The following is a 47754-nucleotide window of genomic DNA, read 5'->3' as shown; positions in this document are numbered from 1 at the left end:
AAAGCACCCGGCCCGGTGGTCGCCCGAGCTGACCAGGCGAACCGACGCCTCAATGGTCGCTGGGCAGCATTCGAGGCACGGAAGAAGAAGCGCACCACCGCGGTCGTCGCGGTCGCCCGAGAACTCGCCGGACACGCCTGGGCGTTGGCCGTCATGGACTAACCTCCGCCACGAGTTTCGTTCTCGCCCAACCCGATCCGGAACCCGGTAGCGCCGGGAGCACCCCACGATTCTGCTCTGAGCAGCCCCCGCGGCCACGCTCGCTCCTAGACCCGTGGCAAGGCACCCTTCGAAGCACCGTCCTGCGGTAACCAACCCGCGCATATCAGACTGACAGCGCCGTCGACAGACACGCCGACCCCCGGACCAAGCCCGAGAACGAATAGAGCGCCGCCGAGCAGCCAGCCCGGCGGCGCTCACCCCTGCCCCTTGACAAACACACCCCCCATATCAGCAGACGTTAGTTGAATCCGCAGACCTTGCAAGATGGCGGATTTGACTAACCTCTGCTAGCAGAAGTTAGTCAACCCCCTGGACCACACGCGCAATATGCCCGATCAGGCGAAGTCGGGGGTGGGGGCAGCGCCGCCGCGGGTGACGTCAAAGACGCCCTGGACATTGCGCACCGCGTTCAGGACGTGCTCGAGGTGGGCGGGGTCGCCCATTTCGAACATGAAGGTGGAGTAGGCCACCCGCTTCTTGGTCGTATGCACCTGGGCGCCAAGGATGTTCACGGAGTTGTCCGACAGCACCCGGGTGATATCGGCAAGCAGGTGGTTGCGATCCAGCGCCTCGACGACGATCTGAACGAGGAAGACCGAACCCGCGCGTGGCGCCCACTCGACATCGACCAGGCGGTCCGGGTGCGCGCGCAGGCTCCCGGCATTGGTGCAGTCGGTGCGGTGCACCGCGATGCCATCGCCGCGGGTGATGAAGCCCAGGATCGCGTCGCCCGGCACGGGGGTGCAGCAGCGCTTGAGCCGCACGACGATATCGCTGGAATCCATCCCGTTGACGCGCACTCCGGGGTCGTCGGAGCGGGCGCGCATTTGCCGATTCGGGTTTTGAACCTCCGCTGTGTCCTCGGAGACGCCCTCGACCCCACCGAAGGCGGCGGTCAGACGGGCGACGACGTGCTGGGCCGAGACGTGGTTCTCCCCCACCGCGGCATAGAGCGCGTGGATATCGGTGTAGCGGAGGTCCGTGGCGACGCCGGTCATGGACTCGGCGGTCATCATCCGCTGGAGTGGCAGGTGCTGGCGGCGCAGGGCTTTGGCGATGGCGTCCTTGCCTCGATCGATCGCCTCGTCGCGCCGTGACTTGGAGTACCACTGCTTGATCTTGCTCTTCGCGCGCGGGCTGCGGACGAAGGTCAGCCAGTCGCGCGACGGCCCGGCGCCCTCGGCCTTGGTCGTCAAGACCTCGACGACATCACCATTTTCGAGCACCGATTCCAAAGGCACCAGGCGTCCCGCGACGCGAGCCCCCACCGTGCGGTGCCCGACCTCGGTGTGCACGGCATACGCGAAATCCACCGGGGTGGACCCGGCGGGCAAGGACAGGACATCGCCCTTCGGGGTGAAGACATAGACCTCGCGGGTGTTGATCTGGAAGCGCAGCGAGTCGAGGAATTCATCGGGATCGGCGGTCTCGCGTTGCCAGTCCATGACCTGCTTCAGCCACGACATATCCCCGAGCGGACCGGTATCGCTGGTCGCCAATTCGTGGCGGCCGGTGGACTTGTTCTCCTTGTACTTCCAGTGCGCCGCGACGCCATATTCGGCCCGCCGGTGCATATCCCAGGTGCGGATCTGCACCTCCACGGGTCGGCCGGCCGGGCCGATCACGGTCGTATGAAGCGACTGGTACATATTGAACTTCGGCATCGCGATGTAGTCCTTGAAGCGCCCGCTCAGCGGCTTCCACCGCGCGTGCAGGGCGCCCAGGGCGGCATAACAATCGCGCGAGGTGTCGACCAGCACCCGCAGGGCCACCAGGTCGTGGATATCGTCGAAGGTCCGCCCGCCGGCCATCATCTTCTGGTAGACGCTGTAGTAGTGCTTCGGTCGCCCCGTGACCGTCGCCTTGACCCGCGCTTCGGACAGGTCAGCCTTGATCTCCTTCTTGACGCTCTCGAGGTACTCGCTGCGCTCATCGGCGCTGCTGGCCACCTGCCGCTTGATCTCGTCGTAGATCTTCGGATAGAGCGTCTTGAACGACAGATCCTCCAATTCCCACTTGATCGTGTTCATGCCGAGCCGGTGCGCCAGCGGAGCATAGATGTCGAGGGTTTCGGTGGCCTTGCGTTCGGCGGACGCGGCCGGGACGTACTGCCAGGTGCGTGCATTGTGCAGGCGGTCGGCGAGCTTGATGACGAGCACCCGGATGTCGCCGGCCATGGCGATGACCATTTTGCGCAGCGTCTCGGAGACCGCCGCATCACCGAACTTGACCTTGTCGAGCTTGGTCACCCCGTCGACCATGCCGGCGACTTCCGCGCCGAACTGCCGCTCGATCTCGGCGAGGGGGTAGTCGGTGTCCTCGACCACATCGTGCAGCAGGGCGGCAGCGAGCGTGTCGGGCGGCATACCCAGCCCCGCGAGGATCGAGGCGACGGCCAGCGGGTGGGTGATGTAGGGCTCGCCCGACTTGCGCTTCTGCTCCCGGTGGGCCAGCTCGGCGACCTCATAGGCCCGCTCGATGATCCCCAGGTCGGCCCGCGGATGGTTCGCGCGCACGAGCGCGAAGAGCGGTTCCAGCGTGGGGTTGGTTGTCGAGGTGCGAGGCCGGCTGAGCCGCTCCAGGCGGATCCGCGCCCGGCTGCGTGCGGTGGGACTCGGCGCGGGGGTGTGCGCGGTGCGAGTAGTGACGCCCTCTTCCATGAACAGAGGGTAGTCGGTACTTTTCTCAGGCCGACGCCAGGGCCTCCACGACGCGACCGGTCAACCGGTCCCTTCCGCCAAGCGCCACGAGTTCGAGAACCACGAGAAATTCGGCGACCACCCCGCCGACCTGCTCAATCAGCTCGCACGCCGCCTCCGCGGTCCCGCCCGTCGCCAGCACATCGTCGACGACGACAACCCGCTCCCCCGGCGTCAACGCATCGGCCTGCACCGCCAGGGTTGCCTGGCCATACTCCAGGTCGTATGACCGTTCGATGGTCGCCCCGGGCAGCTTGCCAGCCTTGCGCACCGGCACGAACCCCACGCCGAGCGCCAGCGCCAGGGCGCCGCCGAAGATGAAGCCGCGGGCGTCGATTCCGACGACCTTGTCGATGCTGCCTGTATGCCGGCCGCGCCAGTGCTCGATGACGGCGCCGAAGGCTTCCGGGTCGCCCACGAGCGGGCCGATGTCCTTGAACAGGATCCCCGGGCTCGGGAAGTCGGGGACGTCACGAATAGTGGCCGCGACGACCTCCTGAACGGTGCTCATCAGCGCTTGGACTTCGGCTGCTTGCGGGGCTGGTTGCGGGGACCGGACTGCGCATACTTGTGCACCGCGCGACCGGTCACCGTCCCGCCCGTCTCCGGGACCGAGTCCTCAAGCGCCGAGGCGGGGTCGCCGCCGATCGGGCGCGCGGTCGGGGTCGGGGGCGCCGCCGCCGAACCCCGGCCGGCCGGGGCCGCTGCCGCCACCGTCGCTTTGGCCACCTTGTCCTGCACCCGGGCGGCGTGCTTGTCGAGCGCGACGACCGCCTCTTCCTTGGCCCGCAGGCTGACGAGCAGCGGGGTGGCGATGAAGATCGAGGAGTAGGCACCGACCGCCATACCGATGAACAACGCCAGGGAAAGGTCGAGCAGGGTGCCCGGGCCGAGGCGCGTGAAGGCGACCGCGAGCACGGCAGCGATCGGCAGCAGCGCGACGACCGTGGTGTTGATGGATCGCACGACGGTCTGGTTGACACCGAGGTTCGCGGCAGCGGCGAAGGTGGAGCGCTTGTTGGCGAAGGCCTCTTGGGTGTTCTCGCGGACCTTGTCGAAGACGACGACCGTGTCATAGAGCGAGTAGCCGAGGACCGTCAAGAAGCCGATCATCGTCGCCGGCGAGATCTCCAGGCCGGTCAAGGAGTAGAAGCCGACCGTGAAGACCAAGTCATGCGCGAGCGCGACGAGCGCGGCAACCGCCATCTTCCAGGTACGGAAGTAGAGCGCCATGACGAGCATCGTCAGGATGAGGAAGACGACGAGCGCCCGCAACGCCTGCTTGCTGACGGACTCACCCCACGATGGCCCGATGAAGGAGGCACTGACCTTGTCGGCATTGGTGTCAAAGGCCTTCGCGAGCGCGTCCCGCACGTCGCTGACCTGCGCATCGTTAAGCTTCTCGGTCTGGACGCGAACGGTATCGCTGCCGAGCCGACTGACCTTGGCCGTCTGTCCGGCGTCAGTGCTGCGGACGGCGTCCTGCGCTGTGCTTTCGTAGTTGTCCGGGATGCTCACCTGCGAGACCCGGAACTCCGAGCCGCCGGTGAACTCAATGCCGAGGTTCAGGCCGCGCAAACCCATGCCGGCAAGAGCGATCAGCAGGGCGACGAGGGAGATGGCATACCAGGTGCGCCTCTTGCCGACGAAGTCGATCGAGCGCTTTCCGGTGTAGAGGTCGTTGCCGAAATCGGAGAACTTGCTCATGCCCGGCTCCCTTCGGTCGTGCTGGCCGTATGCCGCCCGCTCGCCCCCCGCGTTGCCGCACCGGTGGGTGCGGGGCCGGCGAAGCGGCCGCGACCGACATACCTCGGCTTGGCGCCGAGGCGATCCGGGTCGACGCCGGACCACGGGTGGCCCTCGGCGAAGAAGCGCCGGCGGGCCAGCAAGGTGACGACCGGATGGGTGAAGAAGTAGACGACGATGATGTCGATGAGCGTGGTCAGGCCAAGGGTGAAGGCGAAGCCGCGGACGCTCGAACTCGCGAGCAGGTAGAGCACGAGGGCGCCAAGGAAGTTCACGCCATCGGCGACCAGGATGGTGCGCCGGGCCCGCCGCCAGCCGACATCGACGGCGGTGCGCAGGGTGCGGCCTTCACGCAATTCGTCACGGATGCGCTCGAAGTAGACGATGAAGGAGTCGGCCGTGACACCAATCGCGACGATCAGACCCGTCACGCCGGCCATGTCCAGGCGGTAGTTCTGCGCCCAGCCAAGGATGGTGATCACCAGATAGGTGATCAGGGCCGCCATGACGATCGATCCGACCGTGACCAGGCCGAGAGCGCGATATTGCAACAGGGAGTAGCCGACGACGAGCAGCAGACCGATCAGGCCGGCGAACAGGCCGAGGCGCAATTGCTCTTCGCCGAGCGTCGGGCTGATCTGGCTGCGGGTCTGCAGGTCGAAGGAGATCGGCAGAGCGCCGAACTTCAGCTGCTTGGCGAGGTCCTGCGCCTCCTGGAAGCCGAAGCCACCAGTGATGGAGGCCTGACCATTGGGAATGGCGGAGTTGAAGGAGGGCGCAATGAGAACCTGGCTGTCGAGGGTCGAGGCGAGCCGGTTGCGCGGCGACGGCAGGTTGAGCATCTCGATCGAGAGGTCGCCATAGGTCTTGGCGGCCTTGGAGTCGAAAGTCAGCTGGATCTCGACGGTATTCGTCGGCTGCCCTGTCGGGCCGAGCTGATAGCCCGCGACGGCATTGGTGATATCCGAGCCACCAACGGCGACCGGACCGAGGATGTACTTCTCGGTGCCATCGGTGCTGCACGTGACCAGCGGCTTTGCGGGGTCATCGACGATTCCGGCGGTTGCCTCCGGATCGCCGCAGTTCAACGCGGCCAGGGCTGACATGAGTTCCGGCGTGACCCAGTTCTGGTCCGTCGTGCTGGTCGGCTTCGCCGTCGGCGTGGCGGGGCTCTCAGTGCCAGAGCCGGAAGTGGAGGTGCTTCCCGAGGTGCTGGACTCCGACGAGGTGGCGGATGTCGAGCTCTCGGACCCCGACGTGCTGGTCGCGGCCGCCCGGCGCTGCGACGACGAAGAGGTGTCCGAGGCCGACGATGTCGACGCACTGGAACTGCCCGAGGTGCTGGAGGAGCCCGTCGAGCCGTCGCTGGTGCTGGAGGAGCCCGTCGAGCCGTCGCTGGTGCTGGACGAGGACGGCGTGCCCGCGGTCGGGGTCGGCACGGGCGTCGTGGGCTCCGCCACGAGCACGGGACGGAACTGCAGGGCCGACGAGCGCCGGAGGTTCTCCTCCTGCTGGCGCGTTGGGTTCTCCGGGATCGAGACGACGATATTGTCCGCGCCCTGCGTGGTGACCTCGGACCCCGACACACCCTGCGAGTCCACGCGCTCGGCGATGATGTCGCGGGCCTGCGCCACCTGCTCGCTCGAGACCGTCTGGTCCCCCACGAGCCGCGGCTTGAGGATCAGTTGCGTGCCACCCTGCAGGTCCAGACCCAGCTTCGGCGCGAATTGCGCATCACTGCGCCAGTGGGCGCCGCCGAGCACCGCGCCCAGCGCGACGATGAGCAGGATGAACCCGATCAAGGTCCGCTTCTCAACATCGGGTCGAGACGTGCGCGCCATCAGTTCTCCACCCCGTCGGCCGGGCTGACCGCGTCCGGCGCGTCCGGGGCCTTGGCGCCGATCGCGCGCCGATCAAAGCGCAACTGCACTCCGGGGGCGACCTGCAACACGACCTTCTCGCCCTCGAAAGCGGCGATCCGCCCGAACAGGCCCGAGGTCATCACGACCTCATCGCCAACCTGCAAGGCTTGCTGCATGGTCTGCACGGTGCGCATCCGGCGCCGCTGATTGGTCACCATCCAAAAGAGCAAGAGCAATGGCAGCAGCAAGAGCAGCAGATTGGCCATCGGTATGCCATTGGACGCGGTGGCGGTAGCCAGGCCCGAGTGCATGGAGAGTCCTTATGTGGGCGTGCAAGATGAGCGGGCCCGAGCGGGGGCCACGGGGGAGTCTACGACTCGCCCTCGCCGCATGCCCAAACGTCCGCCCTGCTCGGCGCGTTCCTCCGCCGCTTCCAGCCAGCGCGACATGGGCTCGCACTACGCAAATCGACCGGGGCCAGAATCGTCCAGGGGAAGGGTCTGTTGTGCTGGCGGTATGCCCGTCCCCGCGGGCGCCGTCAGCCCCAGGTGCGACCACGCGAGCGGGCTCGCGGCCCGGCCGCGGGGGGTGCGGATGATGAAGCCTTGACGCACCAGATAAGGCTCGGCGACCGTCTCGACGGTGTCGCTCTCCTCCCCCACCGCGACGGCGAGGGTGGCGATGCCGACTGGCCCCCCGGCATACCGCCGGCACAGGGCATCGAGGACGGCTCGGTCCAGCCGGTCTAGTCCGAGTTCGTCGACATCGAAGAGTTCCAGCGCTGCCTGCGTGGCGGCCACATCGACCCGCCCCGAGCCGTGCACCTGGGCCCAGTCGCGCACTCGCCGCAGGAGGCGGTTGGCGATGCGTGGGGTGCCGCGGGAGCGGCCGGCGATGACCTCAATCGCGGCGGCGTCCGCGTCGACCTTCAGCAGTCCGGCCGAGCGGGCGAGGATCAGCGCGAGGTCCTCGGGGGCATAGAAGTCGAGGTGACCGGTGAAGCCGAAGCGGTCGCGCAAGGGCGCGGGCAGCAACCCGGATCGCGTGGTCGCGCCGACGACCGTGAACGGCGGCAACTCCAGGGGTATGGCGGTGGCGCCGGCCCCCTTGCCGACGATGACATCGACTCGGAAGTCCTCCATCGCGAGATAGAGCATTTCCTCGGCGGCTCGCGCCATCCGGTGGATCTCGTCGAGGAAAAGCACCTCGCCCTCGTCGAGGGAGGAGAGCACGGCGGCGAGGTCGCCGGCGTGCTGGATCGCCGGGCCGCTGGTCACGCGGATGGGGCGCTCCAATTCGGCGGCGACGATCATGGCCAGAGTGGTCTTTCCTAGGCCGGGTGGACCCGAGAGCAGGATGTGGTCGGGCGCGGCGCCGCGCCCCTTGGCCGCCTGCAGGACGAGGTCGAGCTGATCGCGCACTCGCGTCTGGCCGGGGAAGTCCGCCAGCCGCTTAGGGCGCAGCGCCGCCTCGACCTGCTGTTCGTCGGCCTCGCCCCTTGCGTCGAGGACCCGGCTGGACTCGAAGTCCCCGCTGTCCCCTTCGCGCACTTCGCTGGCATACCCCTTGCTCATCGGCGCAATTCTCGCAGGGCCAGGCGCAGGTATGCCGCGATCTCGCCCTCCGCGGGCGGCTCGGCAGCGGCGACCTTGTCCACAGCGCCCTCGGCCTGCTTGGCGTTCCAGCCCAGACCGACGAGGGCCTCGGTGACGGGCTCACGCCAGTCGCCAGCCGCGGGGCGCGGCGAGGTGGCAGCGGGCGCGGTGGCCCCGGGGAGCCGTCCGACCTTGTCGCGCAGCTCCAGGACGAGGCGCTCCGCGGATTTGGCGCCGATGCCGGGGATCTTGGTCAGCGAGCGGGTGTCGCCGGAGGCGAGAGCCGTGCGCAGTTCTTCGGGACCCATGACGGCCAGCATCGCCAGGGCCAACCGCGGGCCGACGCCGGAGACCGATTGCAGGGTCTCGAACATTTCGCGCTCAGCGGGCGTGTCGAAGCCGAAGATCGTCAGGCTGTCCTCGCGGACCACAAGGCTGGTGGCGAGCGCGGCCTCGGTTCCGGCACGGGCGGCGGCGGCCGTGGCGGGCGTGGTGTGGACGAGCAGACCGACCCCGCCGACGCGCAGGATTAGGCGGTCGAGGCCGACATACTCGATGCTCCCGGTAAGGCTGGCGATCATCGGCGACCTCCGTGAGTGGCGGCTGCGGCGGTATAGCGCGCCTGGGTGCTGCCTCGCCAGGTATGGCAAATGGCGAGGGCTAGGGCGTCTGCCGCATCGGCCGGCCGAGGACGTTCGGTGAGTTTGAGGATGCGGGTGACCATGGCCGTAACCTGCGCTTTGCCGGCGCGGCCATCGCCGGTGACGGCGGCCTTGACCTCGGTGGGGGTGTGGAAGGCGACCGGAATGCCCTTCTTAGCAGCCAGCAGCAGCGCAATCGCGGTCGCGTGCGCCGTGGTCATGACGGACGCGACATTGACATCGGCGAAAACGCGCTCGATGGCGATGACCTCGGGCTCGAAGCGCTCGATCCAGGCAAGCAATTCCTGCTCGAGATAGACCAGCCGCTCCCCCGGGTCCCCATCGCTCGGGGTCCGCACGACGCCGACGGCGACCATGCTGGCCCGACCGGGTTGGCCGTCGACCACTCCTAGACCGCAGCGGGTCAGCCCGGGGTCGACGCCGAGGACGCGCATACCGACCTCCTTCCCGTCGCTGACTCGTGCGAACAGATGTTCGGGAGACAGGCTACCCAGCCTCGACGGCAACGGCCGACACGCCACGCGGGCCGAACGGCGGCCGCAGGGACTCGGTCGCCCGTCACCTAAGTAGTGCTAGCACTACTTAGGTGACTGTGCACAGGTTGCAACCTTTGGACAGTCACCTATCTGGTGCTAGCACACGTTACAAACGCCCCCGGGGTCAGTCTTCTTCTTCGAGCTCGGCGAGGACGTCGTCGGGGATATCGCCATTGGCGAAGACGTTCTGGACGTCGTCGGAGTCTTCGAGCGCTTCGACGACGCGGATCATCTTTTTGGCGCCATCGAGGTCGAGCGGGACCTGGAGGTTGGGCACGAAGGACGCCTCAGCGGAGTCGTAGTCGATGCCGGCCTCCTGCAAGGCGCTGCGGACGGCAATGACATCGGTGGCCTCGGAGACGATCTCCCAGGTGTCGCCATTGTCATTGACTTCTTCGGCACCGGCATCGAGCACGACCTCGAGGATGTCGTCCTCGGACTTCGCGCCCTTGGGGACAATGACAACGCCCTTACGGTTGAAGATATAGGCGACCGAGCCGGGGTCGGCCAGGTTGCCGCCATTGCGGGTCAGCGCCGTGCGCACCTCGGCCGCCGCGCGGTTGCGGTTGTCGGTCAGGCACTCGATGAGGAGGGCGACACCACCGGGGGCGTACCCCTCATACATGATCGTCTGCCAGTCGGAACCGCCGGCTTCGGCGCCGGAGCCGCGCTTGACCGCGCGGTCGATATTGTCGTTGGGGACCGATGACTTCTTGGCCTTATAGATCGCATCCCACAGCGTGGGATTGCCTTCGGGGTCGCCGCCACCCTGCTTCGCCGCGACCTCGATGTTCTTGATCAGCTTGGCGAAGAGCTTGCCGCGCTTGGCATCCTTGGCGGCCTTCTGGTGCTTGGTGGTGGCCCATTTGGAGTGGCCGGACATGCGTGGTCCTCATTCGTCGGCGGTGTTCGGGGCTGGCGAATGATCCTACGCGGAGCGCACCATCGCGACGAAATAGCTGTGCACGCGATGGTCGCCGGTCACCTCGGGGTGGAAGGAGGTGGCGAGCAGGTTGCCCTGTCGCACCGCGACGACGCGGCCGGCCGCCGGGCCCGACTCGACCCGCGCGAGAACCCGGACCGCGGCACCCGTCTCCTCCACCCACGGAGCCCGGATAAAGACTGCGCGCATCGGCTCGGGGCCGAGCTCGCGGATATGCAGATCCGCCTCGAAGGAGTCGACCTGGCGCCCAAAAGCATTGCGGCGCACCGTGATATCCAGACCACCAAGCGTCTGCTGGTCATCGCGACCGTCGGCGATTCGGTCCGCAAGCATGATCATCCCCGCGCAGGAGCCGTATGCCGGGAGCCCACCGGTGAGGCGCGCCCGCAGCGGCTCGTGCAGCCCGAAGGTGCGGACGAGTTTGTCCATCACCGTCGACTCGCCCCCGGGGATAACGAGCCCGTCAATCCCCTCAATCTCTTCGGGCCGCCGAACCCGGACGCCAGTCGCCCCGGCCGCCTCCAGCGCGACGAGGTGTTCGCGCACATCGCCCTGCACGGCGAGCACCCCGATCGTCGGCGTGGTCATATCGCTCCTCGTCTTTCGCCGTCTTGGCAGCATCTGCGGCGAACGCTGGGATCATGACGCACGTGGACCCCATCGTGCGACCGGCCACGACCGACGACGCCCCAGCCCTGGCGGAACTCTTCTGGCAGATCCGGCAGGAGTGCGTGCCCCAGATCCCGATGATCGTCCACCCCCGCGACACCGTCGAGCCTTTCCTGCGCGGCCAGATCGAGACGGCGACGACCTGGGTCGCCCAGGTGGGCGGTGACCTGATCGGCTTTCTCGTCCTCAGCGAGCCCGACCACCTCGACCACCTGTATCTGCGTCGCGAGCACACCGGTTCCGGTCTGGGGTCGTGCCTGCTGGAACTGGCCAAGGACACCCTGCCCGGCGGACTGCAGCTGTGGGCCTTCCAGGCCAATGTCTCGGCCATCCGGTTCTATGAACGGCATGGCTTCACGCAGGTCGCCTGGACCGATGGTGACAACGATGAAGGCGCACCGGATGTGCTCATGGTGTGGTCCGGCAGCTCGCCGGGACCGCGCCTGGCGGGCAGGACGGCATCAGGCTGACCCGGACTGGTGTAGCAGCCGGACGAATTCGGCGGCGCCGGCAGCCTCATCTTCAACGCCCCCTCCAGCGCGCCGACGAGAATTACCAGCCGCGCTCGGCCAGCCGATGCGGCTGCGCGATCTCCTCGACATTGATGCCGACCATCGCCTCGCCGAGCCCACGGGAGACCTTGGCGATCACATCGGGGTCGTCAAAGAAGGTCGTCGCCTTGACGATCGCCTCCGCCCGCTGAGCGGGATTCCCGGACTTGAAGATGCCCGAGCCGACGAAGACGCCCTCGGCGCCCAGTTGCATCATCATCGCGGCATCCGCGGGAGTAGCGATGCCCCCCGCCGTGAAGAGCACGACCGGCAGCTTGCCCGCCTGCGCGACCTCACGCACCAGCTCATAGGGCGCCTGCAACTCCTTGGCCGCGACGAAGAGTTCGTCCTCGGGCAGGTTCTGCAGGCGGCGGATTTCCTGGCGGATCTGGCGCATATGCGTCGTGGCATTCGAGACATCACCGGTGCCGGCCTCGCCCTTGGAGCGGATCATCGCCGCCCCCTCGGTGATCCGGCGCAGTGCCTCTCCCAGATTCGTTGCGCCGCAGACGAATGGCACCGTGAAGGCCCACTTGTCGATGTGGTTGGCGTAGTCGGCCGGAGTCAGCACCTCGGACTCATCGATGTAGTCGACACCGAGCGCTTGCAGCACCTGCGCCTCGACGAAGTGACCGATCCGGGCCTTGGCCATCACCGGGATCGAGACCGCCGCGATGATGCCGTCGATCATGTCGGGGTCGCTCATGCGCGACACGCCGCCCTGCGCACGAATGTCCGCCGGCACCCGCTCCAGCGCCATGACGGCCACCGCGCCAGCGTCCTCGGCGATTTTGGCCTGATCGGGGGTGACGACATCCATGATGACCCCGCCCTTGAGCATCTCGGCCATGCCGCGCTTGACCCGCGCGGTGCCGGTGGAGGGGGTGGTGATTTCGGACATGGTGCCTCGCTTGCCAGTTCAGGGGGTATGCCGCGTGGGCGGCCGTCCGCAGTCTACGTCCCGCGCGCGAGCGGGCTCAGCGGTCTCCCGGCACCGCGTCGTCGAAGTCGACCGGTTCGGGAAGTTCGGCGTGGCCGGCGAGCCGGAACCAGCGCACCACGCGCTTGCCCCGGACCCGGCGGACATCACGGACCGCCTGGTTGTGGAAGTTCCGGGCGAACTGCACTCGGCGTCCGGCGGCGATCAGTCGCTCGAGTTCCTCGGCGGCCGGGCCTTCGTCGGAGGCAATCTGCGCGACAACCCCTGGCGTCAACGTGGCGCGGATCGTTTCGGTCAGGTCGGATTCAACATCCTCCCGACCACCGAAGTGCTGTCCGTCGAGGAGATCGTCGGGCAGAGCGTGCTCGGTCTCGCGCTCCAAAGCATCGGAGGCCGCCGTGGCCAACAGCAGGGCGGAGGCCGGATCGAGGACCCCGCTATTGGCCAGTTCCAGACTCGATTCGGCGCGCCGGACCAAGTTGGCATCCAGGGCCGACAACGCCCCTTCGACCTTGGCGTGCAGCCGGTCGAGCCGGGCCGCGCTATAGGAGAGATACCACGCCGCGCCAAGGGCGAGCGCCACCGCGAGAATGACCCAACTGATCAGTTCCATGCGCGACTCCGAAGTCCGGGCGGGGTGACGGTGTCATAGACGGCGAGGATGTCATTCGCCACGATCGACCAGTCGAAGTCTCGCGCGCGGACACTCGCCGCCGCCGCGAGCGCAACGCGCAGCCCGTCGTTGTCGAGGAGACGCAGTATCTCGGAGGCGAGGGCGCCGCTGTCCTCATTGGTGAAGGACGCGCCGGCACCTTCGCCGAGCACCCGCAGGAAGGCCGGCAAGTCGCTCGCGAGCACCGGCGCCCCGGCGGCCATCGCCTCCACGAGGATGATGCCGAAGCTCTCCCCACCGGTATTGGGGGCGACGTACAGATCGACGGAGTGCAGGAAGCGCGCCTTGTCGGCATCGCTGAGCGGACCGAGGAATTCGCTCGCGGCGGCGACCGTGGGACTCATCGCCTCGCGGGCGGCCGAGGCGTCTCCCGGACCGGCCACGACGAGGCGAGCACCCGGCATACGTCCGAGCACCTGCTCCATGGCCGCCGACAGGACGGCTAGCCCCTTGCGCGGTTCGTCGATCCGGCCGAGGAAGCCGATGGTCGGGGCTCCGGGCCGGCCGCACCAGGCGGGCTCCGGGCGGGCGCCAGCGAAGGCGGCGACATCAACGCCATTGGGGATGACGACGGCATCCCCGCCGATATGCCGGATGACGGTGCGTCGGGCGGCTTCGGAGACGGCGATGCGGCCGCTGATCTTTTCCAGCGACGGCCGGAGCAGGGGGTATGCCGCGGACATCGCCCGTGAGCGCAGCGTTGCCGTGTGGAAGGTCGCGACGATCGGCCCGTCGAAGGCCCACAAGGCCAGCACTGAGGCGCTTGGGGTCATCGGTTCGTGCAGGTGCAGAACGTCGAAGTCGCCGTCGGCGAGCCACCGGTTCACGCGCGCGGCGGTGACCGGGCCAAAGGTCAGCCGCGCCACAGAACCGTTGTAGCGCACCGGAATTGCCCGGCCACAACTGGTGAGATAGGGCGGCAGGTCGGCGTCATCATCGGCCGGCGCCAGGACCTGCGCGGCGTGCCCGTGCGCGGCCAGCCATTCGGCGAGATCACGCACATGGAATTGAACTCCGCCGGGGACATCGAAGCTGTAGGGACACACCAGCCCGACGCGCATCAGGCCCGCCCCCCCACGTCCGCGACGAAGACCCGCTGCAGCATGTGCCAGTCCTGGGTATGCCGGGTGATCGCCTCGCCGAGAACGCGAGCGCACTCTTGGGTCATCACCTGCGTCTTTTCCCGGGTCGTCCCGCTCGTGGGGGGCGCGATCTCCTCGTGAAAGGTGATGACGATTCCCCAGCCACCCCCAGCACGCTGCTCGTGGCGGATCGAGACTGGATGCAGCGCGGATCGCGTGGTCAACGCGAGAGCCGCTGGACCAGGTGCCATGCGTGCCGGATGCCCGCAGAAGTCGACGGTCAGTCCCCCACCCGTCAGGTCCCGATCGGCGAGCAGTGGCACGACAACCGGTCCGCGCGTCTCGGCGCGCAGCCGGGCGAAGCTGTCACTGTCGAGGGGGATGATCGTCATACCCAGGGAGGTCCGGAAGTTCAGGAACTCCTCGAAGACGGCCTCCGGTTTGAGGCGTTCGGCGACGGTGACGACTCGGCCGAGTTCGGCGCAGCACCACGCTCCGGCGAGGTCCCAATTGCCCATATGTGCCAGGAAGCAGACGACCGGCCGGCCCTGCGACAGCCGCTCGCGGATCGGCCCGTCGCCCTCGACACGCACGCGCGCCCGCACATCCTCGGGGCTCATCGTCGGCAGCCGGAAGGCCTCGCAGAAGTAGCGCAGGTAGGCCCGCATTCCGGCTCGCACGAGCGCGTCCAACTCGGCCGCACTCAGGTCCGGCCGGACCCTTGCATAGTTGGTGCGGAGCCGGTCCACCCCCTTGCCGCCGCGCTGCACGCTCGCGTCGGCGAGCCGGTCGAACAGGGCGTATGCCGCCCCCTCCGGCAGGGCGCGCACCCCGGCCCAGCCGAGGCGGTATCCCGCGACGCTCACTTGATCGAGCGGCATACCCGGCAGCGGCAGCTTGCGGGCGAGCGCGAGCGGCGAGGGCGGGCGCAAGATCACGAGGCGGCGGCCAGCGCCTGGACCCGCACCGCCCACATCCGTTGGATGATCGTGATCAGGCTGGCGAGAGCCAGCAACCCGAGGACGACCCCGAGCACGATCTCCGGCAATCCGAGTCCCACCAGACCGGTGGTCACGAGCACCGCGACGAGCCGATCAGCGCGCTCGGCGATGCCGACATTGGCGGTCATGCCCAGCCCTTCGGCACGGGCCTTCGCATAGGACACCACGCTGCCGAGAATGAGGCAGGCCAAGGCGAGGCCGGCCATGACCACATTGTCGCCACCACCGGCATACCAGAGCACCAGGCCACCGAAGATGGCCGCATCCCCGAGGCGGTCGAGCGTGGAGTCGAGGTAGGCACCCCACTTGCCGGAGCGGCCGGACATCCGCGCCATGACTCCGTCGATGGTGTCGGAGAAGACAAAGGCCGTGATGACGAGCGTGCCGACGAAGAACATGTGCCGGGGATAAAAGGCCAGGGCACCGAAACAGACGCCCAAGGTGCCGACGATCGTCACGACGTCGGGTGAGATGCCGAGACCGAGGAAGAGCTTGGCCACCGGCGTGAAGACCTTGGTGAAGAAGGCCCGCGCATATCGATTGAGCATGGTGGGTCTAAGGGTAGTGACTCGACGGCCCAGCACGGTGCAGGTCAGCGCTGGGGGTGACGCGCGCCGTGGCACCATACGGGGTATGCAGGAGGGGATCCACCGGCTGTCGGCGCCCGCGCTGGCCTGGCGATTGGTGGCCGGGCTCGCCGCGACGACCATGGTTGTGCTCGGCACCGCGGTGGGGAACGACCGGTGGTGGCCCTTTGCCCCGATGTCGCAGTACGCCTTCCTCGTCCACAACGACGGCGTCATCAATTCCCCCTTTATGCAGGCTCGCACCACTGAGGGCGACATCGTCGGGGTGGCCTTGAGCGGGACCGGCGTCGGCCTAGAGCGCTCGGAGATGGAGGGCCAACTGCCGGCTTTCGTCCGCGATCCGTCGCTGATGCAGGCGCTGGCGATCCTGCACGCCCGGCGCGCCCCGGATCAGCCGCGCTATACCGCGATCTTCCTGCGCAACCGGCAAACCTCGCTCGATGGCCAGCGCACGCAGAAGATCATCGATATCGCCACGTGGATCGTGGAGAACCCGCAGAATCCGCAGGATTGGTCGGGCCGCACATGAGCGCGCTGCGCACCTTCTTCGCTCCGCCGGTTTCGCTCGCGCGGATCGCCTGGCTGCGCTTGGTGATCTATCTGTATGTCGTCTTCGACGTCCTCGTCGTGGTGCGTGACCCGATCGCGCACGGCCAGGTCCCGGTGGAGCTGTATCACCCGGTCATCGGCCGAGAACTGCTCGGTTTTCCGCAGCCCAGCCCGGTCTATGTTCAGGTGCTTCGCGCGGTGCTGCTGGCGAGCGCGCTCATCGCTGCCACGGGCCGCCTGCCTCGCCTGGCGGGCGGCATCTGCGCGGTGGCCATGTTCGACTGGATGTCGAATGCCTTCTCGTACAGCAAGATTGACCACGATCACTACGCCCTAATGATCGCCTTGTGCGTCTTGCCGACGGTGGGCCGGGCGCGTTTCTCCGACACGGCGGTGGTGTCCGAGGCGGTCGGCTGGGTGGTGCGCACGATCCAGATGAGCGCGGTGTCGATCTACTTCCTCAGCGCCTGGGCGAAGATGCGGTTCGGGACCTGGGGGTGGGCCAATGGGGCCACCTTGATCTGGGCGCTGACCCGTCGTCCGAATGGGATCGCGCCGTGGATCGGCTCGCACCCGGCGCTGACGCACACATTGCAATGGATCATGCTCATCGCCGAGTTCCTGTCACCCCTGTTGTTGTGGGCGCGCGGGCAGGCGCTGCGCCTGGGGCTCGCCTTCTTCCTCGTCTTCCACGCGAGCACCTATTACCTCTTGCGGATCCACTTCCTGCCGCTCGTGGTGTGCTTGACGGCTTTCATGCCGATGGAGCGGATCCCGGCGTGGTGGGCCAGGCGGCGACAAGCTGGGAGCGCACATCCTCCAGCAGAGCAGGCAGCGCCTTCGTCCGCCCGATGATCGGCAAGAAGTTGGCATCCCCTCCCCAGCGCGGGACGACATGCTGGTGCAGGTGCGCGGCCACACCGGCCCCAGCGACCTCGCCCTGATTCATTCCGATATTGAAGCCATGCGGCGCGGATGCCGCGCTCAGCGCAGCAATTGCCGCCTTCGTCAGCGCCGAGAACTCCAGCGTCTCCTCGTCGGTCAGATCGATATACAAAGACACATGCCGGTAGGGGCAGATCAGGACGTGCCCGGGGTTGTAGGGGAAGAGGTTCATCACGACATAGCAGTGCTCGCCGCGATACACCACGAGCCCCTCATCATCGGCCCGCGTGGGCGCCGCGCAGAACGGACAGCCCTGACCCTCGTTCGGGTCGGGTCGCTCGCCGCGGATGTATGCAAGCCGGTGCGGCGTCCAGAGCCGTTCGAAGCCGTCCGGGCTCCCCGGCAAGTCGGCTGCGGGGCCGGTCCGGTCCGCATACGGCGAGGTGCCGGCGCCATCGCTGCTGCACATGACACCGATCCTATTGAGCGCGCCCGGCCGGGTGACGTGAGGCTATTGTGGTCCGCGAAGTGGCCCCGGGTGCGGCGCCCTTGTCATGTTCGCCCCAGGCACAGGAGCCGATATGCCGCAGCTTCCCCCGGATTTCCAATTCGGCGTCGCGACCTCGTCCTATCAGATCGAAGGCGGCGTCACCGAGGGCGGCCGCGGCCGCAGCGTGTGGGACGACTTCTGCGACCGCTCGGGGGTCATCGCCGACGGCAGCAATGGCGATGTGGCCTGTGACAGCTACCACCGCTTTGGCGAGGACATCGAGCTGATGAGCGGTCTAGATGTCGACGCCTATCGCTTCTCCATCGCCTGGCCCCGGGTGCTGCCCGACGGCACCGGCTCGGTCAACCAGGCCGGCCTCGATTATTACGACCGGCTCGTGGATGCCTTGTGCGCCAAGGGGATCCAACCGGCCGCGACACTCTTCCATTGGGACTTGCCCTCGGCGCTGGAGGTGGACGGGGGCTGGCTGCAGCGCGACACGGCCGAGGCCTTCGCCGACTATGCGCGGATCGTCATCGCGCGCCTCGGGGACCGCGTCTCGCAATGGATGACGTTGAACGAGCCGAATGTCTTCACCAGCCTCGGCTACTCGACGGGCATTCACGCACCGGGCCGCACTCTCGGCCTCTACGCCCTGCCGGTCGCGCACCACCTGATGCTCGGACACGGACTCGCCGTCAGCGCGTTGCGGGCCGGCGGCGCACGCTCGGTCGGGCTGGCGGGCAATCACACAGTCGTCTGGCCGCGCTCGGACTCCGAAGCCGACCGGGGCGCCGCAGAGCTCTTCGACACGATGTGGAATCGCATCTACACCGACCCGATTCTGCTGGGCCGCTATCCCGAAGGCATCGCCGCCGTCATGCCGGGCCCGGTTGACATCGACCTATCGGTGATCAGCGCCCCGATCGATTTCTATGGCGTCAACTACTACAACCCGACCTGCGTTGGCATCCCGGGCAATGGCAGCAATATCGGGGCCAATGTCGCCTCCGATCTGCCCTTCGACCACTACCCCATCACCGGCTACCCGGTGACCGATTTCGGCTGGCCGGTGGTCCCCCAAGGCTTGACCGACGTGCTGACGATGCTCAAAGAGCGGTATGGCGACCGCCTCCCGCCGGTCTACATCACCGAGAATGGCGCCTGCTACAACGACGGTCCGGACGCGAACGGCGTGGTGGCGGACACCGGCCGAATCGACTACTACAACAGCCACATTCGCGCCGTTGCCGACGCGATCGACCTGGGCGTGGACGTCCGGGGTTATTTCGCGTGGTCTTTGCTGGACAACTTCGAGTGGGCCGAGGGCTACTCCAAACGGTTCGGCCTGGTGCATGTCGACTTCGACACTCTCGTGCGCACCCCGAAGCAGTCGTATGCCTGGTACGCCGACCTGATCGCCCGCACCAAGCAGGCGTAGCCAACCACATAGCACCTCGGCGCTCCGGCGCGACCGGCGAAGCGGTTGCCGATCCGCATCGCCGGGGCCGCCCGTCACCCAAGAATTCGGCGTAGGACAGTAACGGTGATTCCGGCTGATACCGTCGGGCAGTGAGCGATCTCACCGCACAGGTCCGCCCGGATGGGCGCTCGACACGCTGGGCTGCTCATCGCGAAACCCGTCGCCGGGAACTGATCGACTCCTCGATTGTGGCGATCCGGGAACGCGGCGCCAATCTCGGGATGGATGACTTCGCGGCTGCCGCCGGAACGTCCAAAACCGTGTTGTACCGGCACTTCGAAGACCGAATCGGTCTGCACGCGGCCATCATCGATGAGATCGAACAGATCCTCATCACCAAAGTGCGCGAGGTCCTTGTCGCTGGGCCTGGCGTGACTCACCCGCGCGATGTCGTGGAGGCCGGCGTGGCGGCATACGTCGAGTTGGTCGAGCAAGAGCCGCACCTCTATCGCTTCATGATGCTCGGCCCGAACCCCGAACTGCCCGTGATGCGCGGCGACCTGCAACTTGGACGCGGGACCCAGTCCCTGGCGCAGCAAGTGCGCGCGCTGCTGGACACTGCCGCCCCGCAGTCCCATCGCTCGCCGCTGGTGACCGAGCTATGGGCGCATTCGCTCCTCGGGATGGTGCGCGTTGGCGTGGACATCTGGCAACGCTCGCCTGCACCGATCCCCCGCAATGACCTGATCGCGGCCCTCACCGAGATCGTCTGGCATGGCGTGTCCACCGCCTTCCACCCAGCAAAGATGAGCTCGTTATGACGGCGACCCTCGTGGAGATCCGCATCCATCCGGAAAAGGACGCGCCAAGCATTCTCCTCGACGACGTCGAGATCGAGCCCGATGGCCTAGCGGGAGATCGCCGCAAGAAGGCGGCCGTGCACATCATCACGGCGGAGGAGGCCGGCGGCACGCGCGCCAATCTGGTCCTCTCCCTGGCTGCCATCGACGTGGCCGCCTCAGCCGGGGGCGTTGTGACCATCGGCCCGGTCCGGCTGGGCATTCTCGGCCCGGCCGGCAGCTGCGCTGGGATGTATGCCGAGGTGCTGGCCCCGGGCTCGGTTCGCGTCGGAGACACCGTGACCATCAGCAAGGCAGATGCGTGATTCAGCGCGATTTCCGCTACCAGCGAGGCGGCAGGTAAGCTCACCTGGCCGCTTCGGCATCCGGATGTGTAGCTCAGTTGGTTAGAGCGTTCGCTTCACACGCGAGAGGTCAGGGGTTCGAGTCCCTTCACATCCACCCCACGCACAAGGCTCGAACCCTTGCGAACGTCAAGGTTGGTAGAGGTTCGGGCCTTGTTGGTGTCTGCGGCCCAGGTCAGTGCGTTGGTGTTGACCTGTGGGTCGAGCAGCAGTCCCCACGACGACCGAATCGACCTGTGCGGCGCAGGGCACGATGGTCCTGGCGTTGACCAATAACTACACCGATGCCAATGGGGCTCTGAAGACGATCTCCACGCCGGCGAGTTGGCCGAACGTGAGCCCCTGCTGAATTGAGCAGGTCAGCGTCATAAGCCAGCCACGCCGTGCAGCCAGTTCTCGGCGGCGTCCGGGAAGAAGGCCGGGACACCGGAGACTTTGAGCAGCCCCCACATCAACGCCAACACGACGATCGCAGTCCCCAGGATCGCCAGCCCCTGCAGCCAGACCGGCTGCGCACGGATCCACCCGTCCCAGGCCCGGACCTTTGCGCGCACCCAATTGAGCAGGCGTTGCGCCCACTCGAACTCGCTGCCCCACACGGCCAGCCCGGCAAAGACGATGAGCCAACCAGGGCCGGGAAGTGGCACCAAGGCCAGACCGGTGACGACAATCAGTAAGCCCACGACCCCGACCGTCAGCCGATAGATGCGCGCCGTGGCCGGATTGGCGCGGATTCGGCGACGCCACGCCCAGTCGTCATCGTCGGCGTCCAGCAGGATGTTGTCGTCATGCCGGGACCGTTCCAGGCGGTCGATGCGTTCGCCCTCGGTCATGGGTCGATGTCCTCAGCGGAGCGCGCGGCGAAGATGGCCGACGCCTGCTGGGTGAGCGGACCTGGGGCGGGAAGCCTTCGGTCGTCAATCCGCTCGATGGGATAGACATCGCGCAGGCTGGAGGTGATGAAGACCTCGTCGCAGGTGCGCAGCACCCCGAGCGGCATGGCCTCCTCCACGACCTCGAGATCGGCCTCGCGGCACCACTGAACCGTGAGCGCGCGGGTGATCCCGCCCAGTGCTCCGGACGACAACGGCGGCGTATGCAGACGCCCCCCGATCGCGACGAAGACATTGCTCGCCGTGCCCTCGCACAGGTCCCCGCGCGAGTTGGCGAAGATCGCCTCGCTGGCGCCGCGTTCTTTGGCGAATGCGAGCGCGACGACATTTTCGGCATATGACGTGGTCTTCAGCCCAGCAACAGCCGAGCGCTCGTTGCGCGTCCAGGGAGTGACGGCCAGGCTCCCCGGCCCGGCGGGAGGTTCGGCAGGGACGGCAGTCACGACATAGGTCAGGGGTGAGTCGTGGCGCTCTGAACCCAAGGGGCCCTGGCCGGCCGTGACGGTGAAGCGCAATCGGCCCCAGGCGATTGGGTCTCCGGCTGCGAGGACGGCCGCGATGCCGGCATCGATGACCGAAAAGTCCGGCTCCGGCAAACCTAGTCCGTGGGCGCTGCGGGCCATCCGCTGCTGATGCCGGGTCACCGCGAAGGCGCGCCCGTCGACGATCTTGCACGTCTCAAAAATGCCGTCGCCAACCGTCAGGCCGTGGTCGATCGCCGAGATCGCCGGGGCGCTGGAGTCGTAGAGGTCGCCATTGACCCAAATCCGAATCACGCCACTCATGGTGCCATCCACCCCGAGGCCAGACCGATCAACCGGCGCGCCTTCAACTGCGTCTCCTCCCATTCCGCGTCCGGGTCCGACCCCCACGTGATCCCGGCCCCGGCCCCGAAATTCAGCACGCGGCCAGTCGCTCCCGGCGTCCCCCAGAACGTCCGGATACCCACCGCGAGTTCCGCTTCGTCCCGGTCCGCGTCGATGTAGCCGACGGCGCCGCAGTATGGCCCTCGCGGCACCGGCTCGAGATCCCGGATCGTCGCGAGCGCGGAGCTTTTGGGGGCTCCCGAGACCGATCCAGGCGGGAAGCTCGCGTCGAGAATCTCGCGCCAGGTCACCTCCGGCCGCACCTGCCCGGCGATATTGGTGACCAAGTGCACGAGCCCCGGGTGTTCCTCGAAAGCGCACAGATCCTCAACGACCACGGTGCCCGGGCGGCATACCTGCTGCAGGTCGTTGCGGACCAGGTCCGCGATCATGACATTTTCGGCGAAGTCCTTCGGCAGCATCTGTTCCGGCGTTGCCGACGTTCCCTTGATGGGGCACGAGAGCAGCCGGTCGCCGACGCGGCGCAGATACCGTTCCGGTGACGCGCAGACCACATCCACCCCGAGTTCGGGGGCGTGGATCAACGCCTCGTAGGGCGCCGGATTGCCGCGCCGCAGCAGGCGAGCGAGGGCGGGCAGGTAGGCATCCTCGGGCAGGTCGTGGCTCAGGATCCGGCAAAGGTTGACTTGATAAACCGTGCCCGCGGCGATCCGCTCCCGGATCTCCCGCACCCCGCCGATATATGCCGCCCGATCCAGGCTGCTGCGCCACTCACCGGTGAGCGGCGCCCACTCCCGATAGCCCGGGGGCCGGGCCATGGTCCGCCGCCCTCGTCGCGCGAAACGGATTGCTGTCAAGGACGATTCGAAGTCCAGGACAACGGCCCAAAAGCCCTCCGTCAGGTCATCGATGTCATGGGTGACCGACACCGGCGCGTAGGCCGTCATCGTGCCAAATCGGGCCCACGCCACGCCTGATCTTAACGATCGACCTGCGTGTCGGGTCGCGCATCTGCCCCAATGTCGAGCGCTCGGCGCCTACCGTGAACGGCACCAACGCCGCACGACGCCCCACAAAGGACCCAGCCATGTTCGACACCGTCTTGGGATTGCCATTGCATCCGCTGATCGTCCACGCCGTCGTCGTCCTGGGGCCGCTCGCGGCCGTGATGCTGCTGGCGTATGCCGTCGTGCCCCGCTGGCGCTATGGCCTGCGGATCCCCTTGCTGCTGATGTCGGCCGCAGCGGCCGGTTCGGCGTTCGTCGCGCAGGAGGCCGGCGAGGCGTTGGAACACCTCACCGCGGAGCCCGGATTTGATCATGCCGAAAAGGGCGACCGCGCTTTCCTAGCCCTCGTGCTGCTCTTCGTCGTCACCGTTGTCGTTGTGCTCCTGGCCAAGCCCCTGCCCGCTCCCTCTCGGGTGGCCCTCGCGACGGTGCTGGCCGTGCTCGCGGCGGGCGCGGCCGTGGTCGCCGTTGTCATGGCCGGGCATTCCGGCGCGCAGTCGGTGTGGGAAGGCCGCATTACCTCCGCGGCACCTGTGCGGTGACGGGGAGGCGGCGGCAACGCTGGTGGGCTTTTCCGGTCCTGGCGTTCTCGCTCGTGGCCTGTGGTGGAACCGGGACCACGCCCTCGAAGGCGGAGCTGAACCTGACGGCCGGCCAGGTCCCACCGGACGACGAGGCGATGCCCGCGGACCAGGGCGCTTCGTCCAGCGCACCCGGTGGGTCCGAGCCCCCTGGATTGGGCGGTCTAACCCCGATGGCGCCGGACGATCCGACAAAACTCGTCCTGGCCTTCGCCGGCGATATCCACTTCGAGGACTATCTGGCACCCGTCGCCCGCGATCCCCATGGCTTGGCCGCCCTGCGGGCACTATGGCCAGATGCCGACCTGCGGATGGCAAATCTCGAAACGGCCATCACCGAGCGGGGCACGAGGCAGGTCAAAGCCTTTACCTTCCGGGCGCCCGAGAGCGCCCTGACAACACTGAAGAACGCCGGCCTCGGCGCACTAAGCATGGCCAACAACCACGGAGTCGACTTCGGGCCTCAGGGACTGGCCGACACCCTCGCCGCGATTAGTCGCTCCCCCGTTCCCGTCGTCGGCATCGGTGCGGATGAGCGTTCGGCCTTCGCGCCACGAATCGTCAAAGCCGATGGCGTCACGATCGCGTTGCTCGCCGCCAGTCAGGTGCAGGAGGAGACGCTCGCGCGCTTTTCGGCCAGCCCGAGCAGCGGCGGGATCGCGAGTGCCGTGCCAACGACCCGCCTCGTCGCGGCCGTGCGCGCGGCTCGCGCGCAGGCCGATGTTGTCATCGTCTTTTTGCATTGGGGCATCGACTATCAAGAGTGCGCGGATGCCCGATCGAAACAAACGGCCACCGAGTTGGAAGCGGCTGGCGCAGATGTCATCGTCGGCGCGCACAGCCACCGGGTCGGTGGTGCCGGTTGGCTCGGCAGGTCGTATGTCGCTTACGGGCTCGGCAATTTTGTTTGGTGGCGCTCGGTCGAGCCGGATTCGCGCACCGGCATCCTGCGGCTGACCATCGACCCCACCATCGCGCGGCAGCCTCCTGCACAACGCACCAAAGCCATTGTGCAGCAAGCGGATTGGCAGCCGCTGCTGATCGGACGCGATGGCATACCAGCTCGGCCGGCGGCCGCGGACGCAACCCGTCTGCATACGCTGTGGGAGCAGGCTGGCGCCTGCTCGGGAGTGGCGAGCGCCCCCTGACCCCATCGGTGTGGTAACTCACCGTTGCCCTGGGTCAGCAACTTTCTGCCACTGGCAGAGACGGTCGGCACGATAGCGTGGCGGGCATGTTTGCTGTCGCCGCCGTCGCCCAATCCGCCACCGATCCGCTCGCCGGCCTGCATGTCGGCGAGTTGGACGAGCCGCAGACGCCCGAGGACTGGGTCAGCGTGGACGTCGTGGCGGCAGCGCTGAACCACCACGACCTCTGGTCACTCAAGGGGGTCGGCCTGCCTGCGGAGCGGCTGCCGATGATTCTCGGCTGCGACGCGGTGGGGCATGACGCGCAGGGCAATGAGGTGATCGTCTACCCGGTGGTGTCCTCGCCGGGGTGGGGCGCCGATGTGACGATGGACCCCAAGCGGTCGCTGCTGTCGGAGATCTATCCCGGCACCCTGGCCGAGCGGGTGCGCATCCCTGCCGGCAATCTCGTCCCCAAGCCCAAGGGGCTGTCCTGGGAACAGGCGGCCTGCCTGCCGACGGCCTGGCTGACGGCATACCGCATGCTCTTCACGAACGCCAGCGTCAGCCCCGGCGACACGATCCTCGTCCAGGGCGCGGGGGGCGGCGTGGCGACGGCGGCCATTCAGCTCGGCGCCGCGGCCGGCTTGCGGGTCTTTGCGACCTCCCGCGATGGCGCCAAGCGCGAACTGGCCCGGGAGTTGGGGGCGATCGAGGTCTTCGAATCCGGCGCCCGGCTGCCCGAGCGCGTCGATGCCGTCATCGAGACCGTGGGCGCGGCGACCTGGTCGCATTCGGTCAACGCGCTGCGGCCCGGCGGGACGATCGTGCTGTCCGGGGCGACCTCAGGCGACGCTCCGGCGAAGGCGGAGCTGACGAAGATCTTCTTCAAACAACTGCGGGTGATCGGCTCGACGATGGGCACACGGGAGGAATTGGCGCGACTGGCTCGGTTCGTGGCTGACCGGGGCCTCGAACCCCGGATCGATGCGGTGCTCCCCCTAGCCGAGGCGCGCGCGGGCTTGGAACGGATGGCTGCTGGTGAGGTGAACGGGAAGATCGTCTTCCGGACCTGAAATCATCACCGAAAAGGACGGGCACCGCTACCTGCGCTGCCGCAATTGCGGCACCGATCGACGCGGCTCCTCCCCGGCGCCCGATAACGCGCTGTGGGTGGGCAATGTGGCCGGCCAGGCATGGGTGGCATGAGCTGAGACCCTCCCGTGACGCGGAAATCCCTGGCCCGACCGCGCCGCCGCACTAGCGTGGCGTAGGGGTGCCGAGGGCCGGCGCCCAGAGATCGGAGGATCCATGTCGGACAAGACCGTTCGCGCGACGCTCAACCGTCGCCATCTGCTCGCCTTTGGTGGAGCGGTCGCCGCGAGTGGCGCACTGGCCGCGTGTGGGGGAAACACCGGCCGGGCGACCTCGAGTTCGACGAGCAGCACGAGCGGGAACACCTCTGGCGGCAGCAGCTCGGGGGGAGCCAAAGCTGTTCTGCAGCAGTGGTATCACCAATATGGCGAGGCCGGCACGCAGCAGGCGGTCGAGGGCTACGCCAAGGCCTACACCGCGGCCGACGTCAAGGTCACCTGGAAGCCCGGTGACTACGACCAGACCACGGCCGCCTCCCTGCTGACCGCCAATGGTCCCGACGTCTTCGAGTACGGCAATGGCCCGACCATCGACATGATCAAGGGTGGCCAGGTCGTCGACCTGACCGGGCTCCTCGGCGACGCCGAAGCCGACTTCAACCCCGCGATGGTCAAGCGGATGACCTATGACGGCAAGCTGTGGGCCGTCCCGCAGGTCGTCGACATGCAGATCCTGGTCTACCGCAAGTCAATGCTGGAGAAGGCCGGAGTCAAGCCGCCGGAGACGATGGATGAGTTGATGGCGGCCGCCGAGAAGCTCAACAGCGGCGACACCAAGGGTCTCTTCCTCGGCAATGACGGCGGCGTCGGCCTCATGGGTGGCCCGATGCTCTTCTCCGCCGGCGCGGACTACCTCAACGAGGACGGATCGTTCGGCTTCGACAACGACAATGTCGTTGCGGCCCTCGGCAAATTGCGCGAGATGTTCCAGAGCAAGTACCTCCTGCTCGGCGCGCCCAAGGACTGGTATGACGGGTCCGCCCTCGCCCAAGGTCTGACCGCGATGCAGTTCACCGGCCTGTGGACCTTCCCCGACCTGACCAAGGCGCTCGGCGACGACTATGGCTGCGTGCCGTGGCCGGCCATGCCGGGCGGCAAGAAGTCGGTCGTCGTCGGCGCCTATGGCTCGTGCGTCTCGGCGAAGTCGGCGAATGTCGATGCCGCCAAGGAGTTCGTCAAGTGGCTGTGGGTCGACCAGACCGACAAGCAACTGGACTTCGCCACGGCATACGGCTTCCACATCCCGGCCCGCGCCTCGCTGGTCCCGCAGGCCAAGACCCTGCAGTCCGGTGCGGCCAAGGATGCGGCCGCGGCCGCTCAGGAGTTCGGCCACGCGCAGAGCACGATCTTGTGGACTCCCAAGTGCAGCACCGCTTTTGGCGACATGATGACCAAGGTCGTCAAGGACGGCGCCGACGCCAAGGCCGAGATCGCCAAGGTCAAGGCGATCGCCGACGCCGAGGTCAAGCGCGTCCTGGGCTAGTCGCCGGTGACGACCTCGAGCCTTCCAGTCGATCCGTCCCCAGCGACGGCCGCCACCGCGCGGCCGTCGCTGGGGGCTCGGCTGCGCGGCCGACAGAATCAGAACCTGTGGTTCTGGGTCTTTGTCGGCCCCTTCGTCCTCGGGCTGATCATCTTCATCTACATCCCGATCATCTGGAGTATCTACCTCAGCTTCTTCGAGTCCTACAACACGGTGACGCCGACGAAGTTCGTCGGCGCCGGCAACTACCTCGACATGCTGCGGGACGAGTCCTTCCGCTCCAGCCTCGGCACCTTCATCGTCTTCGCGCTCTTCATCGTCCCGACGACCTTCGCGCTCTCGCTGCTGACGGCGATCCTCGTCGCGCGCACCCGCGTCATGCAGGCCTTCTTCCGCTCGGTCTTCTTCCTGCCGACGGCCTGCTCGTATGTCGTGACCGCCCTCATCTGGAAGATGTCGATCTTCGCCGGAGTGCGCTCGGGCGCCGCCAATGCGATGCTCGGCCTCTTCGGCGCGGACTCGATTCCGTGGCTCTCCTTGACCAAACCGCCGTGGTATTGGTTGGTGATCGTGAGTGCCCGCCTGTGGCTGCAGGTCGGGTTCTACATGATCCTGTTCCTTGCTGCGCTGCAACGGATTTCGCCAACCTTGTATGAAGCGGCCGCCATCGATGGGGCAAGCGGCTGGCAGTCCTTCCGCTACATCACGCTGCCGCAGTTGCGGCCCACCTCCGCCGCGGTGCTGCTGCTGTTACTGATCAACGCCTTCCAGGCGTTCGATGAGTTCTACAACATCCTCGCCTCGTTCGGGACCTATCCCCCGTATGCCCGTCCGCCACTGGTCTATCTCTATTACGTCGCCCTCGGGCAGGGGCAGGACTTCGGGCATGGCAGTGCCGGAGCCGTCATCCTGACCCTTGTCATTGCGCTGGCCGCGGTGGTCTTCAACCGCTTCTTCAGCTTCCGCGGGGAGGACTAGGCCATGGCGATCGTCGACAACTCCCGTGGCGCCAAAGTCGGGGCCGCACTTCGCTATTCGGCGCTGATCCTCGCGGCGCTGCTATTCCTGATGCCCTTCTATCTTTTGCTTCGCAACGCCCTGATGTCGGAGAACGACCTCGGCTCGCCGAAGTGGCACTGGTTGCCGCCGACCTGGGAGTGGGGCAACTTCTCGGCGATCTTCCACGATCCGGCGCTGCCGATGACGCGCAGCCTGCTCAACTCGATCGCCATCTCGGTGTTCCAGACCGCAGGGGTGCTCGTGATCAGCGGCCTCGCCGGCTATGGCCTCGCGCGGATCCCCTATCGCTGGTCGAATGCGGTCTTCTATCTCATCACCGCGACCCTCCTCATCCCGGCGGCCGTGACCTTCGTGCCGAGCTTCGTCCTCGTCTCGTCGCTCGGCTGGATCTCGACGCTGCGCGGCCTGATCATCCCGGGCCTGTTCCAGGCCCTCGCGACCTTCTTGTTCCGGCAGTTCTTCTTGAGCTTCCCCAAGGAAATCGAAGAAGCGGCCTTCCTGGACGGCCTGGGCTACTGGGGGACGTTCTGGCGCGTCGTCGTCCCCAACAGCTTTGGCTTCGCGGCAGCCATCGGGACGATCACTTTCATCGGCTCGTGGAATGCCTTCTTGTGGCCCCTCGTCATCGGTCGAGACCAGACAACGTGGACGGTGCAGATCGCGCTGTCGACCTTCCTGACGGCGCAGTCGGTCAACCTCAGCCAACTCTTCGCCGCCGCCCTGGTCGCCATCGCCCCCTTGCTGCTGATGTTCCTGTTCCTGCAGCGCTGGATCGTCGAAGGCGTCGAACGCACCGGCATGGGCGGGGACTGACTCTCTCTGCGGAGCTAGGCGAGGCCCTCGACGTCGGCCCGTCGGGCGATGGTGGCGGTGGCGCGGCGGCAGGCCGACTCGGGCAGGGTCGGCGTGATGGCATCCAGGAAGCCATACCGGCGCGCGATCGAGGCCTCGTATGCCGTGCCGTTCACCTTCGTGCGCGCCACCCGCCACCAATCCGCGATATCGCCCCAGCCGGGCGCGGCGAGGGAGCCGCCGAACTGCTGAATCGCCAGCGCCGAACACAGGCCCGCGAAGCCCAGGCGGTCGGCGAGCGGCCAGCGGGCGAGGGTGCCGAGAACCAGGGCGGCACCGAAGACATCGCCGGCGCCGGTTGGGTCCAAAGCATCGACGCGTAGCGCCGGCACCATCGCCTCCTCCCCCGTTGTGGCGTCGATCGCCAGCGCCCCGTCGGCGCCATTGGTCACGACCGCGAGCGGGACGCGGTCGGCAATCGCATAGAGGGCTTCTTGCGCTGTGCGGGTCCGCGTATAGGCCATCGCCTCCACGGCATTGGGAAAGAAGGCGTGAGCCGTGGACAACCGGGTCAGCACGGAGCGGTCCCACGTTTCCGTCGCATCCCACCCGACATCGGCAAAGACCAGCGCTCCTTGCTCGTGCGACCGCGTGACCCACGTGGGCGCAGCGCCATCTTCGTGCTCCGCGAGGTCGATCATTACGGCTGCGGATCGCGGCGGCTCCCCGATCAGTTCGGTCGAGGCAAGGGGCGCCGGATGGCCGTGCGTGACCATCGTGCGGTCGCGGTCCACGGACATCGACACCGTCACCGGACTGTGCCAGTCATCGAAGCGCCGTGAGTGGCTCAGGTCGATGTGCTCGCCGTCTTCCAGTGTGCGCCAACAGAAATCGCCATAGTCGTCATCGGAAAAGGCCGCGGCCAAGGCAGTCCGCAACCCCAGTCGGCGAGCCGCGATGGCGAGATTGGCGATGCCGCCGGGACACGACGCCATCCCGTCGGCCCACTCTTCCGTCCCCGGCTGCGGGGCCCGGGCCAGCCCGGTGAAGATGATGTCGAGGAAGACCGTGCCGTGCACGAAGAGATCGACCTCAGGGCCGTCGGGGATCCGGACGGCGGCGAGTGGGTCGAAGCGGACGTTGGGCACGGCATACCTCCTCGTGGGCCGTCGCTAGTCTCTCGTGTCCGGGCCAGCCGCCGAGGGAGGCGAGGCCGACTCGGCCATGATGGTGGGTATGAAGTTGGCGATCCTCGGCGGCGGCGGGTTCCGGGTGCCGCTGGTCGTCCGTGCACTGCTTCGCGAGGTCGACTCTCCGGTCACGGAGGTCTCGCTGTATGACGCGGATCCCGTCCGCCTCTCCGCGATCGCCAATGTCGTGGCCCAGTCTGCGGCACAGCTCGGCGGGCGCCCGTTACCGGTCACCACGACGACGGATGCGCGGGCGGCGCTGGCGGGAGCGGCATACGTTTTCTCGGCGATCCGAGTCGGCGGACTTGTCGGGCGGGTGACAGACGAGCGCGTCGCCATCGCGAATGGCGTTCTCGGACAAGAGACTGTGGGTGCCGGCGGGATCGCGTTCGGGCTACGCACGATCCCCGTCGCCATGGCGTTGGCGCGCACGGTGCGCGAGGTCGCGCCGGCCGCTTGGGTTGTCAATTTCACCAACCCGGCGGGGACGGTGACCGAGGCGATGTCCACAGAGCTCGGTGATCGGGTCATTGGCATCTGCGACTCCCCATTGGGTCTCGCCCGCCGGGTGGCGCGTTCGCTGGGGCGGCGTGTCGAGGACTGTCGCATCGACTATTCGGGGCTGAACCATCTCGGGTGGTTGCACCGCCTGGAGGATCAGGAGGGTGACCTGGTTCCCCGATTCCTCGCGGACGACGCGGCGGTTCTCGGCACCGAGGAGGGTGAGATCTTCGGGGTCGAGTGGCTGCGTTCGTTGGGTGCCGTGCCCAACGAGTATCTGCACTACTACTACCTGCACCGGGAGGCGCTCGCCGAGCAGCACGGGCCGGGGCATCGCACCCGCGGGGAGTTCCTGGCCGGCCAGCAGCAGGACTTCTTCGACGCCATCGCGGCCAGGCCGGAGTCGAGCTCACGAGAGTGGGAACGTGTTCTGGCCGAACGTAATTCGACGTACATGGCAGCGGCTCGGGGAGTCGATGCCCACCGCCACGAGGAGGACCTGGTCAGTGGGGGGTATGAAGGGGTGGCCCTGGTGCTCATGCGGGCGCTCGCGGGCGGCATACCCGCGCAGTTGATTCTCAACGTCCGCGCCGGGGCACAGGTCGGGCTGCCCGAAGACGCCGTGGCGGAGGTGCCGTGCACGGTCACGGCGGCCGGGGTATCACCTCTGGCGACGACTCCTCTGGACCTGCATATGCAGGGTTTGGTGAGTCAGGTGAAGGCCGTCGAACACGCCACGATCGAGGCGGCGACCACCGGCTCCCGAGCGGCGGCGGTGCGCGCTTTCGCACTCCATCCGCTCATCGACTCCGTCACGACCGCGCGCGCCCTGGTGCGCGACTATTGCGCCGCGGAACCGGCCATCGCCTCAGTGCTGGGACAGTAGCCGCAGGTCTGGGAGAGAACCTGGACGTACGCAGCGGTAATGATCCGTTGCGTATGTCCAGGTTCCGGCAATGGGCGGGAATCTGGCACTTACCCGGTACGCAGCGATGTCAACGCGCTGGGCGAGCAACTGGAGCGACAGTCAGTGGTGGCGCGTCGATCTCGGCTCGGCCAAGCAGGTCGGCCGAGTCACCATCGACTGGGAGTCGGCATACGCCCGCTCCTACCGCATCGAGACCTCGCTCGACGGCAGCTCGTGGTCAACGGCCGCGACGGTGACGGCCGGTCAAGGCGGCACGGAGGTCACGGCCTTCGCGCCTCGCTCGGCGCGCTACGTCCGGTTGGCCTTCACCGGGCGGGCGACGACATATGGCTACTCGATCTATGAAGTGAATGTTCAGTCCCGCTGAGCCACACCGCCTTCCGGCGTCACCGGCTCACGACCAGACGCCGGAACTGCCGCGGCGGTGAGAGCCGAGGAGGTGCGTGTCGACGATGCCGACGGCCTCCATCAGCGCGAACATCGTCGTCGGTCCGACATGAGCAAAACCGGCTCGCTTGAGGGCCTTGGAAAGCGCGAGCGATTCCGCAGACTGGGTCGGGACCTCGGCATACGACCGCGGCTGTGGCGTCCGCGCGGGCCGGAAGGACCAGATGAAGTCGGCCAGGCCCTCCCGCTCCCGGAGCGCGAGCGTGGCCCGCGCGTTGGTGATCGTCGCGTCCACTTTGCGCCGGTTGCGGACGATGCCGGCATCGGCAACCAGCCGTTCTCGATCCGAATCGTCATATGCCGCAACACGATCCGGTTCGAAGTCGTCGAAGGCTGCGCGGAAGGCCGGACGCTTGCGCAAGATCGTGGCCCACGACAGGCCGGACTGGAATGCCTCCAGCGAGAGTCGCTCGAAGAGGCCCTGCTCGTCGCGGATCGGCATACCCCACTCGGTGTCGTAGTACGCCCGAAGCAACGGATCCCGCGCCGCCCACGTGGGCCGTGCCAGCCCGTCCTCGCCGACGATCAGATCACTCGATGCTGGCTCGGTCACACACCGACCCTATGACCCACCGCACCACGGACATGCGTCAAAAGAGGCGGCCGGCTTCCTCCGCAGGGGGCTGTTCCAGCGCCAACAGGAAACGCTTTCGGTCCAACCCGCCCGCATATCCCGTAAGGGAGCCGTCGGCCCCGATCACCCGGTGACACGGGATGACGATGCTGATGGGGTTGGCGCCATTGGCCACGCCGACGGCCTGCGCGGCCCCAGGTTGCCCGAGATCCCGCGCCAGATCGCCATACGATCGCGTTGCGCCATAAGGGATTTCCCGAAGGAGGGCCCAGACCGATTGCTGGAAGGGTTCGCCGCGTGGTGCGAGCGGAAGGTCAAAATCCTGTCGCTGGCGGTCGAAGTACTCCCCCAGTTGCCGCGCCGTCTCCGCAAAGACCGGCAGGCCAGCGACGGCCAGGCCGAAGTCCGGAACGCGATGCCTCAAACGGTGAATCGCGAAGTAGATGCCGGTCAGGTGGCCGTCCTCAGCGGTCAGCGTCAGCGGACCGACCGGAGTGTCGATCACGGTGTGGACGGTGGCGGTCACGGCGACAGTCATACCGCACAGACGTGCTGCCGACACGCAATGTGAGGTAGGACGCCAAATCTTGAAGGATTCCAGTTTCCATGCCAGGGTGGGGATATGCCCTTCCCCGCCGGAACCGAGCCCGCAGCGGTGCTGCGCCGGGCCGGGCTGCGGGTGACGGCGCCGCGCGTGGCGACGCTGACCGAATTGCAGGAGTCGCGCCATGTCGATGTTGACTCACTCGCCGGGCAGCTTCGGGTTCGCCTCGGTGGCGTCTCGACCCAGGCCGTGTATGACGTGCTGCGGGCCCTCAGTGACGCGGGCTTGGTGCGGCGCATCGAGCCTGCCGGCTCCCCCGCGCGTTACGAACTCGACCGCGGCGACAACCACCACCACCTGGTCTGTCGTGGCTGCGGTGCGCTGGTCGACGTGCCGTGTGCGACCGGCATACGGCCGTGCTTGGAAACCGAAAGCTCGGACCACGGATTCGTCGTCGACGAAGCCGAGGTTATCTATTGGGGTCTTTGCCCCAATTGTCAAAATTCCGTTCCACCACAACAGGACTAGGAGGTCCTCGCAACAATGTCAGTCTCCGGCCCCCGCCAGAACCCTGGCAACACCGCCCCACTGACCACGGTCGCCGGCGCTCCCGTGTGGGAGAACCAGAACAGCATGACCGCGGGTGCCCGCGGACCCTTGTTGTTGCAAGATGTGTGGTTCCTCGAGAAGCTCGCCCACTTCGACCGCGAGGTCATCCCGGAGCGACGCATGCACGCCAAGGGCTCCGGCGCCTATGGCACCTTCACGGTCACCGGTGACATCACGGCATACACCGGCGCCTCGATCTTCCGCGAGATCGGCAAGCAGACCGAGCTCTTCGTGCGCTTCTCCACCGTCGCCGGTGAGCGCGGCGCCGCCGACGCCGAGCGCGACATCCGCGGCTTTGCGGTGAAGTTCTACACCGACCAGGGCAACTGGGACATCGTCGGCAACAACACTCCGGTCTTCTTCTTCCGCGACCCGCTGAAATTCCCCGACCTCAACCACGCCGTCAAGCGCGATCCGAAGACCAACCTGCGCAATGCCGAGAACAACTGGGACTTCTGGACCAACCTGCCCGAGGCGCTGCACCAGGTCACCATCGTGATGTCGGACCGCGGCATCCCGGCGGACTACCGCTTCATGAACGGCTTCTCCAGCCACACCTACTCGTTCTACAACGAGGCCGGCGAGCGCTACTGGGTGAAATTCCACCACCGCAGCCAGCAGGGCCTGAAGAACCTCACCGACCAGCAGTCCGCCGACATCATCGCCGGCGACCGCGAGTCGAGCCAGCGCGCGCTCTTCGACGCGATCGAGGCGGGCGACTTCCCGAAGTGGAAGATGTATGTCCAGGTCATGCCCGAGGCCGACGCCGAGAAGGTGCCCTATCACCCGTTCGATCTGACCAAGGTGTGGCCGAAGGCGGACTACCCGCTGATCGAGGTCGGCGAGTGGGAGCTGAACCGCAATGCGGACAACTACCACGCCGAGGTCGAGCAGTCGGCCTTCTCCCCCGCGAATGTCGTTCCCGGCATTGGTTTTTCGCCTGACCGTATGCTGCAGGGTCGCCTCTTCTCGTATGGCGACGCGCAGCGCTACCGCCTCGGCGTCAACCACCACCAGATCCCGGTGAACTCGCCCAAGGGAGCGCCCGGCACCAACTCCTACCACCGCGACGGTGCCATGCGGATCCACTCCGAGCCGACGCCGGGTATCGAGCCCAACTCCTACGGGCGCTGGCAGGAGCAGCCGCAGTTCCGCGAGCCGGGCCTGAAGATCGACCCCTTCGCCGACCGGTTCAACTTCCGCGAGGACGACGACGACTACTTCAGCCAGCCGCGGGCGCTGTTCAACTCCTTCACCGACGCCCAAAAGCAGCGGCTCTTCGAGAACACCGCTCGCGCGATCTCGGGCGCCTCGCAGGAGACGATCGACCGCCATATCGCCAACTGCACCAGCGCCGACCCGGCGTATGGCGCGGGCGTCACCGAGGCCATCCGCGCCCTCGGTGCCGGCGAGGCCCCGAAGGCCGGCATGGACGACCTAGAGTCCGGTCCCGACTTCGACGGCGACCTGCTCTGATCTGAGCGACGAGGGGCCCGGGTGCGACACCACACCCGGGCCCCTTCCGTCACCCATTTTTCTCCGGATGCCGAAAGTGTGCGCTTCACCGTGCTTGAGAGCAGGGGTGAAGCGCAGACTTCCCGGGGGAAGCGGGCGTCATACGGCCTGATCGGGGAGCAGGTGCCCGCGGCCGAAGAGGTGCGCCGCCTGACGCGCCGTCGGGGTGCCGGCGTCGAGATCAGCGCCGGCGGCCAAAAGCAGCGCGACGATCGCGTCCTCGCCCTTGAAGATCGCCCCGGCCACCGGCGACTGGTCGCGGCTATTGCGACGGTTGGCATCCGCGCCGCGCTCCAGGAGCATGGCCACGGTCGCCTCCTGCCCGCTGTATGCCGCGAGCATCAGCAAGCTGTTCCCGTCGCCATCGAGCAGGTCCACAGGCACGCCGTGGTCGAGGAAGTCGGCCAGATCCTCCGTCCGCCCCTCGCGCGCGAAGTCCTGGGCCAGCGCGACAACCCGGCCATGTTGTTCGGGACTGAGCATCGGGCCACCCTATGCGCCGACAGCGCCGGTCCCAGGATTGGACGACTGGTGCGCCACCACCACGATTGGTCTGACCCGCCTCGGCACCGTCGAAGAACTGTCCACGGTGGCCACCGGCTGCATCCTGGCGCTTGGCGCCGCCGCTCTGGTCGCCCTGGCGTCGCGCGCCACGACCTACCTCGTGGTCGCCGCGCATACGGTCGCCGGCTGCGCCGTCGCGGGCTTCGCGTATGCCGGGCCCGCTGGCAACGCGGGCTTGATCCCTCGCGCCGTCCTCCTGCTTCTGCCGGGCGCCTGCCTCGCCTATGCCGTGACCCTCTGGGAGCGCCCGCGGGCTGTCGTGGAGGCCAATGTCATCGACCCTGCGAGTTGGCGGATCGCCAAACGGTCGTCTCGGGTGCTGCCCGTCGCGGCCCTCTTGGCCGTTCTGATGCTCACCTCATTCCGTCAAGGTCACTCGACCTGGCTGAGCCTCGCCGCGGGACTATACCTCTTCGCGAGTGTCATGTTCGCCGGCTTCATCGTGCCCTTCATCATGCGGGCGCTCGGCTTCTTCGGAGGCGCCCTTGCCACCGATATGAAGGAGTCCGACGACTACCTCGACAGGCAGGTGCGCGAAGGCATGGCCGACGAACGCCGCCGAAGTGATCAGGCCGCTGCGGACCGCGCGGAGGGTCGTCGGCGCACCGCGGGCTATGAAGCGCAGCGGCGCTCGAGCGGCCAAGAATGACGCCAGCCGTTCGCGCAGTGACCGGGACCGGGGCGGCGAGCGACCAACGCTATTGGGAGGGCCGCTCCTAGCGGTGCTGCGAGGAGCCGCACTTGTGATGCCGCCGCACACGGCGCCCAGAGTCGCTGCGGCGGAACGACATACAGTGAACCAATGCCCGGGCAACGATCACTCCACGGCGGGATGGGCGCCATCCCCCACGACGGCGGGGTGACCTTCCGGGTGTGGGCGCCGAATGCCCGCAATGTCGCCGTGATCGGCGACTTCTGCGGCTGGGAGCGCCGACGGATGACGCCGATGGCCCGCGATCACTCGCGGGCCGGCACCTGGTCGGCCTTCGTCCCCGCGGCCCGCACCGGCTCCGAATACCGCTTCCTGGTCCGGCGCGGCGGGCCGTATCTGTGGCGCATCGACCCCGTCGCTCGGCAGGTGACCCACTCCCGCGGCAATGCCATCGTGTTCGATCCGCGAGCCGTGGACTGGGGCAGCGAGCCTTTCGAGATGCCCGCCTGGGATGACGTCGTCATATATGAGGTCCACATCCCCACCTTCGCGGCTGGCGGGCCGCATGGACGCACCTTCGAGGCCGCGGCCGCGCGCCTGGACCACCTCGCCTGGCTGGGGGTCAATGCCGTCGAGATCATGCCGTGTGCGGAGTTCGCCGGCGACACCTCGTGGGGCTATAACCCGGCGCACCCCTTTGCGGTGGAGAGTTCGTATGGCGGCCCGCGCGGCCTGACGCACTTCGTTCGCGAGGCCCATCGGCGCGGGATCGCGGTGATCCTCGACGTCGTTCACAACCATCTCGGGCCAAGCGATCTGGACCTCTGGCGGTTCGACGGATGGCATCGATCGCACTACGGCGGGATCTACTTCTACAACGACCAGCGAGCCCGCACGCCGTGGGGCGCAACGCGTCCCAACTACCACCGCAAGGACGTGCGCAACTATCTGCGCGACTCAGCCGTCATGTGGCTGGAGGACTTCCGCGTCGACGGGCTGCGCTTCGATGCCACCAACTACATCCGGGCGCGATGGGGCGATGTCCGCGACCCGGCCCAGCGGCTCGGCGCTGGCCATCGCTACCTCGCGTCGCTGACCAGCGATCTGCGTTCCCGCCAGCCGTGGAAGCTGCTGATTGCCGAGGATATGCAGTCCGACCCCCTCGTGACGGCCGACGTCGCCGACGGCGGCTTGGGCTTTCACGGACAGTGGGATGCGCATTTCGTCCGCACTGTCCGCGGAGCCCTTGAAGCGCTGCGCGACGAGGATCGGGATGTCGGCGGTGTTGCGGCGGCGATCGCCGCGGCCGGGCTGGGCGAGGTGCACCAGCGGGTGATCTTCACCGAATCCCACGACGAGGTCGCCAATGGCCGCACCCGGCTGCCGGAGTCGATAGCTCCCGGCGCGGCCGACTCGCTGCCCGCCCGCCAGCGCGCCGCCCTTGGCCTGGTGCTCACGCTCACCTCCCCCGGCATACCCCTGCTCTTCCAGGGCCAGGACATCCTGGAGGATCGATGGTTCGAGGACACCCGACCGGTGGACTGGGGCAAAGCGCATCGGCATAGCGGATTCCTGCACCTGACCCGCGCCCTGATCGCGTTGCGCCGCAACCTCCCCGGGGTGACGGCGGGTCTGCGTGGTCGCGGCACGCGTGTTCTGCGGGTCGATCCGGCGCGCGGGATCATCGTGGTCCACCGCTGGCATCAGGGCGGGCCCAGGGATGACACCGTCGTTGTCGTGAACCTCTCGGCCCGGCCCGTGCATGGTTATGCCGTGGGCCTGCCTCGCGCCGGCCAGTGGACGTTGCGGCTCAACACCGACGCGCCGTGCTTCGGGCCGGGACTGGGGGCAGTGCACGCGCGGGATGTCCAGGCGCAGGAGGGCTGGTGCGACGGCTTGCCGTACCGGGCTGAGGTGAGCATCGGGCCGTATGCCGCGCTTGTCTACTCCCAGGACGCCTGAGGGGCCCGGAGAGCGCCGTCGAGTTCGGGAAACACGCCGATGCGCACCGCGCGCGCTCGGCGTGTTTCCCGAACTCGACGGGGGCTGGCGGCAGTGGTGCGCGGATCCAGCGCGGACGTAGCACGCGATGCAAAGGAGAAAGACCCCTGACGTTGCGTTTCCGCTGGTCAGGGGCCGTTTCGTGCTGGTGGGCGATACTGGGTTTGAACCAGTGACCTCTTCCGTGTCAAGGAAGCGCGCTACCGCTGCGCCAATCGCCCAGGTCGTGCGGGTTAATCGAGGTGGAGACGGGATTTGAACCCGTGTACGCGGCTTTGCAGGCCGCTGCCTCGCCTCTCGGCCACTCCACCAAAGGGGGCCTTAACCCTCCGAGCGGATGACCGGCCTCGAACCGGCGACCTCAACCTTGGCAAGGTTGCGCTCTACCAACTGAGCTACATCCGCACTTGCGACGTCCGAGGTGGCCCTCGTTCGTGCGCTCAGAGACCTTAACCCATGCAGGCGGGCATACCCAAATCGGGTCAGACGCTCCATGGTGTCCGGTCCTTCGGGGAACGGCGTGAGTGGCCGGTTGGGTCGTTCGCGACGCACCGCGACGGCCTTTTGGGCCGGATTGATGCGCAGCGTCGCGGCATTGAAGGCGGCCCCGATGAGCACCGCGATGGCGATGAAATACAGCCAGATCAGCAGCACGATCGGCGTCGACAACGGTCCATAGATCGAGGTCCCGCCGAGCGAGGCAGCAATGGTGCCACGCACGGCATATGACGCGATCGCCCACAGCACCAGCGTCAGGATCGCGCCCGGCAGATCGCGCAACCACGGGGTCCGCTTGGGATTGGCGATGTGATACAGCGTGGTCACGGACGCGAGGACGAGCACGGTCACGACCGGCCAATAGGCACCGACAAGGAAATCGAGTCGGGTCGGCAGGATCCGGCCCAGCAGCGTCGGGCCGATCAACACCAGCGGGATCATGACGACCCCCACGACCAGCGTGACGATATACATCGTGAACGACAGCGCGCGGGTGCGCACGATCCCGCGCACGCCGGACTGGCCATACATGATCGCGATGGTGTCGATGAAGACATTCAAGGCACGCGAGCCCGACCACAGCGAGAGCAGGAAGCCGAGCGAGATCAGATCGCTGCGGCCGCTGGAGAAGGTGTCGGAGATCGTGGGCAAGAGCAGATCGTCGATGACTTCGGGGGTGACGAAGCGGCCGGCATACTCACTGATCTGCTGGGTGAAGGAGTCGACCGTCACCTCGCCGAGGCGCTGGCCGATATAGCCGACGCCACCGAAGAGCCCGAGGATCAGCGGCGGAAAACTCAGCAGCGCAAAGAAACCGGCCTCCGAGGCGAGGCCGGTGACGCGATAGCGCAGACAGATGCGAACCGTCTCGGCGATCACCCGAGCGAGCCACAGCCCGCCCGGAATGTCCCCCAGGGCACGCTTGAGTGCACCTTTCGCCTCCACCACGTCTCAACGGTAACTGTGACGTGTGTGATTGCTGTGACCGACACGGCGGGGCGCGGGCACCGGAAAGTTCACGATCTGGTCACCGTCGGCCACGCATCGCGACGGCACGCCAGAGCATCGAAGTCCGCGCGCGTCCACACCTCGTCTTCGCGCACCCGGACGTGGGAGGCGTCGAGATCGGCATACTGCGCCGTCGTCACCTGGACTGGAGTGGCACTTTGGTCTTTGGTGCTGGAGGCGGCGCCGATGACGACCGCGGCCTGGGCGGCCGGATCGAAGGCGCCCTGCGGGGTCCACTCGCCGGGCGCAGCCAGGTCGAGCGTGGTCGAACCGGTGAGCGCCGAAGGGCGGGCCAGCTCGAGCAGCACCGGATTGGTTTCCTGCTCACTGACTTTCGAGCGGTCCAGCAGTTCGACGACATGCACCCGGTCGATTGCGGCGCCACAGGGAGCGACGATAACCACCGGGCGCCCCTCGGCATCGGCCGTCACGCCGACCATGCCGACGATCTCCGTGGTGATGAAATTCCCACAGCCAGCCAGAGCGGGGACCAGGGCTGCGACCAGAACTGCGGTGGCGGCATATCGGCTGGTGCTCATGCCGAGAAGTCTCCTCGCGCGGCGACGGCAGGGCGTGAGTCGCGCTACTCAACTCACGGGCGGCCCGGCGCGCGGACGTATCCTCACGCGCATGCCGACCCATGAGGTGTTCAACCAAAGCCCGGTCTATGGCGGGGACGATCTTTTCCGCACCGACCCAACCCTGATGGAGGCCACCGCCCGGTGGGGTGCCCCGACCGCGGATGTCACCCGGCTCGGAGCGCAGGCCGGCGCGGAGCAGGCCCTGACCTGGGGCGTGCAGGCGGACTCCACTCCCCCGGTGCTGCGCAGCCACGACGCGCGGGGCCGGCGGCTGGACGAGGTCGACTACCACCCGGCATACCACCAGCTCATGACGGTGGCCGTGGGGCACGGACTCACGGCCGAGCCGTGGACTCGGCCGGCGGGCAGCGGCGCGCACCTGGCGCGGGCGGCCGGCTTCTACGTCTGGGGCCAGGTCGAGGCGGGGCACCTGTGCCCGGTGTCCATGACGTATGCCGCCGCGCCCGTCCTCGCCCGCGACCCACAGGCTCGCGGGACCTGGCTCCCCAAGCTGGCGTCCCGTGCCTACGACCCGCAGCTGACGTCGATCGATGCCAAGCCCGGTGCCCTCGTCGGCATGGGCATGACCGAGAAGCAAGGCGGCTCCGATGTCCGCGCCAACACCACCACCGCGACGCCGGACGCCAGCGGCCCGCTTGGAGACCAAAGCCACCGGCTGCGGGGTCATAAATGGTTCTGTTCAGCGCCGATGAGCGATGGCTTCCTCGTGCTCGCGCAGGCCCCCGCCGGGCTGACCTGCTTCCTGCTCCCCCGCGTCCTGCCCGACGGCACGCGCAATCCCTTTGCGATCCAGCGGCTGAAGGACAAGCTGGGAAATCGCGCCAATGCCTCCTCCGAGGTCGAGTTCGAGGACACCTGGGCGACGCCGCTCGGCGAGCCCGGCCGTGGGATTGCGACGATCATCGAGATGGTCTCCGCGACCCGGCTCGACTGCGTCCTCGGATCCGCGGCGACGATGCGCGCGGCGCTCGTGCGGGCGGTGCACCACACGGCGTACCGCAGCGCCTTCGGGACGCGCCTGCTCGATGCGCCCCTGATGCGCAACGTCCTGACCGATCTCGCGCTGGAGTCCGAGGCCGCCACCCTGCTCGCGATGCGCCTGGCCCACGCCGTCGATGAAGGCGAGGACGATTTCGCGCGGTTGGCGGTGGCGCTGGGCAAGTTCTGGGTGTGCAAGCGCGCGACGCCGATGGTGGCCGAGGCGCTGGAATGCCTGGGCGGGCTGGGCTATGTCGAGGAGAACGGCATGGCGCGCCTGCTCCGCGAGGCTCCGCTGAACTCGATCTGGGAGGGCTCGGGCAATGTCAACGCCCTCGACGTGCTGCGCGCCATCGCCCGCGAGCCGGCCTCGCTGGCGGCGCTGGCCAAGGAGGCCACGCTGGCGCGCGGTTTCGATGCCCGGCTGGACTCCGCCATTGACCGGATCGAGCCGATGGCCGGCGGGGCCCTTGATGTCGATGCCCCACTGATCGCCCGCCGAGTCGTCGAGGACCTCGCCCTCACCCTGCAGGCGAGCCTGATGGTGAGGTATGCCGAGGCGCCCGTGGCGCAGGCCTTCGTCGCGACGCGGATCGCCGGAGAGCGGGGCGCCACCTTTGGGACCTTGCCCGCTGATGTGGTGCGCTCCGCCGCCCCGGCTGTGCTCAGTCGCACGCCCGCAGGCGTGGACCTCAGCTAGACGTTGAGTCCTCGTCGGCCGACTTCTGGACGTCCTCCTCGAGCCGACGCTGCTGTTCGGCGACGTCGAATTCGGCGGCCGGCCACTGCGGGTCAAGGCCCTGCAGCGCGTTGAGCAGCAGGTTCATCACGGCCAGGCGGGCATACCATTTGCGGTCCGCCGGCACGACATACCAGGGCGCCTCGTCGGTGGAGCACTTGTCGATGGCAGCCTGATAGGCCTGCATGTAGTCATCCCAGTAGGCGCGCTCGTCAAGATCGCCCGGGTTGAACTTCCAATGCTTCTCCGGATTGGCGAGTCGCTCGGCGAGCCGGGCCTTCTGCTCGTCCCGGGAGATGTCGAGCATCACCTTGATCACGGTCGTCCCGGACGCCACGACCTGCTTTTCGAAGGCATTGATCTGCGCATAGCGGCGAGCCCACTGCGTCCGCGGCACCAGGTCATGGACACGGACGATGAGCACATCCTCGTAGTGACTGCGATCGAAGACGCCGATGATGCCCGGCTCGGGAAGGGCATTGCGGATCCGCCAGAGGAAGGGGTGGGCCCGCTCTTCCTTCGTCGGGGCCTTGAAGGCGGTGATGTCCACGCCCTGCGGGTCGGCCGCGCCGACGACATGGCGCATGATGCCGCCCTTGCCGGAGGTGTCCATGCCCTGGATGACCAAGAGAACCGAGCGCTTCCCGCCGGCTTTCGCTTCGGCATACAACCGCTCCTGTAGGTCGGCGACCTGCTCGGCCAGCGGGCCCATGAGGGCCTCGGCCTCCTCGCGGCTGCCGTCAAAGCCGGGTGTCGATGAGGTGTCGAGATCGGTGAGCACGAAGCCGGGGCCAGCGCGGAGGGCGTCGGCGAGGTCGAACGGATTGGGTGCGTCGGACGCCTTGGGCGCCACGACCTCGGCGACCTTCTCCGCAGCGACCTTGATCTTCGCGTCCTTCGCCTTCTTGGCGTTGCGCACAGCCTTGCGCTGGGCCAGGTCCTTGGCGATGACCTCGAGTTCCTTGGCCGCCTTCTTACTCTTCTTGTCCTTCTTCTTACTCTTTTTGTCTTTGGCCATGCAGGCATCATGGCAGGTCCGTCCCGCAGACTGACCGCATGCGCCTGCTCTCCTCCGATCTGCCGGGTATGACGCCTGGTGCCGCCGCCGATGACGCCCTGCTCCGGCAGTTGTACTCCTTCCCCGAGTCGGGTGCGGTGCGCAGCAACTTCGTCGCGACCCTGGATGGGGCCGGAACGGGTGCCGACGGCTTGACGGGTTCGATCAACAATGCCGCGGACAAGGTGGTCTTCGACCTCAATCGCGAGCTCGCGGATGTGGTCGTGGTCGGGGCGGCCACCCTGGAGGCGGAGGGGTATGGGCCGTCCGCCGGCACCAAGCCCCTCGTGGGCTTAAGCACTCGCTGCCTGATCCCCCGTGGCTGGCTGTCCGAACCCGTCCAGCAGGGGTTGGCCATCCTGGTGACGGTGGAGGGCGCGGAGCCGAAGCGGCTGGCACAGGCGCGGGAGCTGCTCGGCGAGGAGCATGTCTGGACGGTCGGGGCCGGGCAGGTCGATGTGGCGCAGGTGCTGGTGCGCCTGCAGCAGCACGGCCATCGACGAATCCTCACCGAGGGCGGGCCGCGCGTGCACGCCGAGCTGCTGCGTCGCGGGCTGATCGATGAGCTGGCCCTGACCTGGGTGCCGCAGTTGGTCGGCGGGGGTGGGCCGCGAATCGCGCACGGCACGGACTTCACCCTTGACGTGAGGTTGAGACATTTGATGGAGTCTGACGGGACGCTGCTGGGGTTGTGGGCGTGCTGAGCTGACGAGTTTTTGGCGTCGCGAGGTCGAGGATCAGCGCCGCAGGTAGGCCGCGACCTCGGACTCCCACCGCAGCGGATCGGTGTTCCACTCCTTGCAATGCCGCGCCCGTTCCCACGGAACGAAGGTGACCAGATCCGGGCGAACTTCGGCAAGCGCCTCGGACGGCCCAACCGGGACGAATTCGTCGTCGCGGCTGTGGATGAGCAGGATCGGGTGGTGCAACTCGGCCGCCCGGGCCACCCAATTGGTCTTGGCCACATCGACGGACTCGTGCACCCCGACAAGGCGCCGTGACCACCGCTTTCCCATGATCGTGCGACTGAGCCCCCCGACGCGCTCGGGCACGCCATGGGCCCGGGCATGGTGGGCCAGGACGTCATTCCAGTCCACGACAGGCCCGTCGAGGATCACCTTGCTGACGACCGACGCGAGCGGGGACCGGGCTAGCAATTGCAGCACGATGGCTCCGCCCATCGACCAGCCAATCAGGGCCACGTCGGTGGCGCCGCGCTCCACGGCATACGCGATGGCCGCCTCGATATCACGCCACTCCGACAGGCCAAGGTTGTAGCGACCGTCCGGTCCGCTGGGTGCGCCTTCGTCATTGCGATAGCTGGGGACCAGGACGGTATGGCGGGCGGCCAGCACCGGTGAGATGGCTCGGACCGTTTCCTCGCGGCGGGCCCCGCGCCCGTGGACGAGGATCGCCCACTGAGAGCCATCGCCCATACCCGGCACGACCCACGCGGGCATCGGCCCGAGATCGCTCAGGACGTGGACATGTTGGGTGGCGAGGCCGAGGCTGATCTCCGGTGGGGCGTAGTAGTAATAGCCATTCCAGCGCGCAGGGCCGGGCCGCAAGATGCCGTAATCGCGCGAGATGATCCGCCGCCGGACGGTCTTGGCGGTGGTGTCGTGCTCGAGGATCTCGCCCACGCGCAGGTGCCCGCGTCCGCCTTCCAGCCACACGCCATACCTGCCCGGCACGACCGCCTCCGGGCTCTCGGCGAAGACCACATCGTCGACGCCGGTCTCGAGCAGTTCGACGTCATCGGGGCGGCGGCGGTCCGGGGTGAGCACTCGACGCGCGAAGTAGGCCGCAGCGGTCAAGGAGGCCGCTGCGGTGCCGGCGGCCGCCGAACTGCCCACCGCCGCAGCCCCGATCGCCGCCTTGACGGCCACTGCCTTCCTGCTCACCGAGTCATCGTCTCAGGTTCTCGCGCTCACCCCGGTCGTCGTTGCTGAGGTGACGACCACAATGGGGCGTATGCCCCCCGCTCCCCCGCCATCGCCCCGGCGCCTCGGCGTCGTGCTGGCCGCGGGCGCCGGACGGCGCTTCGGTGGCCCGAAGATCTTGGCGGCCGATGGCGCCTGGTTGCGCGGGGCGATCGCGGCGCTGGCTGTCGGGGGCTGCGATGCGGTGGCCGTGTGCATGGGTGCTGCCAAGGTGCCGCCGCCGGACGGGGTCATCGCCGTACCCGTGCCGGACTGGTCCGAAGGGATGAGCGCCTCGACGCGAGCGGCGCTCGATCTCGCGCTTGACCTGGAGGTTGACCAGGTCATGCTGCACCTGGTCGACCTGCCCGATGTCGGCCCCGAGATCGTCGCCCGGGTCGCGGGGCGCGCAGGTGCCGGGACAGCGGCGCTGGCGCGGGCGGCATACAACGGGCACGTCGGGCACCCGGTGCTCCTTGGTCGCGACCACTTCGCCGCGATGCGGGCGACCCTGACCGGCGACGCGGGCGGGCGGGCATATCTCGCGGCCGCGCCGCAGTTGCTGCTGGTCGAGTGCGGCGATCTCGCCGGGGGGCGGGACATCGATTGCATGCCAGAATCGGGTGATGGGCACATTGCACAGCGACCGGGAGTATGACGTCACGCGCACCGACGAGCAGTGGCGCGTGCAGTTGAGCCCGCAGGAGTATGCCGTGCTCCGCCAGGCCGGCACCGAGCGGCCATTCACCGGCGAATACACCGACACCAAGACGGTCGGGACCTATGCCTGCCGCGCCTGCGGCGCCGAGCTGTTCACCTCGGACACGAAGTTCGAGAGCCACTGCGGTTGGCCGTCGTTCTACTCGCCGCTGGCGGGTGAGAGCGTGGAGTACATCGAGGACCGCTCGCTCCCCGGCCGCCCGCGCGTTGAAGTCCGCTGCGCCACCTGCGGCTCCCACCTCGGCCACGTCTTCGAGGGCGAGGGCTACGCCACCCCCACCGACCAGCGCTACTGCATCAACTCCATCAGCCTCACCCTGCGCCCAGCTGAGTAAGCTCATTTTTCTCCGGATGCCGAAAGTGTGCGGTTGACCCTGCTTTAGAGCAGGGGCAAAGCGCAGACTTCTGGCGGTAAGCAGCGGCGCGGCGGGTTAGGCGTGGGCTAGGCGGCCATGGCCAGCGCCGCGCGCACCTTGGCAATCAAGACTTCAGGATTCATCAAGTCAGCCCACGTAAGGCGGACCACGACATAACCAAGTCGGCGAATCGCGTCCTCGCGACGCTTCTCATCCCATAGAACCTGAGGGTCTCCCGACGCGTACTTCAGCCGACCGTCGACTTCCACGACGACATTCGTGCCCGGAATGAGGAAGTCGACTCTGGCGACGAAAGTGCCGTTCGGGTCGTAAAGCCGGACCTGAGGCTCGACCAGGATCCCGTGCATGGCGAAGCTCACGCCCGCCAGGGATTCGGCCACAGACTCGCGCCGACCATCCATCAACCCGGTCATAGATCTTGCTCGGCTGCCCTTCGGCCAGTTCTCGACCCGCTGGGCAGCGATCTGTATGTCCTCGGGTGTCGCGAGGCGGGCGTGCATTGCGGCGTCCGCACTAACGACGCCAGCCTGAACACCTGAATCGAGCGCATGCTGGACGAGCGCATCGGCGACCCCGACCGTCGGCCCCAGCTCGCTGACCGACGGCTGCGAACCGCGATTGGGACGAATCCACAGAAATGTCGCGCCTCGGGACCGGTCGGGAGGCCGCACCAGCCGCGGTCGCGTCAGATCGGCACCCCAAACGGGCAGGTCCCGAGCGATCAGGGCGGATGCACCGGTCAGCAGAGCATCGGGATACATCAAGAGCCCGCCGACGCTCAAATGCCGATGCCAGGCGAGTTCGCTTTGGTCGACGAGGGCCGGAACGGCATACAGACCCCGCCCTGGGTGCAAGAGCTGCTTGGCGGCCACCAATCTCGCAAGTGCCCATGACGCATAACCAGCGCGATTGGCTTGTTCTGTGGTGAGCATGCCGTGCTGGCAGCGGGCTAGGTCGAGCAGGTGGGTTCCGAGTTCCAGGTTCATGCCATCGAGCCTTGCGCCCGGGCCGCCCCATCACCAGGGGGTTCGAGAATCTGTGGATCAGCCCGTTTTGGGGGCTCATCGAACTTGAGCGGGCAACTCGTTGGTCCCAGCTGTAGCTCGTCGGTGTTGACGAGTGCAG

The 47754-nt window shown here is 67.5% G+C and carries 51 protein-coding genes, 4 tRNA genes and 1 pseudogene; 25 read left to right on the top strand and 31 right to left on the bottom strand.

What is annotated here, in order from left to right; all coding sequences use genetic code 11:
* Positions 1–557: 557 nt before the first annotated feature.
* The 10 genes from ABD225_RS00890 to pdxT all read right to left on the bottom strand — a co-directional run bounded on the left by ABD225_RS00890 (position 558) and on the right by pdxT (position 10853).
* Positions 558–2882, bottom strand: coding sequence for a RelA/SpoT family protein (locus tag ABD225_RS00890; RefSeq protein ID WP_344079900.1), 2325 nt, complete (start codon positions 2880–2882; stop codon positions 558–560).
* A 25-nt stretch (positions 2883–2907) separates the two neighbouring features.
* Positions 2908–3432, bottom strand: coding sequence for an adenine phosphoribosyltransferase (locus ABD225_RS00885; protein WP_344079897.1), 525 nt, complete (start codon positions 3430–3432; stop codon positions 2908–2910).
* Positions 3432–4628 carry a protein translocase subunit SecF gene (secF, locus tag ABD225_RS00880; RefSeq protein WP_344079894.1) on the bottom strand — a complete coding sequence of 399 codons (1197 nt, stop codon included), beginning with the start codon at positions 4626–4628 and terminating at the stop codon, positions 3432–3434. The genes ABD225_RS00885 and secF overlap by 1 nt, the downstream gene beginning before the upstream one ends.
* Positions 4625–6469 carry a protein translocase subunit SecD gene (gene secD / locus ABD225_RS00875; protein ID WP_344079891.1) on the bottom strand — a complete coding sequence of 615 codons (1845 nt, stop codon included), beginning with the start codon at positions 6467–6469 and terminating at the stop codon, positions 4625–4627. Before secD ends, secF begins: the two co-directional genes overlap by 4 nt.
* Positions 6470–6507: 38 nt before the next feature.
* Complete coding sequence (yajC, locus tag ABD225_RS00870; protein ID WP_344079888.1) at positions 6508–6840, bottom strand: preprotein translocase subunit YajC; 333 nt, start codon at positions 6838–6840, stop codon at positions 6508–6510.
* Between the two features lie 147 nt (positions 6841–6987).
* Entirely contained in the window at positions 6988–8103 is a 1116-nt protein-coding gene (gene ruvB, locus ABD225_RS00865; protein ID WP_344079885.1) for a Holliday junction branch migration DNA helicase RuvB, read from the bottom strand.
* Entirely contained in the window at positions 8100–8705 is a 606-nt protein-coding gene (gene ruvA, locus ABD225_RS00860) for a Holliday junction branch migration protein RuvA (RefSeq protein WP_344079882.1), read from the bottom strand. The genes ruvB and ruvA overlap by 4 nt, the downstream gene beginning before the upstream one ends.
* A complete protein-coding gene (gene ruvC / locus ABD225_RS00855) occupies positions 8702–9220 on the bottom strand; it encodes a crossover junction endodeoxyribonuclease RuvC (protein ID WP_344079879.1) in 519 nt (172 codons plus the stop codon). The genes ruvA and ruvC overlap by 4 nt, the downstream gene beginning before the upstream one ends.
* Before the next feature lie 226 nt (positions 9221–9446).
* Positions 9447–10205, bottom strand: a complete 759-nt coding sequence (locus ABD225_RS00850) for a YebC/PmpR family DNA-binding transcriptional regulator (protein WP_344079876.1) — start codon at positions 10203–10205, stop codon at positions 9447–9449.
* Positions 10206–10250: 45 nt separating this feature from the next.
* Complete coding sequence (gene pdxT, locus ABD225_RS00845) at positions 10251–10853, bottom strand: pyridoxal 5'-phosphate synthase glutaminase subunit PdxT (protein WP_344079873.1); 603 nt, start codon at positions 10851–10853, stop codon at positions 10251–10253.
* Between the two features lie 53 nt (positions 10854–10906).
* Here pdxT and ABD225_RS00840 point away from each other — a divergent pair, with 53 nt between their 5' ends.
* On the top strand, positions 10907–11404 hold the full coding sequence (locus ABD225_RS00840; protein ID WP_344079870.1) for a GNAT family N-acetyltransferase: 498 nt from the start codon (positions 10907–10909) through the stop codon (positions 11402–11404).
* A gap of 82 nt (positions 11405–11486) precedes the next feature.
* Here ABD225_RS00840 and pdxS read toward each other — a convergent pair whose 3' ends face one another.
* The 5 genes from pdxS to pgsA form a co-directional block, all read right to left on the bottom strand.
* Positions 11487–12386 (bottom strand): pyridoxal 5'-phosphate synthase lyase subunit PdxS, encoded by a 900-nt coding sequence (gene pdxS / locus ABD225_RS00835; protein WP_344079867.1) that lies wholly within the window; start codon positions 12384–12386, stop codon positions 11487–11489.
* A gap of 76 nt (positions 12387–12462) precedes the next feature.
* Positions 12463–13038 carry a hypothetical protein gene (locus tag ABD225_RS00830; RefSeq protein ID WP_344079864.1) on the bottom strand — a complete coding sequence of 192 codons (576 nt, stop codon included), beginning with the start codon at positions 13036–13038 and terminating at the stop codon, positions 12463–12465.
* The gene (locus ABD225_RS00825) at positions 13029–14159 is read right to left on the bottom strand and encodes a glycosyltransferase family 4 protein (RefSeq protein WP_344079861.1); all 1131 of its coding nucleotides are present in this window, start codon (positions 14157–14159) and stop codon (positions 13029–13031) included. Before ABD225_RS00825 ends, ABD225_RS00830 begins: the two co-directional genes overlap by 10 nt.
* Positions 14159–15118: a phosphatidylinositol mannoside acyltransferase gene (locus ABD225_RS00820; protein ID WP_344079858.1), complete on the bottom strand. Its 960-nt coding sequence runs from the start codon at positions 15116–15118 to the stop codon at positions 14159–14161. Before ABD225_RS00820 ends, ABD225_RS00825 begins: the two co-directional genes overlap by 1 nt.
* Positions 15115–15729 carry a phosphatidylinositol phosphate synthase gene (gene pgsA / locus ABD225_RS00815; RefSeq protein WP_344079855.1) on the bottom strand — a complete coding sequence of 205 codons (615 nt, stop codon included), beginning with the start codon at positions 15727–15729 and terminating at the stop codon, positions 15115–15117. Before pgsA ends, ABD225_RS00820 begins: the two co-directional genes overlap by 4 nt.
* Before the next feature lie 85 nt (positions 15730–15814).
* On the opposite strand from pgsA, the gene ABD225_RS00810 reads away from it, so the two are divergent.
* Both ABD225_RS00810 and ABD225_RS00805 read left to right on the top strand, forming a co-directional pair.
* Positions 15815–16297, top strand: a complete 483-nt coding sequence (locus tag ABD225_RS00810; RefSeq protein ID WP_344079852.1) for a hypothetical protein — start codon at positions 15815–15817, stop codon at positions 16295–16297.
* A complete protein-coding gene (locus tag ABD225_RS00805) occupies positions 16294–17172 on the top strand; it encodes a hypothetical protein (RefSeq protein ID WP_344079850.1) in 879 nt (292 codons plus the stop codon). Before ABD225_RS00810 ends, ABD225_RS00805 begins: the two co-directional genes overlap by 4 nt.
* Here ABD225_RS00805 and ABD225_RS00800 read toward each other — a convergent pair.
* On the bottom strand, positions 17072–17671 hold the full coding sequence (locus ABD225_RS00800; RefSeq protein WP_344079847.1) for an HIT family protein: 600 nt from the start codon (positions 17669–17671) through the stop codon (positions 17072–17074). The genes ABD225_RS00805 and ABD225_RS00800 overlap by 101 nt on opposite strands.
* A gap of 112 nt (positions 17672–17783) precedes the next feature.
* Here ABD225_RS00800 and ABD225_RS00795 point away from each other — a divergent pair, with 112 nt between their 5' ends.
* The 5 genes from ABD225_RS00795 to ABD225_RS00775 all read left to right on the top strand — a co-directional run bounded on the left by ABD225_RS00795 (position 17784) and on the right by ABD225_RS00775 (position 20668).
* Positions 17784–19133, top strand: coding sequence for a GH1 family beta-glucosidase (locus ABD225_RS00795; protein WP_344079844.1), 1350 nt, complete (start codon positions 17784–17786; stop codon positions 19131–19133).
* Positions 19134–19264: 131 nt separating this feature from the next.
* Positions 19265–19936, top strand: coding sequence for a TetR/AcrR family transcriptional regulator (locus ABD225_RS00790; protein WP_344079841.1), 672 nt, complete (start codon positions 19265–19267; stop codon positions 19934–19936).
* Entirely contained in the window at positions 19933–20280 is a 348-nt protein-coding gene (locus tag ABD225_RS00785; RefSeq protein ID WP_344079838.1) for a hypothetical protein, read from the top strand. Before ABD225_RS00790 ends, ABD225_RS00785 begins: the two co-directional genes overlap by 4 nt.
* Positions 20281–20342: 62 nt before the next feature.
* Positions 20343–20416: transfer RNA gene (locus tag ABD225_RS00780), tRNA-Val, on the top strand.
* A gap of 99 nt (positions 20417–20515) precedes the next feature.
* Positions 20516–20668, top strand: coding sequence for a hypothetical protein (locus ABD225_RS00775; RefSeq protein ID WP_344079835.1), 153 nt, complete (start codon positions 20516–20518; stop codon positions 20666–20668).
* A 16-nt stretch (positions 20669–20684) separates the two neighbouring features.
* Here ABD225_RS00775 and ABD225_RS00770 read toward each other — a convergent pair whose 3' ends face one another.
* Genes ABD225_RS00770 through ABD225_RS00760 form a run of 3 tightly spaced genes read right to left on the bottom strand, consistent with a single transcriptional unit; the run spans position 20685 to position 23010 of the window.
* On the bottom strand, positions 20685–21152 hold the full coding sequence (locus tag ABD225_RS00770) for a TIGR02611 family protein (protein WP_344079832.1): 468 nt from the start codon (positions 21150–21152) through the stop codon (positions 20685–20687).
* Positions 21149–21997, bottom strand: coding sequence for an aminotransferase class IV (locus ABD225_RS00765; RefSeq protein WP_344079829.1), 849 nt, complete (start codon positions 21995–21997; stop codon positions 21149–21151). Before ABD225_RS00765 ends, ABD225_RS00770 begins: the two co-directional genes overlap by 4 nt.
* The gene (locus ABD225_RS00760; protein WP_344079826.1) at positions 21994–23010 is read right to left on the bottom strand and encodes a chorismate-binding protein; all 1017 of its coding nucleotides are present in this window, start codon (positions 23008–23010) and stop codon (positions 21994–21996) included. Before ABD225_RS00760 ends, ABD225_RS00765 begins: the two co-directional genes overlap by 4 nt.
* 116 nt (positions 23011–23126) lie before the next feature.
* Here ABD225_RS00760 and ABD225_RS00755 point away from each other — a divergent pair, with 116 nt between their 5' ends.
* From ABD225_RS00755 to ABD225_RS00730, 6 genes are all read left to right on the top strand, one after another.
* Entirely contained in the window at positions 23127–23588 is a 462-nt protein-coding gene (locus tag ABD225_RS00755) for a DUF2231 domain-containing protein (RefSeq protein WP_344079823.1), read from the top strand.
* Between the two features lie 137 nt (positions 23589–23725).
* Positions 23726–24775, top strand: a complete 1050-nt coding sequence (locus ABD225_RS00750) for a CapA family protein (RefSeq protein ID WP_344079821.1) — start codon at positions 23726–23728, stop codon at positions 24773–24775.
* Between the two features lie 86 nt (positions 24776–24861).
* Entirely contained in the window at positions 24862–25830 is a 969-nt protein-coding gene (locus ABD225_RS00745; protein ID WP_344079819.1) for a zinc-binding dehydrogenase, read from the top strand.
* 235 nt (positions 25831–26065) lie between these two features.
* Positions 26066–27391 carry an ABC transporter substrate-binding protein gene (locus ABD225_RS00740; protein WP_344079816.1) on the top strand — a complete coding sequence of 442 codons (1326 nt, stop codon included), beginning with the start codon at positions 26066–26068 and terminating at the stop codon, positions 27389–27391.
* Between the two features lie 6 nt (positions 27392–27397).
* Complete coding sequence (locus tag ABD225_RS00735) at positions 27398–28369, top strand: carbohydrate ABC transporter permease (protein WP_344079814.1); 972 nt, start codon at positions 27398–27400, stop codon at positions 28367–28369.
* A 3-nt stretch (positions 28370–28372) separates the two neighbouring features.
* Positions 28373–29224, top strand: a complete 852-nt coding sequence (locus ABD225_RS00730) for a carbohydrate ABC transporter permease (protein WP_344079812.1) — start codon at positions 28373–28375, stop codon at positions 29222–29224.
* A 14-nt stretch (positions 29225–29238) separates the two neighbouring features.
* Here the strand turns inward: ABD225_RS00730 and ABD225_RS00725 are convergent, their stop codons facing one another.
* Positions 29239–30351, bottom strand: coding sequence for a PfkB family carbohydrate kinase (locus ABD225_RS00725; protein ID WP_344079809.1), 1113 nt, complete (start codon positions 30349–30351; stop codon positions 29239–29241).
* 88 nt (positions 30352–30439) lie between these two features.
* Between ABD225_RS00725 and ABD225_RS00720 the strand changes: the two genes are divergently transcribed.
* Both ABD225_RS00720 and ABD225_RS00715 read left to right on the top strand, forming a co-directional pair.
* Positions 30440–31780 carry a family 4 glycosyl hydrolase gene (locus tag ABD225_RS00720; RefSeq protein WP_344079806.1) on the top strand — a complete coding sequence of 447 codons (1341 nt, stop codon included), beginning with the start codon at positions 30440–30442 and terminating at the stop codon, positions 31778–31780.
* A 106-nt stretch (positions 31781–31886) separates the two neighbouring features.
* Entirely contained in the window at positions 31887–32189 is a 303-nt protein-coding gene (locus tag ABD225_RS00715) for a discoidin domain-containing protein (RefSeq protein WP_344079803.1), read from the top strand.
* 27 nt (positions 32190–32216) lie between these two features.
* On the opposite strand, the gene ABD225_RS00710 is transcribed toward ABD225_RS00715, so the two are convergent.
* Entirely contained in the window at positions 32217–32822 is a 606-nt protein-coding gene (locus ABD225_RS00710; protein WP_344079800.1) for a DNA-3-methyladenine glycosylase I, read from the bottom strand.
* Between the two features lie 37 nt (positions 32823–32859).
* Positions 32860–33369 carry a methylated-DNA--[protein]-cysteine S-methyltransferase gene (locus ABD225_RS00705; protein ID WP_344079797.1) on the bottom strand — a complete coding sequence of 170 codons (510 nt, stop codon included), beginning with the start codon at positions 33367–33369 and terminating at the stop codon, positions 32860–32862.
* Between the two features lie 96 nt (positions 33370–33465).
* Here ABD225_RS00705 and ABD225_RS00700 point away from each other — a divergent pair, with 96 nt between their 5' ends.
* Both ABD225_RS00700 and ABD225_RS00695 read left to right on the top strand, forming a co-directional pair.
* Positions 33466–33915 (top strand): Fur family transcriptional regulator, encoded by a 450-nt coding sequence (locus tag ABD225_RS00700; RefSeq protein WP_344079794.1) that lies wholly within the window; start codon positions 33466–33468, stop codon positions 33913–33915.
* A 15-nt stretch (positions 33916–33930) separates the two neighbouring features.
* Positions 33931–35472, top strand: coding sequence for a catalase (locus ABD225_RS00695; protein WP_048546513.1), 1542 nt, complete (start codon positions 33931–33933; stop codon positions 35470–35472).
* A 138-nt stretch (positions 35473–35610) separates the two neighbouring features.
* On the opposite strand, the gene ABD225_RS00690 is transcribed toward ABD225_RS00695, so the two are convergent.
* On the bottom strand, positions 35611–35994 hold the full coding sequence (locus tag ABD225_RS00690) for an ankyrin repeat domain-containing protein (RefSeq protein WP_344079786.1): 384 nt from the start codon (positions 35992–35994) through the stop codon (positions 35611–35613).
* Between the two features lie 37 nt (positions 35995–36031).
* On the opposite strand from ABD225_RS00690, the gene ABD225_RS00685 reads away from it, so the two are divergent.
* Positions 36032–36724, top strand: a complete 693-nt coding sequence (locus ABD225_RS00685; protein ID WP_344079783.1) for a hypothetical protein — start codon at positions 36032–36034, stop codon at positions 36722–36724.
* A gap of 153 nt (positions 36725–36877) precedes the next feature.
* Positions 36878–38689, top strand: coding sequence for an alpha-amylase family glycosyl hydrolase (locus ABD225_RS00680; protein WP_344079780.1), 1812 nt, complete (start codon positions 36878–36880; stop codon positions 38687–38689).
* A gap of 185 nt (positions 38690–38874) precedes the next feature.
* On the opposite strand, the gene ABD225_RS00675 is transcribed toward ABD225_RS00680, so the two are convergent.
* The 3 genes from ABD225_RS00675 to ABD225_RS00665 form a co-directional block, all read right to left on the bottom strand.
* A tRNA-Val gene (locus tag ABD225_RS00675) sits at positions 38875–38949 on the bottom strand.
* 19 nt (positions 38950–38968) lie between these two features.
* Positions 38969–39039 (bottom strand) — tRNA-Cys (locus tag ABD225_RS00670).
* A 21-nt stretch (positions 39040–39060) separates the two neighbouring features.
* Positions 39061–39133, bottom strand: a tRNA-Gly gene (locus tag ABD225_RS00665).
* Positions 39134–39248: 115 nt separating this feature from the next.
* Between ABD225_RS00665 and ABD225_RS00660 the strand changes: the two genes are divergently transcribed.
* Positions 39249–39407 (top strand): hypothetical protein, encoded by a 159-nt coding sequence (locus tag ABD225_RS00660; protein ID WP_344079777.1) that lies wholly within the window; start codon positions 39249–39251, stop codon positions 39405–39407.
* Here ABD225_RS00660 and ABD225_RS00655 read toward each other — a convergent pair.
* Positions 39377–40105 (bottom strand): annotated as a pseudogene (locus ABD225_RS00655) (YihY/virulence factor BrkB family protein); the annotation flags it as partial. The gene ABD225_RS00660 and the pseudogene ABD225_RS00655 overlap by 31 nt on opposite strands.
* 137 nt (positions 40106–40242) lie before the next feature.
* Entirely contained in the window at positions 40243–40773 is a 531-nt protein-coding gene (locus tag ABD225_RS00650) for a hypothetical protein (protein ID WP_344079774.1), read from the bottom strand.
* Between the two features lie 91 nt (positions 40774–40864).
* On the opposite strand from ABD225_RS00650, the gene ABD225_RS00645 reads away from it, so the two are divergent.
* Positions 40865–42514, top strand: coding sequence for an acyl-CoA dehydrogenase family protein (locus ABD225_RS00645; protein WP_344079771.1), 1650 nt, complete (start codon positions 40865–40867; stop codon positions 42512–42514).
* Here ABD225_RS00645 and ABD225_RS00640 read toward each other — a convergent pair.
* Entirely contained in the window at positions 42507–43571 is a 1065-nt protein-coding gene (locus ABD225_RS00640; RefSeq protein ID WP_344079768.1) for a polyphosphate kinase 2 family protein, read from the bottom strand. The two genes, ABD225_RS00645 and ABD225_RS00640, sit on opposite strands and share 8 nt — an antisense overlap.
* A gap of 38 nt (positions 43572–43609) precedes the next feature.
* Between ABD225_RS00640 and ABD225_RS00635 the strand changes: the two genes are divergently transcribed.
* Complete coding sequence (locus tag ABD225_RS00635) at positions 43610–44314, top strand: dihydrofolate reductase family protein (RefSeq protein WP_344079765.1); 705 nt, start codon at positions 43610–43612, stop codon at positions 44312–44314.
* Between the two features lie 33 nt (positions 44315–44347).
* Here ABD225_RS00635 and ABD225_RS00630 read toward each other — a convergent pair whose 3' ends face one another.
* On the bottom strand, positions 44348–45514 hold the full coding sequence (locus ABD225_RS00630) for an alpha/beta hydrolase family protein (RefSeq protein ID WP_344079762.1): 1167 nt from the start codon (positions 45512–45514) through the stop codon (positions 44348–44350).
* A 70-nt stretch (positions 45515–45584) separates the two neighbouring features.
* On the opposite strand from ABD225_RS00630, the gene ABD225_RS00625 reads away from it, so the two are divergent.
* Together ABD225_RS00625 and msrB are read left to right on the top strand one after the other, a co-directional pair.
* Positions 45585–46190 carry a nucleotidyltransferase family protein gene (locus ABD225_RS00625; protein ID WP_344079759.1) on the top strand — a complete coding sequence of 202 codons (606 nt, stop codon included), beginning with the start codon at positions 45585–45587 and terminating at the stop codon, positions 46188–46190.
* The gene (gene msrB / locus ABD225_RS00620) at positions 46159–46587 is read left to right on the top strand and encodes a peptide-methionine (R)-S-oxide reductase MsrB (protein WP_344079756.1); all 429 of its coding nucleotides are present in this window, start codon (positions 46159–46161) and stop codon (positions 46585–46587) included. The genes ABD225_RS00625 and msrB overlap by 32 nt, the downstream gene beginning before the upstream one ends.
* Before the next feature lie 107 nt (positions 46588–46694).
* Here the strand turns inward: msrB and ABD225_RS00615 are convergent, their stop codons facing one another.
* The gene (locus tag ABD225_RS00615; protein ID WP_344079753.1) at positions 46695–47615 is read right to left on the bottom strand and encodes a type IV toxin-antitoxin system AbiEi family antitoxin domain-containing protein; all 921 of its coding nucleotides are present in this window, start codon (positions 47613–47615) and stop codon (positions 46695–46697) included.
* Between the last annotated feature and the right edge of the window lie 139 nt (positions 47616–47754).

Origin of the sequence: Nostocoides veronense, assembly GCF_039531185.1 — a bacterium.
In the GTDB taxonomy this organism is placed as follows: Bacteria; Actinomycetota; Actinomycetes; order Actinomycetales; family Dermatophilaceae; genus Nostocoides_A; species Nostocoides_A veronense.
The sequence above is the reverse complement of the archived record's forward strand: the minus strand, read 5'-3'. Positions and strand labels throughout refer to the sequence as shown.

Coding starts and splice junctions, on each gene's coding strand:
- ABD225_RS00890 (WP_344079900.1), bottom strand. CDS start 2,882: ATGGAAGAGGGCGTCACTACTCGCACCGCGCACACCCCCGCGCCGAGT.
- ABD225_RS00885 (WP_344079897.1), bottom strand. CDS start 3,432: ATGAGCACCGTTCAGGAGGTCGTCGCGGCCACTATTCGTGACGTCCCC.
- secF (WP_344079894.1), bottom strand. CDS start 4,628: ATGAGCAAGTTCTCCGATTTCGGCAACGACCTCTACACCGGAAAGCGC.
- yajC (WP_344079888.1), bottom strand. CDS start 6,840: ATGCACTCGGGCCTGGCTACCGCCACCGCGTCCAATGGCATACCGATG.
- ruvB (WP_344079885.1), bottom strand. CDS start 8,103: ATGAGCAAGGGGTATGCCAGCGAAGTGCGCGAAGGGGACAGCGGGGAC.
- ruvA (WP_344079882.1), bottom strand. CDS start 8,705: ATGATCGCCAGCCTTACCGGGAGCATCGAGTATGTCGGCCTCGACCGC.
- ruvC (WP_344079879.1), bottom strand. CDS start 9,220: ATGCGCGTCCTCGGCGTCGACCCCGGGCTGACCCGCTGCGGTCTAGGA.
- ABD225_RS00850 (WP_344079876.1), bottom strand. CDS start 10,205: ATGTCCGGCCACTCCAAATGGGCCACCACCAAGCACCAGAAGGCCGCC.
- pdxT (WP_344079873.1), bottom strand. CDS start 10,853: ATGACCACGCCGACGATCGGGGTGCTCGCCGTGCAGGGCGATGTGCGC.
- ABD225_RS00840 (WP_344079870.1), top strand. CDS start 10,907: ATGACGCACGTGGACCCCATCGTGCGACCGGCCACGACCGACGACGCC.
- pdxS (WP_344079867.1), bottom strand. CDS start 12,386: ATGTCCGAAATCACCACCCCCTCCACCGGCACCGCGCGGGTCAAGCGC.
- ABD225_RS00830 (WP_344079864.1), bottom strand. CDS start 13,038: ATGGAACTGATCAGTTGGGTCATTCTCGCGGTGGCGCTCGCCCTTGGC.
- ABD225_RS00825 (WP_344079861.1), bottom strand. CDS start 14,159: ATGCGCGTCGGGCTGGTGTGTCCCTACAGCTTCGATGTCCCCGGCGGA.
- pgsA (WP_344079855.1), bottom strand. CDS start 15,729: ATGCTCAATCGATATGCGCGGGCCTTCTTCACCAAGGTCTTCACGCCG.
- ABD225_RS00810 (WP_344079852.1), top strand. CDS start 15,815: ATGCAGGAGGGGATCCACCGGCTGTCGGCGCCCGCGCTGGCCTGGCGA.
- ABD225_RS00805 (WP_344079850.1), top strand. CDS start 16,294: ATGAGCGCGCTGCGCACCTTCTTCGCTCCGCCGGTTTCGCTCGCGCGG.
- ABD225_RS00800 (WP_344079847.1), bottom strand. CDS start 17,671: ATGTGCAGCAGCGATGGCGCCGGCACCTCGCCGTATGCGGACCGGACC.
- ABD225_RS00795 (WP_344079844.1), top strand. CDS start 17,784: ATGCCGCAGCTTCCCCCGGATTTCCAATTCGGCGTCGCGACCTCGTCC.
- ABD225_RS00785 (WP_344079838.1), top strand. CDS start 19,933: ATGACGGCGACCCTCGTGGAGATCCGCATCCATCCGGAAAAGGACGCG.
- ABD225_RS00770 (WP_344079832.1), bottom strand. CDS start 21,152: ATGACCGAGGGCGAACGCATCGACCGCCTGGAACGGTCCCGGCATGAC.
- ABD225_RS00765 (WP_344079829.1), bottom strand. CDS start 21,997: ATGAGTGGCGTGATTCGGATTTGGGTCAATGGCGACCTCTACGACTCC.
- ABD225_RS00755 (WP_344079823.1), top strand. CDS start 23,127: ATGTTCGACACCGTCTTGGGATTGCCATTGCATCCGCTGATCGTCCAC.
- ABD225_RS00750 (WP_344079821.1), top strand. CDS start 23,726: ATGCCCGCGGACCAGGGCGCTTCGTCCAGCGCACCCGGTGGGTCCGAG.
- ABD225_RS00745 (WP_344079819.1), top strand. CDS start 24,862: ATGTTTGCTGTCGCCGCCGTCGCCCAATCCGCCACCGATCCGCTCGCC.
- ABD225_RS00740 (WP_344079816.1), top strand. CDS start 26,066: ATGTCGGACAAGACCGTTCGCGCGACGCTCAACCGTCGCCATCTGCTC.
- ABD225_RS00730 (WP_344079812.1), top strand. CDS start 28,373: ATGGCGATCGTCGACAACTCCCGTGGCGCCAAAGTCGGGGCCGCACTT.
- ABD225_RS00720 (WP_344079806.1), top strand. CDS start 30,440: ATGAAGTTGGCGATCCTCGGCGGCGGCGGGTTCCGGGTGCCGCTGGTC.
- ABD225_RS00715 (WP_344079803.1), top strand. CDS start 31,887: ATGTCAACGCGCTGGGCGAGCAACTGGAGCGACAGTCAGTGGTGGCGC.
- ABD225_RS00700 (WP_344079794.1), top strand. CDS start 33,466: ATGCCCTTCCCCGCCGGAACCGAGCCCGCAGCGGTGCTGCGCCGGGCC.
- ABD225_RS00695 (WP_048546513.1), top strand. CDS start 33,931: ATGTCAGTCTCCGGCCCCCGCCAGAACCCTGGCAACACCGCCCCACTG.
- ABD225_RS00690 (WP_344079786.1), bottom strand. CDS start 35,994: ATGCTCAGTCCCGAACAACATGGCCGGGTTGTCGCGCTGGCCCAGGAC.
- ABD225_RS00680 (WP_344079780.1), top strand. CDS start 36,878: ATGCCCGGGCAACGATCACTCCACGGCGGGATGGGCGCCATCCCCCAC.
- ABD225_RS00650 (WP_344079774.1), bottom strand. CDS start 40,773: ATGAGCACCAGCCGATATGCCGCCACCGCAGTTCTGGTCGCAGCCCTG.
- ABD225_RS00645 (WP_344079771.1), top strand. CDS start 40,865: ATGCCGACCCATGAGGTGTTCAACCAAAGCCCGGTCTATGGCGGGGAC.
- ABD225_RS00640 (WP_344079768.1), bottom strand. CDS start 43,571: ATGGCCAAAGACAAAAAGAGTAAGAAGAAGGACAAGAAGAGTAAGAAG.
- ABD225_RS00635 (WP_344079765.1), top strand. CDS start 43,610: ATGCGCCTGCTCTCCTCCGATCTGCCGGGTATGACGCCTGGTGCCGCC.
- ABD225_RS00625 (WP_344079759.1), top strand. CDS start 45,585: ATGCCCCCCGCTCCCCCGCCATCGCCCCGGCGCCTCGGCGTCGTGCTG.
- msrB (WP_344079756.1), top strand. CDS start 46,159: ATGGGCACATTGCACAGCGACCGGGAGTATGACGTCACGCGCACCGAC.
- ABD225_RS00615 (WP_344079753.1), bottom strand. CDS start 47,615: ATGAACCTGGAACTCGGAACCCACCTGCTCGACCTAGCCCGCTGCCAG.